Origin of the sequence: Micromonospora avicenniae (genome assembly GCF_900156065.1) — a bacterium.
GTDB classification, from domain to species: Bacteria; Actinomycetota; Actinomycetes; order Mycobacteriales; family Micromonosporaceae; genus Micromonospora; species Micromonospora avicenniae.
Window position 1 is genome coordinate 402328 of record NZ_FTNF01000004.1, and the last position, 57671, is coordinate 459998.

Here is a 57671-nt window from a genome sequence, read left to right on the forward strand (position 1 = left end):
CAGCCCGACCACCCTCGTGGTGCCGGCCGGCGGCCGGGCCGAGGCGACGATCACCGTGGACACCCGGGTGGAGGCCGCGGACGGCGTCTACCAGGGTGCGCTGACCGCGACCGGCGCCGGGGACCTGCGGGTACGCACTCCCTTCGCGCTGAACCGGGAGGTCGAGAGCTACGACGTGCGGCTCGACCACACCGGCCGGGACGGCCGACCGGCCACCGAGTACCGGACCGTGGCGGCGAGCCTGACGACCGGCGAGTTCACCACCCTCGACGGGCCACCGGGCGGAGGCACCATGCGGCTGCCCAAGGGCCGCTACGCGCTCTACAGCACCATCCACGAGGGGGACGTGTCGACCCTGCTCGTGCTGCCGGTCCTGGACGTACGTGGCCCGATCACCGAGGCGATCGACGCCCGCACGGCCCGGCCGGTGTCGCTCACCGTGCCCCAGCGCGACGCCGCACCGCTGGGCGTCCACGTGAGCGCCAACTGGAACGACGGCCTGCGCTACCCGGGCGTCCAGCTCGACGGGGACTCGTTCGCGAACGTGTTCTTCGGCCGGATCGGACCGGCCGCCGCGGCTCCCGAGTTCGCCGTGACGTTGGGCGTCGGGCTCGCCCGGCCCGGCAAGGACGGCAGCTTCCGCAACAGCCCCTACACGTACGACCTGGCCTACGTGCTCCAAGGCGACATGTTCACCGGGCTGACGCGCAAGCTGTCGCCGAAGAACCTCGCCACCGTCAAGGCGACCTACCGCAGCCAGTCCACCACCGCCACGGCCGTCCGCCAGCACCGCGCGGCAGCCCCCGGCGGCCCCGGCCCGATCGGGTCGAGCACGTCGATCGACCTGCCCTTCCACGGCACCGAGTACTACAACACCGACGGTGGGATCGTCTGGACGTCGACCTTCGCCGAGGGCGACAACCTCACCACGCAGGAGTCCACCTTCCAGGCCGGCAGGACGTACACCCAGACCTGGAACGCGGCACCCTTCGGCCCCACGATGGCCGGCGCCCCGACCTGGTCACCACTGGGGTACGCGGGCCGCGACGGCGACACCATCTCGGTGGCGGCGCCGCCGCTGTTCGGCGACGCGGACTCTCGTCCGGCCAGCCGCGACGATCTGCCGGTCCACCTGCGGTTGCTGCGCAACGGTAAGGAGATCGCCACCGCCGAGGGTTCGTGGGCGGACTTCGCGGTACCCGCCGAGAAGGCGACCTACCGGCTGGAGGCCACCGCCACCCGCGGCGCACCGGACACGCTGTCGACGTCGGTCTCGGTGGCGTGGACCTTCACCTCGGCCCACACGTCGAAGCCCGAGCGACTGCCCCTGACGACGGCACGGCCGACGCCCAAGCTCGACGACACCAACTCGGCACGGGCGGGCAGGGCGATGACCATTCCCGTGGCGTTCGACCGGCAGACCGGCTCGGCCGCCGCGCCCAACCGGTCGCTCAACGTCTCCGCATCGTTCGACGACGGCAAGACGTGGGTCCCGTTGCCGGTCGTCCGGGACGTCGCCCACATCATCCACCCGCGGCGGCCCGGCTTCGTGTCGCTGCGCCTGACGGCCACCGACACCGCCGGCAACACGGTGACCCAAACAATCCAGCGGGCCTACCGGATCGCCTGAACCACGACCCGGCCCGGGGCGGCAGCGACACGCGGCCGCCCCGGGCTCGGGCCGCCGCCGATCCCGGCCGGTCGACCGGCCACCGGTGCGACGGGTGATCGCGGTCAGTGCGTCCGGGTCGGCGTGGTCCGGATGGTGATGGGTCACGGCGATCGCGTCGAGCTCGCCGAAATCCTCGGGGGTGACCCGGCCTTCGACGAAGGTGAACCGGCCGGGATCGATGAGCAGCCGGGCGGCGCCGGTGTCGACGAGCAAGCACGAGTGCAGGTGCTTGGTGACGCGCATAGTCGTCGCGTATCCGGTCGGGCGTCGGTCATGCCGTCCGTGGCCGCCGGTCGCCCCGGCGGTCGCCGGCCCTGGGGAGAGCACCGGCCCACGCCCCACTCGTCGGCGATCACGCCGCCCGGACAGAGCAGGACATGGCCGAGCCGGCCGAGGGCGCGCTCGCACCTGGACGCGCGCTAGCTTTGCGCGGTGCGTGGCTATCGGATCGGCGTCCTCGGGCGGATCGAGCTGAGCATCGACGGGACGGACGTGGCGCTCACCCCGCTGGAGCGGGCTCTCGTCGCGAGCCTGGCGGCCCACCATGGACGCATCGTCTCCGTCGACCGGCTGATCGACGGTGGCCTCTGGTCGGATCACCCACCGGCGGGAGCGCGCAACCGGGTGCAGGCGGTCGTCGCTGCGGTCCGGCGTAACGCGACACCGGAGCTCATCCTCACCCGGCCCCCCGGCTACCAGTTGAACGCCGCCGTGGTCCTGGACGCCGCAGAGTTCGCCGCCGACGTCCAGGCCGCCACGACCGCCACCGACGCCCGGCTCACCGTGGAGCTGCTCGACCGGGCGCTGGCCCGCTGGCGCGACGACGCGTACGTCGATGTCGAGGCGAAGCTGGTCGACGTCGATCGCGACCGGCTGCACGAGCTTCGCGAACACGCGACCGAACTTCGCGTCGAGGCACTGCTCTCGCTCGGTCTGCACCAGGATCTCGTACCGGAGCTGACCACGCTGGTGCGCGACCGGCCCCTACGAGAGCGGCTGCGCGGCCAGCTCATGACGGCGCTGCACCGCAGCGGCCGGCAGGCAGAGGCGCTCGCGGTCTACCGGGACGGGGCCCGGATCCTCGCGGAGGAACACGGCCTCGACCCGGGACCGCAGCTGCGGCGGCTGCATCGGGAGATCCTGGTCAGCGAGGAGGAGGTGGCGCCGCGAGCGTGGGTGCGGCCCAATCAGCTTCCCGGCGTCACCGGTGACTTCGTCGGGCGGGACAAGGAACTCGGTCTGCTGCTGTCGCTGCTGGGACGCACCCCACCGGCCGCCGGAGCCGCTCGGGTCGTGGTCGTGACCGGCCTCGCGGGTACGGGCAAGACCACGCTGGCGCTGCACGCGGGGCACGAGAGCCGCCACCGCTTCCCCGCCGGGTGCCTGTACGCGGACCTGCGTGGCAACAGCGCCGACCCGGTCCAGCCCGGTACGGTACTCGGCGCCTTCCTGCGCGCCCTCGGCGTGGCCGGTGAGGCCATCCCGGCCGCGGCCGAGGAACGCGCGGCACTCTACCGATCCGTGCTCAGCGACCAACCCATGTTGGTGATGTTGGACAGTGCCGCGGATGCGGCGCAGGTGCGTCCCCTGCTGCCGCCCGGTGGTAGCAGCACTCTCATCACCAGCACGACGGCGCTGCCCGAACTACCCGGCACCGTTGTCGTACCGCTCGACGTGCTGCCGGTCGAGGACGCTCTGGACCTGCTGGCCGGGCTCGCCGGCGCCGAGCGGGTCAACCGGGAGGCTGCGGCTGCGGCCGAGGTCGTCGAGCTCTGCGGTCGCCTGCCGCTGGCGTTGCGCATCGCCGGCGTGCGGCTTGCCGAACGGGAGGCGATGACTGTCGCGCGGCTGCGCGATCGGCTGCGCGACGAGCGGCGCCGCCTCGATGAGCTGTCGCTCGGCGAGCTCGACGTGCGCAGCAGCTTCACCGTCGGGTTCGAGCGGTTGGCGTCGCCGGCCGTGCGGCTGCTCGCGGTGCTGAGCCGTACGTCGATGCGCAGCTTCGGCATGTGGGACGAAACCACCGAGCCACTGCTCGAACAGCTCTGCCGGACACACCTGCTGACCGCCGACGCCGGCGGCAGGGTCCACATGCACGACCTGATCCGGCTGCACACCCGGGAGCGCACCGACGCCACGACCGACCAGATGATCGACTGGTACACGCGGCTGCACGCGTACGCCGAGCGCGCCGCCGCGTCACTGCCCTGCAAGGTGTTGCCGGTCGCGGACGTGGCGTCCGCGCTCGATCCGTGGGACGCCGTCGGCTGGTTCGAGGCCGAGCGGGAGAATCTCGTCGCGGCGGTGCATGACCTGCTGGGGTTGGACGCGGTCGACTTGGCCGGGCGGTTGGCCTGCACCATGGGCAACTTCGCAATCATGCGCAGCCAACACCTGCCCGAGTTCAGCGACTGCCTGCGGGTCGTGTTCGACCGGGAACCCGACCTGACCCTGCCGACGCGAATCTCCCTGCGGCTTTGCCTGGGCACGGCCTATCGCATGTTGAACCGGCACGCCGAGGCCGTGCCGGTGCTGCGCGCGGCCCACAAGGACAGCCCCGTGCCGATGGTGGCGCACCGACTCGTCGCGCTGCACGGCTATTCACTGTGCTGCCGTACGCTCGGCCGGTTACGCGAGGCGGACGCCGCGCTGCTGCTGATGGTTCAGTTGTGCGCCGCGCACTGGCCGGTCGGACCGGTGGGCGGACATGTGCTACTGACTCTCGGGGAGCAACACGGGCAGTACCAACTCACGTCTCCGTTTGCCCGTGCCGCTTTCACCGCGGCTCTACAGTTCTTCCAGGATGGCGGCGACCTGTGGGGCAGCGCGCTCGCGCAGGAGGGCCTCGGGCTGTTGCATCGGCACGCCGAGCAGTGGCCGCAGGCCCTGGACCATCTGGAGCAGGCGGTGACCGCCGCTCGGCGGCTCGGTGACCGGCTGAGCGTGACCACCGGCGAGCAGGCGCTGGCCGCCACTCACCTCGCCGCCGGGGACATCGACCCGGCGCGCCGGATGCTGACCCGCACGGCGTCGGCGTTCCGCGAGATGCGCTACGAATGGGGCGAGGCGATCTCCCGCCGGCTGCTCGGCAAGGCGTACCTCGAGGAGGGCGACGCGGGTCGGGCCGTGGTCGAGTTGGAGGGCTCGGCAGCGATGCTGCGCGAGATCGGACAGCCGTTCCCGCTGGCGAACTCGCTGAGCCTGCTGGCACGGGCCCAGTCCGCTCTGGAAAGGCACGACCGGGCCGTCGCCGCCGGCGAGGAAGCGCTGCGGATCTTCGAGCACTTCGACGCCGCGTACGCCGAGGACCTGCGCGAGCAACTGGCGCGCTGGCGCAGCGCAGCGCACGCGCAGTAGAAGCGCAGGGCGAGCGCAGCGGCGACCAGCACAGTGATGGGCAACCACCCACAAAGGAGGTTTGCCCATGACCAGGATCATCAGCCGCGTCGGCGACGCCGTACTCGGCAGGGTGCTCGGCCGTGAGGAGGCCGGCGCCTGCGTGCCGGAGAACGGCCAGGCCTGTTCGTGCGTCGCATCCAACGGCTACTGCTCGGGCGGCGTCTACTTCCGCTACTACCGGCAGGGCTACTACAACTGCTACGGCTCGTGCGTGACCACGACGTCGCGGCCGGTGTGCTACGTCCGGAAGGCCGGCGTCTGCTGATCATGCGTCCCGTCGGGGGCCGCGCCGACCGGCGCGGCCTCCCAATCCCCTGACTCGCCGAGGAGTTCCCATGCCGGGTTTCGCCTACGTCGCCCTCGCTGTCGTCGGCGCGGTGGCCGTGCTCAACCTCGTCCTGACCCTGGCCCTCGCGCGTCGGCTGCGCGAGATGCGCACCGGCCACTCCCACGACGGAGAGCCTGTTCCCGAGGTGCTGCCCGCCCCGGGCCTGGACGTCAGCGGTTTTCCGTACGCCGACCTGGCCGCCGGCCGGCGCACGGTGGTCATGCTGACGCCGACCTGCCCACCGTGCCAGACCCTCCTGGATGCCCTCACCGCCGACGCCGAGCGCTACCGCCACGACGCCCTCGTCGTCATGATCGGCACGCCCCAGGAGACGGCCCCGATGCTCCCGCGGCTGACCGGCTTCGACACCATGACGCTCGCCGAACAACTCGCCGAGAAGGAGTTGCGGGTCAAGGGATTCCCCGCCGTGCTGTTGATCGTCGACGGTGTCGTCGTCGACGCCAGCCACCAGCTGCCGGTCCTGGCCTGACGTGGCCACGCTGCGAGCCGCATTCCGCCTGGGCTGCGCCAACCCGAAGGCGCTCACCGCCATGGTCGTCCTCGTCCTCGTCGGCGCGGCACCGCCGATCGGCATCGCCTGGTTCACCAAGCTGTTGTTCGACGAGGTCAGCGAGGGCCGCTCGGCCAGCGCGTCGACGGCCACGTGGTATGCGGTGGCCATCGCCGCCCTGGTGGCCCTGGCGGCGATCGCCAACCGCCTGTCCGGCTACTTCACCACCGCGCTGCAGCACGCCATCACGATCGCCGCCGACGTGCGGCTGTACCGGAAACTGAACGGGTTTCTCGGCCTGGGCCCCTTCGAGCAGCCCGCACTACGCGACCGGCTGGCACTGGCCCAGCAGGCCGCCGACCAAGCGCCGTACGCGGTCGTCATGTTCACGGTCAACGTGGCTCAGAACGTGCTCACCATCGGCGGCTTCGCCCTGATTCTCGCGTCCCTCTGGCCCCCGGCCGGCCTGCTCCTTCTCGCCGTGGCGGTGCCCGAGTTCCTCATCCAGCTGCGGCTGTCCCGGCGCACGGCCCGCGCCGTGGAGGACAGCGCCGGCCTGTTCCGGGCGCGCTTGCTGTTCCAGACCGTGCTGACGGACCTGCGTGCCGCCCGCGAGGTGCGCCTGTACCACCTCGGCCGGTTCTTCCACGACCGGCTCACCGGCGCCCTGCGGGCAGCCAACCGGCTCGAACTGGCCGCCGCGCGGCACGTCACAACGGTTCAGGCCGGCTGGGCACTGGTCGGTGCCGGCGTGACACTCACGGCCACGGTGATCGCGGTGAACGCCACGGTCCGTGGTCGGTTCACCATCGGCGACCTCACCCTCCTGCTGGCCGCGTTCGCCGCGGCGCAGAGCGGCCTGGCGGGCATCGCCGGTCAGCTCGGCGAGGTCGGTGCGGCCATCCGGCTGTTCCGGCACTACGTGGCCGTTCTCGACAGTCCCGTCGACCTGGCCGACGGGTCGCGGCCGGCGCCGCCGCTGCGCACCGCGATCAGGTTCGAGAACGTGTGGTTCCGCCACGACGAGGACGGGCCCTGGATCCTGCGGGGCGTCGATCTCACCATCGCCGCCGGCGAGGCCGTCGGGCTCGTCGGCCTCAACGGCGCCGGCAAGAGCACCCTCGTCAAGCTGCTCTGCCGCTTCTACGACCCCGTCCGGGGCCGGATCACCTGGGACGGGGTGGACCTGCGCGAGCTACGGGTGGAGTCGTTACGCCAGCGCATGGGCGCGGTGTTCCAGGACTTCATGTGCTACGACCTCACCGCGGCGGAGAACATCGGCGTCGGCCGGCTGCCACACACACCGGAGCAGGTCGAGGACGCCGCCGTCCGCGCCGAGATCCACGACCGCCTCCGTGCTCTCCCCCACGGGTACACCACGTTGCTCAGCCGTACCTTCGCCGACCAGGACGGCGAGGTCGGGGTGACGCTCTCCGGCGGGCAGTGGCAGCGGGTCGCGCTCGCCCGGTCCCTGATGCGCGTCGACGCCGACCTGCTCATCCTCGACGAGCCCAGCTCCGGGCTCGACGCCGACGCCGAAACCAGGGTGCACGCGTCGCTGGCCCGGATCCGCAACGGCCGTGCCGGACTGCTGATCTCCCACCGGCTCAGCACCCTGCGCGGCGCGCAACGCATCGTCGTGCTGGACGCCGGACGCGTCATCGAATCGGGCACGCATGACGAGCTGATGGCGGCCGACGGCGAGTACGCGCGTCTGTTCCGCCTCCAGGCCGGCGGCTACCAGCTGGCGGCCTCATGATCGGCTGGCTCCGCCGCCGCTGGCGCCTGGTGGTCGTACGCGGGCACAGCATGGTGCCGACGCTGCACGACGGCGACCGGATCATCGTCCGCGTCGGGCGGGTGCCGGCCGCCGGCGACCTCGTCGTCTTCCGCGCCCGCGACCTCGTGCCGAACACGGACGTGACGTGGATGGTGAAACGCGTGGAGCGGACCGAACCCGACGGCGCCGTGAGGGTACGTGGGGACAACGTTCACAGCCAGGACTCGCGGCACTTCGGTGCGGTGCCCCACGAGGCGATCCTCGGCGTGTCCAGAGGGAGAAGATGACAGATGTACGTCGAGATCGGGTGCCGGGTGCTGCTCGGCGTGGTCCTGCTGTCCGCGGCGGTCGGCAAGGTCTCCGGCCGAGCCGCGTACCGCGAGTTCACGCGGTCGGTGCGCGACCTGGGTCTCCGTCCGGCCGGCCCGGTCGCCGTCGCCGTGGTGACCGCCGAGTTCACCGTGGTCGTCCTGTTGGCGCTGCTTCCCCTGGCCGGTCTCCTCGGGTCGGTCGCGCTGCTGCTCGCCTTCACCGTCGCCATCGTGAGGAATCTGCGGCGAGGCGGCGGAATCTGCCGCTGCTTCGGGCGTACCGCGGCCCCGCTGGGCCGGCATCATGTGTGGCGCAACGCCTTCCTCATCGGTTGCGCGCTCGCCGGCGCTCTCGCCCCGGCGGGAGCGGTACATCCCGGCGGCGCGGTACTGGCCGTCGCCACAGCCCTGGTCGCCGCCGCGTTGGTCGTCATGCTGGACGAGGTGCGCTACCTGTTCGGACCGTCCCGCCGGGCCTGACCTGCCGACCTGCCTGGACACGATCGCGCAGGGGCGCCTGGTGCGGGCCGTCCCTGCCCACGGCCAGACCGGAGGGCGCCTGGCACCCGCCGGGCTTGGCCGCGGCCGCGTCACCGGCTGCTGTGCGGCGGGAGGTCGACGGGCTGAATCCGGCGGCAGGATTGTTGCCGTAGCCACACCGTGGCACCTGGCCGGTTCCCGCTCTGTTTAGATCGCTGTGACGAACGAGGAAGGGAGCCGTACACCGTGACGCCAGAGCTTCAGGAGCAGGAGGAACGCCTCCAGTTCGACCGTTTCGACCACGACGACGCGTGGGCCCTGGGGACGCGCCTGGTCGAGATGGCCAGGGAGCGGGGCCACGGCGTCACGGTCGACATCCGCCTCGGCGACCACCAGCTCTTCCACTACGCGCTGCCCGGCACCTCCGCCGACAACGACGACTGGATCGAGCGCAAGATCCGCGTGGTGCGCCGGTTCGGCCACAGCTCATACCTCGTGGGCCAGAGCTACCGTGACCGTGGCACCACCTTCGAGGAGCAGGCCCACCTCGAGCCGGCCCGTTACGCCGCGCACGGCGGCTGTTTCCCGATCATCCTGCGGGGCACCGGCCCGGTCGGCACCGTCACCGTCTCCGGCCTACCGCAACTCGACGACCACCGCCTGGTCGTGGAAGCCCTCGAACTCTTCCTCGAGGCCAGGCGCGCCGAGAAGGCGACCGGGGCCTGAACCTGTTGCCTCGACGGCTCAGCGATATGTGACCTCATTCCCACACGGGAATCCACCATTGCCAGCCTTCCGGCGCGGCCGGCCAGCTCGGGTCCGGTCGCCAGCCGGGGGGCGGAGCCCAGCCGGCCGGTGGTTGCGGCCAGTTCGCCGGCACGACGAACCTGATGCCTGACGGCGCGGGTGGGATGGGGCCGTGCGGCCGCACTGCTGACGTTGGGGATACCTGCGGTACAAAGTCCGGAGCGTGCGCTTGCATCTGTGCGGGCGCTGCGGGCGCGGCGGGGCCGAGCCAGGTGTCGGGAAGCTCGTGCGCCCTGGCGACGTAGAGGACGACTTCGCTCTTGATGCGGTTTCCCTTGATGATGGCCCGGGCCGTGGTTGTCACATCGCCCTGCGCGAGGTGCCGGATCGCGGGTAGCAACTCGCCGCTCATCTTCGGCGTGAGTTGGCCGACCCGGCTGCCGTCTACCCGGACCTCCACCACAGTTCGTGAGGTTCGTGCGGTCTGTTCGACCATCTCGTGGAGGCTGACATACGCCCAGCACTCCCCTTCGGGACGAAGCAGCGGCGCGAGTGCGTCAAGGTGCTTCTCCTCACCCGTCACCTGAATGGCCGCACCCGTCGGGAGCAACCGATGCTGCCCGCTCGGCGGCAGATTCACGGGTACGAGCATGTGCGGCTCCGCCAGGTCCAACCTGACCGAGCCGCGGAAACTGGCGCGTCGTTCTTCGTAGTCGGACCACTCCGTGCCCCACACCCGCGCTGATACCTGAGGCAGCCACCCCTGGGCAGTGAGGCTGGCCAGCACCGGGACGTAACGGGCCGCCTCATCCCGTGGAAGATGACCAAGCTGCTTATTTCCCACCCAGACGCCGACGGCGTTGCGGTCGTGCCGGTTCTGCGGATCCGGCACCAGCTGAGCCGTTACGACAATCTCACTGCCGGACGGTTTGAGGTCTTTCCCGAACAATTCTCGTATGTGGGTGGCGTAGTGGGACTCGCCAGCCACCTCGACGCTGGCCCAGCCGCGCTGTCCCCACAGGTCAAATGGGATCGACATGCACAGAAACTAGCCGCGGCCGCTTGTGCTACGGCTACTCCGAAAGGACAGGATGCCCGGCCGTCCAGACAGCAGCAGAGCCCAGCGGTCCCGTCGTCGCCGGGCTCAGCGCAGATTCTGAGGCGCTCCAGAAGATGCGGGGCGCTATCCGCGCTCGTCCGAGGGCTGCTCTTTCGTCAAGTGGAGCAGCCACCCCTCGCCGGTGCGGATGAGCGCGTATCGCCGGGGGCCGGTACGGCCGTGCAAGGTGAACAGCATCCGGCGCTCGGTGCGGTCGTGTTCCTCCCACGTGCCGATGTCGGCGATCGACTTGTCGGCGTCCTCGTAGGTGAGGTGATTAAGGTGGTGGTCGGGCACGGCGATCGCGAGCCGGTTGTCGCTGGGATCGTCCGGCAGCCCCCGCGGTACCGCCCAGGAGCGCAGCACACCATTCTCCTCGAGCCGCAGGTCGAAGTGCGGTCGTGGTTTGCGGTGGTGGTGCAGGACGAAGGCGGGCGGCACTCTTGCCATTATCGACGCCCGCCCGCTCTGCCGCCCGTCGATGCGTACGGCGGATGCGTTACTGCTCGACCGGCGAGCGGTCCCTCGGGGAGGGCACGCTGACGCGCCCATCCGTGCGACGGCCCGCCGTCCCGGGACTGCCCGGCGACCAGGATCAGTCGTCGCCAAACCCCGGCAGCGTCGTGCCCGCTCCGCGCGGGTGCGCGGGGTCAGTATGCTTCTCCGCCATGCCCTCGGAGAATGTGACGGCCGACCCGGTGCAGCTGCGCTACACGCTCACGTCGGACGACCTGCTTGACGGCTTCGTCGCTCAGACCCGAAGGATCTCGCGTCCCTGGTATCTACGGTGGCTGAGCACTCTCCTGACGGCTGCCGTGATCGCCGTCGTCTTCGTCTCCTCCGCGCTGTCCGGGGACCTGGCGGCGGGTCCCCTCATCGGGATGGCCGTCTTCTTCGTCGTGGTGGTGCTCGCTGCCGCCGGGTTCAGTGTCCTACTACGCCGGGTCTCCAACGGTTCGTGGATCTACCGGTTGTCGGTGCGGCAGATCATGCGCGGCAATCCGGGGCTGTCCCAGCCCATGCAGGCCACGCTCACCGAGGGCGGGATCCACGTCCGTAGCGCCACCGGAGAGTCCACGACACTTTGGGCGCAGTACCCGCTCCATGTCGAGACGGATCGATCGTTCGTCCTGCTCGCGTCGGAGCGGCGCGGAGGGTCGATGCTCGTACTGCCGAAGCGGGGGCTCGATGCTGCGGACCCGGCGCCACTGCGTTCGTTGCTCGCGATTCACTCCCGCCGCCTTTCCTGACCGCCGCCAGCCCCGGCCGTCATCCGGGCCTGCGGGGATCCGTGGCGGTGTCATTCGCAGAACACCTGCACCTTGGCACTGGGGTCGTCGAGGTCGACGGTGAGGTCGTCGAGATGTTCGATGAGGTCCTCGATGTGCTCCGGCTTGAGCTGGGTGAGGTCGATCGGCACCCCCGACTCGTGCAGCTTGACGTTCACCCGGGCGAGCGCCTGCGGAGGGACGAGGCTGGTGAGCCGGACCCCGGCGCGCAGCAGTTGCAGCGGCACCCGGACGTTGACCCGGCTCGGCCCGTCGCCGGTGTGCTCTTCCGAGTTCATCACCACGCGCAGGTACTTGGGTCGGGGTTTCGCGCGGGGCGCGGTTCCCGGCGGCGACGCGGGCTGTTCCCGTTCGAGGGCGTCGATTAGCCGCTCGGCCTCGTCCGCAGTGATCTTGCCCTCGGCCAGCATCTGCAGGACCTGGCGGCGCTGCTCATTCATCGTCGCTTCTCCCCTCCGACTCATCTGACGCTCACCAGCACGGCCGTCCGGCCGTCCTCGATCTCGAACCGGGCGCCGGGCAGCGCCCACAACAGGTGCCCGGTGCCACGCAGCGCGCCCAGCAGGCTGATCCGGAAGGCGAGGCAGGCGACCAGCACGCCCAGCACGACGAGCAGCAGCAGCGGCGACAGCACCAGCACTACCGGCAGGACCGGGACGTAGAGCCGCCGCCAGCGGCCGTCGGGACGGCGATGGCGTACCGTCACCAACTGCGGGATCACCGCGACTTCTCCAGCTCGGCCAGCGCCTCCTCGACGCTGATCTCCCCCCGCCGCAGGCGGCCGACGACGTCGGCGCCGGTGGGTGCCGGATCGGTGTCGACGAAATCGAGGTGCTCGGCGATGCGGTTCAGCCGGGACTTGATCGTCGGGTAGCTCACCCCGAAGATCCGCTCCATCTCCTTGATCGAACCGTGCGACCGTACGAACGCGGCAACGAACACCTGGTCGTCGACGCCGAGCTGGGCCAGCTGCGGCGGCTCGAACTGACCCTCGACCACGACGCCGGCGCCGGCGAGGCGGACCCGCTCGACCACGAACCGCTGCCCGCGCGTCAGGTCCGTCAGCTCCTGCCAGTCCACCCTCGACTCCCTCAACCTCGGCGACGCCTGCGCTTCAGTTGTACTTTGACTTTCTTAACGAGTCAACATCAGCAACTTGATTTTCTTTATTTGATCTTGAATTATCCAAAGTCCTGGCCACCCTCGTTCACGACCCGACGCGCCCGTGACGGCGGCCGGTTCAGACGTCCGAGCCGGCACAGCCCTGGCGCACCCGCGATCCCTGCTGCGGGCGGTACGCCGACAAGCCCACGACCCCGCGGGGACGCCTACCGAAGCTGGGTTCTGCCCTGCACAAGCCGGTTCCGCGACCGCCATCGGGGTACGGGTCCCGGTTCCACCGACTTGCCGATGGTGTCGGTGTAACGATGGACGGCGTGGTACCTGCGAAAACCGCCATGCCTGCGATGTCGCCGCTTGCCGGGGAGCCGATCAAACGTGCCGATGCCGAACGCCTCGCCGGAGTGCTCAAGGCATTCGCCGACCCGGCCCGACTGCGGCTGCTCAGCCTCATCCAGTCCAATCCGGAGGGCGAAGCCTCGGTGAGTGACCTCACCGCGCCGCTCGGGCTCTCCCAGCCGACCGTGAGTCACCACCTCCGGATCCTCACCGAGGCCGGCCTGCTCGAGCGGGAGAAGCGCGGCGTCTGGGCGTACTACCGTCTGGTGCCGTCGGCGATCGCTCAGATAGCCGACCTGCTGACGCCGCCCCGCAAGCGGGCGACGAAGCGGGCCCGCTGAGCGACGTCGCCGTCCCCGGCGCGTTGGTGGTAGCCGCGCAGAACCGCACCGACGATCAGGAATGCGACACGCATCCGGGTTAGTACATCGCACGATGTACTGTCTGGCCGTGGAGACGTTGACGCACGGGCAGGTGCTCGCCCGATTCGGCCACGCCCTGTCCGACCCGATCCGCACGCGCCTGCTCCTCGCCCTCAGGGAAGCACCCGGCTACCCTGCGGAGCTCGCCGACCTGCTGGGCACCACGCGACAAAATCTCTCCAACCACCTCGCCTGCCTGCGCGGCTGCGGACTCGTCGTGGCCGCCCCAGAAGGCCGGCGCACCCGCTACGAGCTCGCCGATCCTCGCCTCGCCCACGCCCTGGGCGACCTTCTGGGTCTCGTGCTGGCCGTCGATCCGGCAGCCTGCCCCGACGCCGATGCCGAAGGCTGCTGCTGATGGCCTCCCCGTCACGCCAGTTACCCGTGCTCGGCCCCTCCCCCGTCCGGCGGGCGGTGCTGGCGCGCCGGATCCAGCTGCTCGTGGCCGCAACCATCACCTACAACGTGATCGAGGCCGTCGTCGCGATCACCGCCGGCACCCTCGCCTCCTCCACGGCACTCATCGGGTTCGGTCTTGATTCGGTGGTCGAGGTGTCATCGGCCGCCGCGGTGGCATGGCAGTTCGCCGGCCGGGACCCGGAGGCCCGCGAGAAGGTCGCTCTGCGCGTCATCGCGGTGTCGTTCTTCGCTCTGGCCGCCTACGTGACCGTCGAGTCGGTGCGCGCACTGGTGGGAGACGCCGACCCGCGACACTCCAGCGTCGGGCTCGTCCTCGCGGCGCTCTCGCTGCTGATCATGCCCGCACTCTCCTACGCCCAACGGCGAGCCGGCCGCGAGCTCGGCTCCCGTTCCGCGGTCGCCGACTCGAATCAGACGCTCCTGTGCACCTACCTGTCCGCGGCGCTGCTCGTGGGTCTGGGCTTGAGCAGCCTGTTCGGCTGGTCCTGGGCCGACCCGGTAGCGGCGCTGGTGATCGCGGCCGCAGCCGTTAAGGAAGGCCGGGAAGCCTGGCACGGCGACGCCTGCTGCGCCCCAGCCCTCACCAGCACCACCGCGGGGACCGACTCCTGCGGGTGTCAGCCCGGCTGCTCCTGCCTGAGAAGTTCCGGCAGGCTGTCGGATCCGGCCGCTCGGCGGTCGTCTGACTGGTGAAGACCCTACGAAGGGGAACCAGCTTTACGGTGAGCGGGACGAGGAGTTGACCAGGCGGATGGTCACCCTGTCCGCATCGGACCGACCGGAGGAACGATGAAGTACGTGCTGATGTTCGTCGACACCGAGCAGTTCGCTGCCGACCTGGCCGCGATGGATGAATCCGAGCGCGGACGCGCCTACGACCGCGTGCGACAGTGGTTCGCCGACCACCACGACAAGATCACCCACCACTCCCATCTCCTGCCGCCGGACACCGCCACCACGCTGCGGCTCGACCGGGTCGAGCCACTGGTCTCCGACGGACCGTTCGTCGAAGGCAAGGAGATCATCAGCGGGTACGCCGAGATCGAGGTGGCCGATCTCGACGAGGCCCTGCGCGTGGCGAAGTCGTGGCCGGCCTGCCCCGTGGTGGAGATCCGGCCGATCGCCGCTTGACCCAGCCGACGTACGCCGAGCTCGCCCGCGTGGTACGCGACCATGCGGGCCGGCTCGCCGCGTCCCTCGTCCATCTGGTCGGCGACTTCAGCGCCGCCGAAGATCTCGTACAGGAAGCTGTCGAGGCCGCCCTGACGCACTGGCCCGCCGAGGGCATCCCGGACCGACCGGACGCGTGGCTGTACACCGTGGCCCGCCGCCGTGGCCTCGACCACCTCCGCCGCGAGCATCGTCACCGGCAGAAGCTCGCCCTGGTGCCGTGGCCGGCCGAGCCGCAGCCCGACCACCGGCTACGGCTGATCTTCACCTGCTGCCACCCGGCACTGCCTCGCGCCGCTCAGATCGCCCTGACCCTCCGGGTGGTCTGTGGGCTGACCACCGCACAGATCGCCAAAGCGTTCCTCGTTCCGGAGAGCACCGTCGGCCAGCGCATCACTCGCGCCAAACGAAAGATCAGCGACGCCGCCATCCCGTACCGTGTCCCCTCCCCGGAGGACCTCGGCGACCGCCTCGCGGAAGTCCTCGCCGTGATCTACCTGCTGTTCAACGAGGGCTACCTGTCCACCGGCGGCGACCAGCCCCAGTCTCACGACGTCGCCGACGAGGCCGAGTTCCTCGCCGCGCTGCTGCATCAGCTCATGCCCACCGAGCCCGAGGTCACCGGTCTGCTCGCCCTGATCCGGCTGCACCGGGCCAGGGCCGGCGCCCGCTTCGACCGCGGCGGCGAGATCGTGCGGCTCCAACACCAGGATCGATCGTTGTGGGACCGCCGGGCCATCGCGGACGCGAGCCGGCTGATCGCCCGCGCCGCGGCACAGCAGCGACCAGGCCCATACCAGCTGCAAGCAGCGATCGTCGCCTGTCACGCGGAAGCCATCCGGTGGGAGGACACCGACTGGACCCAGATAACGGTGCTGTACGACATGCTGTTGCACCTCGCACCGTCACCGGTCACCCGACTCCATCGGGCGATCGCGCTACGTTTCGTCGCCGGCCCGGCAGCCGCGCTCGCCGAAGTTGATCGCCTGGCCGGCGCGCTGAGCCACCACCACCTCTTCCACGCCACTCGCGCCGAACTTCTCCGCGACCTCGGTGACACCGACCAGGCACGGGCCGCCGACGGACTCGCCCTCGCCCTGAGCACCAACCCGGCCGAACGATCCCTCCTGCGCCGACGTCTCAACTGGTCGTGAACCGGCATCAGGGTGTCGTCCGTTCGCAGGGTCGCCGGCCCGTCGTCGGCCGATCCGCGGATCGTCCTGCCCGTCTGCTCACGGGTCGGCTCGGCGAGTGATCTGGCTCACCCGTGTCACAGACCGCCGTACGCGCGGTGTCTTAAGGCCACACCTTCACGGAGGAGAGGCCATGGTTGAGAACACCAATGTCGTAGTGGTCGGCGGCGGGTACGCCGGCGTGATGGCGGCCAACCGCCTGACCCGGCGCCACGGCGTGGCGGTGACCCTGATCAACCCCCGCCCGGCCTTTGTCGAGCGGATCCGCCTGCACCAACTCGTGGGCGGGTCGGACGACGCGGTCATGGACTACCAGGAGATCCTTGCCGGCGGCGTCGGGCTGGTGGTCGACACCGTGACCCGGATCGACGCGACCGGGCGTCGCGTCACCCTGGCGAGCGGCGGCACCCTCGACTACGACTACCTGATCTACGCCGTGGGCAGCGGCAGCGCCGACCCGGGCGTGCCCGGCGCGGCGGAGCACGCCTACCCGATCGCCACCCTGGAGGAGGCGCGGCGACTGCGGCCGGTCGTCGACGCCGCGCCGGCATCAACCGCGGTGACGGTGGTGGGAGCCGGGCCGACCGGCCTTGAAACCGCTTCCGAACTGGCGGAGCTGGGCCGGAAGGTGACCATCGTATGCGGAGAGGTGCTCGGGCCGTACCTGCATCCGCGTGCCCGGCGCTCGGTGGCCGGGCGGCTCACCAAGCTCGGTGTGACCGTGATCGAGGGCCCAGGTGCCAGAGTTGCCGGCGTGACAGCTGATGCCGTCCAACTCGGCGACGGCCGCGAGTTGTCCAGCGGCCTGACCATCTGGACCGCCGGGTTCGGCGTGCCGGACCTGGCCGCCCGCAGCGGGCTGAGCACGGATGCGTTGGGCCGCCTGCTCACCGACGAGACGCTCACGAGCGTGGACGACGCGCGCGTCGTCGCGGCCGGAGACTCGGCGGCACCATCGAACCTGCCGGTGCGGATGAGCTGCCAGTCCGCGGTGCAGCTGGGCCCGCAGGCCGCCGAGACGGTGCTGAGCCGGCTCGCCGGCGAACCGCCCGCCGCCTTCGACGTCGGCTTCTTCGGCGAGTGCATAAGCCTGGGACGTCGCGCCGGGATCATCCAGTACGCCAGGAGGGACGACACCGCGACCGGGCTGTTCTTCCACGGCGGCCGGCCCATCGCGATGATGAAGGAGGCCGTGTGCAGGAGCACCGTCTGGCAGTTGAGGCAGGAGGCGCGTAGACCCGGGTCGCGCAATCTCTGGTTCAAGGACCGGCAGCGCCAGGAGTTGCGGCGCGCCGAGGCCGGCGAGGCGCCGACGGTCACCAGCCGGCCGGCCTGAAGAGAGGTGCCGAGATGAGCCACCACGCGGGTGACCCGGCGACGCAAGCCTTCGTAGCCCACCGAAACCTGCTCTTCACCGTCGCCTACGAGATCCTCGGATCGGCGGCCGACACAGAGGACGTACTGCAGGAGACCTGGCTGCGGTGGGTGAAGGTCGATCTGGGTCAGGTACGCGACCCACGTGCCTACCTGATCCGGATCACCACCCGCCAGTCGCTCAACCGCCTGCGCAGCATGCGGCGGCGCAAGGAGGCGTACGTCGGTCCCTGGCTGCCCGAGCCGCTGCTCACCGCGCCGGACACGGCCGAGAATGTCGAGCTGGCCGAGAGCGTGTCGATGGCCATGATGCTCGTCCTCGAGACGCTCTCGCCGACCGAGCGCGCCGTCTTCGTGCTGCGCGAGGCGTTCGAGGTCAGCTACGACGAGATCGCGGCGGCCGTCGGCAAGAGCCCGGCGGCCGTACGCCAGATCGCGCATCGCGCCCGGCAGCACGTCGATGCCCGCCGCCCCCGCACGGTGGTCTCCCCGGGCGAAATGCGGGCGGCGCTGGAAGCCTTCCAGCGCGCGGTCGAGACCAGCGACCTGCGGGACCTGCTCGACGTGCTCGCGCCCGAGGTGGTCGTGGTCAGCGACGGTGGCGGCGTCAGACAGGCCGCGCTGCGGCCGATCGTCGGCGCGGAGAAGGCGATCCGGATGTTCCTCGGCAGCATGCGGAAGGTCGGCGGCACGCTCACCACCGAACCGACCGTGATCAACGGCAGCCCGGCGCTGCTGTTCCGCGTCGACGGGGAGATCGACGGCGTCGCCGCGCTACGGATCGAGGACGCTCTGGTCACCGGTATCTACTACGTCCGTAACCCGGAGAAGCTGTCCCGCCTCGAGTCCGAAACCCCGCTCACCCTGCAATGAGCGCCGCAACGAACGGCTCACGGTCGGTCGGGAGGGTTCGCCGGCTGTTGTCCCGGCCAGAACGGCCACTCCTCGAACGACCGGCAACGTCCGTCCTCAGCGAACCGCATGATCCACAGATCCCGGTACTCCTGGTCGACCGGGTCGCCGTAGCGGACCTCGAGGCGTGCCACCGCGGTGTCGCCCTCGACCGCGACGATCTCGCTGGCCAGCTGGAACACCTCGTCGGGACCTTTGCGCTGCTCTTCCCACATCCGGGCGATGGCCGGCAGGCCGACGACGGGCGTCCAGTACGGCCCCTGCCGGTAGGTCGCATCCGCGGTGAAGAGCGTGACCAGCGGGTCCGTGCCCGGCGTCCGCCACGCCCGTTCATAGGCGGCGATCCAACCGTCGACACGCTTCCTGTCCACGGATCCACCCTGCCATCCGCCGGGCGGCAGGTGGCCGGAATGCGAGATGCGCGTCAGGCGATGCCGCGGGACACAAGGGAGGTGGGACGAACTAGCATTGCCGCGGTCCGGCATGGTTCTGCTGAAACGAGGCGAAATGCGTTGGCTCCGGCGGTTGCTGGGCGGCGGGCGGGTCCAACTCGATCCGGAGCGGCAGCAGGCGCTGCTACGCGACATCCAGTACCGGTACGGAGCCCGCGCGCAGGTCCGGTTTCCCGAGCAGGTCGAGGCAGTCACCGGAATGCTCGACGGTGACGACGGGTTGGTGGTGGCCGCCCGGATCGTCAGCCAGGTCGCCGACGAAGCCCACGCGGACCTGCAGGCCCAGGCCCACGAGATCCACCGACGGACGGGCCGCCGGCTCCTGGTGCACCGCCGGAACTACCGGCCGCTGTGGAAGGAGGCCGGTCAGGCACTGCGGTGGCCACTGTTCACGCTGCCGTCCGGCTTCCACCCGTACGCGCAGGTCGCGGCCGCCGTCACCGTGCTCGGCGGCCGGGCGTCCCGGCTCGACCGGCTCGCCGACCCGAATCCGCTCGTCACCCGCGTGTTCGAGGTGCTCGACCTGACCACCGCCGGCTGGGAGTACGGCCGGGTGCGGGTGGACACCGACGCGGCCACCCTGGTCGATCGGTTGATCACGAGCGCCGGCCAGGTTCTCGCGGCGATGGACGACCCACCCCGGCTGCCACCTCCGGTTCGTGAGCTGATGCGCCGCAACAACACCCTCGACGTGCACGATCCGACCAGCTCTCAGCCGATAGGCCGGTTCAACCTGGGCGCGAGGTTGCGGGAGCGTCTGCTCGTCTGAGGAACCGGGACGACGCAGCGGCTCCGGCTGCGACGACTGCGGCCAGATCGACCCTAGACACGGGTGTTCGCCCGCAGGAAGGTGAGCAGCAAGGACGTCACCTCGTCGGGGTACTGGACGTGCGGGTAGTGACCCGCGCCCTCGATCATCTCCAGCCGGCCCAGCCCGGCCGGCAGCGCGGCCACGATCGCCTCACCCTCGGCCCGCGGGTCGGCCCAGTCCGGGTCGAGCGAGCCTTCGACGATCAGCACCGGGCAGCGTACGTTCCCCAGTTGCGCTCCGGCGTCGGCGGGCGTCGACTGGCCCATCTTCTGCATCGCCTTCATCCGGCCGGGCTCGCGCATCATGGCGTCGATCCGGGCCGTCCGGGCGGTCCAGTCGACCGGCTTCTTGCCGGGGTAGGCGATGTCGAGGTAGCTGCGCCAGAGCGACGCGCTGCCCAGCAGGCCGGTGCCGAGCAGCCGGAGCATGCCGTTGCGGTAGCGGCCGACCCGCAGGTCACCCAGCTTGATCGACTGCTTGCGGGTGAACGGACCCAGTTCGACGATGCCGGTGATCAGGTCGGGTGCCTGGGCGGCCGCGATGGTGGCGGCTCCGCCGGAGATCGAGTGGCCGACCAGCACGGCCGGGCCACCGAGGTGCCGGATCACCGCGAGCAGGTCGCCGGCGATGTCGGTGCGACTGTACGAGGGCCACTGCGCGCTCGACTCGCCGCAACCGCGCAGGTCGACCGCGGCCACCCGGTAGCCGGCGTCCACCAGGCGTGGCGTGACGAACCGGTACGCCTCGCGGCTGTCACCCATGCCGTGGGCGAGCACGACGAGCGGTCCGGAGGCGCCGGTCACCTCGTACGCGAGGGTGCCGGAGTCGACGGTCAGGTACTCGGTCATGGAAAGCCTCCAGAGGGCTGGCTAACTCGGTTAGCTAAAAGCTAATACGATTAGCCAGCCCTGTCAAAGTGAATCCGGTCGGGTCAGCCGCCCCCGGATCGATGATCGGAGCGTCACGGGCCGTACGGCGCCGCCTGAGCGATGCGTCCGTGGCCCTGATTCTTCACTCCGATGTCACCGACCGATCTCATGAGTGACGCGTCGGTGTACATGCGCGCGAGTTGGCTGGAACTCGTCGCACTTGTCTCGACCAGGAGCTGATCCACGTGCCTTCCTCCCGTCGTAGTTTCCTCGCCGGCGGCGCCGCCGCCGGTGTAGGCATCGCCGTCGCCGGCGCCTTCCCCTCCCTCGCCCAGGCCCACCCGGGCGGGACCCGCCCGCCGGTCGGATCCGGCCGGGTGCCCTTCCCGCCGCTCGTGGACGACCCCGAGGGCATCCTGGCCCTGCCGGAGGGCTTCAGCTACACGATCGTGACCCGGACCGGTGTCACCCGCCTCGACCGCGGCCAGGGCCTGACCCCGTCCTCGCACGACGGCATGGCCGTCTACGACGGCGGCCACGGCCGCTACACCCTGATCCAGAACCACGAGATCGACCCGGGCGCCGAGTTCGGCGTACCGCACGTCAAGGGCACGGTCTACGACGCGGGCGCCGTCGACGCCGGTGGCTGCACCGTGATCAGGACCGACCGTGCGGGCCGGAACCTCGGTGAGTTCGTCGCCCTCTCCGGCACCGTCGCCAACTGCGCCGGCGGACCGACCCCCTGGGGCACCTGGCTCACCTGCGAGGAGACCGAGGACCGGGCCGGCGACAAGTGGGCGGAGGGCGGCCGGTCCGGCGTCTTCCAGAAGGACCACGGCTACGTCTTCGAGGTCCGGGCCGACGGTGGCGCGGACCCGCGGCCGATCAAGTGCCTGGGCCGCTACTCCCACGAGGCCCTGGCGGTCGACAAGGACCGCACCAGGATCTACCTCTCCGAGGACGCCGACGGACCCAACGGCCTCTTCTACCGCTGGACCGCGCCGCACGGCGTCAAGCTCGGTCCCGGTGTGCTCACCGGCCTCGCTCCGAACGCCGGCGTCCTCGCCGCGATGCAGATCATCATGGACGACGGATCGGTGCTGCCCGACGTCGCCTACCTGACCTCCGCCCAGCTGGGCCGCCCGTTCCCCGTGCGGTGGATCGAGGTGCCCGACCGCGACGCGCGGACCACGCCGGTACGCGAGCAGTTCACCGACGGCCAGGTCACTCGCGGCCGCAAGTTCGAGGGTGTGTGGGGCACCGACGAGGGCGTCTACGTGGTCAACTCCTACGCCTGGGACGAGGGTGACCTCCCGGCCGACGCCGCCCCGCACGACGGCATGGTCTGGTTCTACGACTACCGGGCCCAGACCATCCAGCTGGTGACGTACTTCCCGCACCAGACCCAGTCCGAGGAGGGTACGCCGGTCAAGTACAACGACCTCACCTTCGACGGCCCGGACAACGTGACCGTCACCCCGTGGGGAAGCCTCGTACTCGCCGAGGACGGCACGGGCGCCTCCCACGTGCTCAGCGCGACCCCGGGCGGCCCCACGTACGCGATCGCCCGTAACCAGCTCAACGACTCGGAGTTCTGCGGGCCGGCCTTCAGCGCCGACGGCAAGGTGCTCTTCGTCAACATGCAGGACCCCGGCCTCACCCTGGCCATCACCGGCCCGTGGGAGAAGTACCTGGGCTGACCGAGCCGCACCGGCCGGTGGGGGTCGGGCCGTCCGCCTGACCCCCACCGCCGAGCACCGCCAGTCGGCCCGGGGCCACGAACAGGTTGGTCCCGTAGGGCCGTCACAAACAGGGCGACCGTCCGGTCTCTGTTCATGAACAGCCCGGATGGAGGAATACATGAGCGCCGAGCACGCACACCTGCCCCCAGGCGTCGAGGTGATCGCGACCCTGCCGGAGGCGCCGGCCCGGATCCCGGCCGGCGCCGAGGCCAGAACCATCCGGGTCACCCTGCCGCCCGGCGATCCCGGCGCGCCGCCGCACCGGCACCCCGGGCCACTCTTCGGCTACGTCACGCAGGGCGAGATCCTCTTCGAGCTGGAAGGGCAGCCGCCCCGGGTACTCAAGGCCGGTGACGCCCTCTTCGAGCCCGGCGGCGACGTGATCCACTACCAGGGCGGCAACAATCTTCCGGACGCGCAGTCCCAGCTGGTGGTGACCATGTTCGCGCCGCCCGGCAGCCCGGTACTCACCGTGGTCAGCGCGGAGGAACTGGCCGAACGACGACACCTACGGGTCCCCCAGCCAGGACGGCCCGATCCGGTCAGGAATCGAGAAGCACCGGGGAGCCGTCGGGCCTAGCCTTCCTATTCAGACGGCCGGCATGTCGCCGAGCCCGAGGACCGAAAGGCAGCGCGAATGCCCGCGACGACTTCCACGACCGACTCCGGATTCAGCGCCGACGAGCGTGCCGCCATGAAGGAACGTGCCGCCGAGCTGCGCGCCCAGGGCAAGAAGGGCGCCAAGAAGGCCGACGAGCTGCAAGCCGCTCTCGACAGCATCGCGAAGATGGCGCCGGAGGATCGTGCGCTCGCCGAGCGGGTGCACTCGACGGTGACCACGGCCGCTCCGCAGCTGTCGCCGAAGACCTGGTACGGGATGCCCGCCTACGCGAACGCGGACGGCAAGATCATCGTTGCCTTCAAGAACTCGGGGAAGTTCAACACCCGCTACTCGACGCTCGAGTTCCAGGACGCGGCCAAGCTCGACGACGGGGACCTGTGGCCGGTGTCGTACGCGCTCCAGAGCTGGAGCCCGGCGGTCGAGAAGAAGATCGCGGAGTTGGTGGCGGCCGCCGTCGCCCCGTGACGAGCAACGGCGGACGGCGTGGAGATCGCCTGCGGCGATCTCCACGCCGACGGATAGCTCAGCCGATGGGTTCGGCGACGACCAGCTGGAACTTCTCGAAGGTCAGCTTGATCGTGTTGTGCTTGGCGTCGACCGTACCGAGGGAGACGCCGTTGAACGGGTCGGTCAGGCGGTAGCGGCCCCGGCCCAGACCACGCAACTCCACCGCGCCATTCCACTGGTCGGCGTAGAAGGCGTAGTGCAGGGTCTTCTCCTTGGCCACGACGTGCGCCTCGGGCTTGTCGAAACCGATGTCGTACAGCTCGCCCCGGTACTCACCGGTGGGCAGCATGTTCTCGCTGTACAGGCTCACCCACTTGCGCCAGAGCGCCTCCTTCTCCGGGGTGAGCACGTTCTCGTCGTCCGGGCCCGCCGGGTAGGTGAACTTGGTCGACAGGACGGCGCCGACGCCGTAGCTGGACGCGAAGTCGTTGCCGTTGTCGCTCAGCTCGACGTGGTCGCCGGCGTAGCTGGCACCCTGTCCCATCAGCGCCTTCATCGTCTTGCCCTTCGTCCGGACCTGGTAGGACGAGGTCGGGTCCGAGCCCGGGTACTGGTCGATGTAGGGCAGGTTGTGGAAGGCGAAGGCGGTGCCGCAGGGACAGAGTTCGATGACCGCGTCGCGGTTCTCCTCGTGCGCGGCCTCGTGGACGGCGCGCCAGAACTGCGCGAGGCCCTCGGTCGACTCCTCGGGGCGGGCGTGCCCGTGCGCCGGGTTGTAACAGGGCGTGACCCCGTTGAGGTGCTGGCCGTCGATCTTGAGCCCCTCGTAACCCCAGTCACCGATGAACTTCTTCACCTGAGCGACGAAGTAGTCCACGGTGGGCTGGTACGCCGGACAGAGGGTGTAGGCGTCCCACCAGGTCACCTCCTGCTTGTTGCCGTCGCGGTCGAGCAGCAGCATGTCGGGGCGGGACTTGAACAGGTTGCTCTCGGGGTCGGCCGCGAGGGGGGCCCACCACAGACGCGGCCGCAGGCCGGCGTCCCGGATCTGCTTGGTGAAGGCGCGCATGTCCGCTTCGCCCCGGGGGAACTTCTGCGGGTTGAGGTCCCAGTCGCCCTCGTTGGTCTGCCAGCCGTCGTCGAGCACCGCCCACTTGAGGCCGACCTCACGCACCTTGGGAAGCGTTCCGATGACCTGCTCGACGGTGAAGTCCCGCTCGTAACCCCAGGCGCACCAGATGGGCTCGAGGGCCGGCTTCGGCGTCTTGGGGGCGCGCAGGCCGAGGTCGCTCATGTAGTCGCGGTAACGCTGGAGCGGCACGAAGTAGTCACCCGAGTGGGCGGTCAGGAACGTGGTCTCGGTGGTCAGCCGCTGGCCCGGCTTCAGGGTACGGACGGTGTCGCCCTCGACGGCGATGCTCGCCCCGACGGCCGTTTTGCGAACCGGCAGCCGCAGGATCTTCGCCACGGGTTCGACGTGCCCGACGGAGATGCCCCCGCCCGAACGCCAGACGGACGCCATAGGCGTGCCGCCTCCGTAGTCGGAGGAGTCCATCCCCAGCGAGTTCTTCTGCTCGAACCCGTCCGTCACCGGCTGCACCCAGTCGCGGCGGTCCTCGTGGGTGGTGCCGGAGAAGGTGTAGAAGCCGCCCGGCTTCGCCAGGATCTCGTGGGCGCCGCTGCGCCACCCGGTGACCTTCAGCGCGGCCCCGGACCTGTTGGTGTAGGTCACCCGCATCACGATCATGCCGGTCAGGCGCTGGAAGGAGGTCAGCTCCACCGTCTTCCGTACGCCGCTGCGGGAGTCGCCCTGGATGGTCACCTGGACGCCCGCGCCGTGTCGGTGATGGCTGGTCTTACGGGTCTCGTGTCCGCGGTAGGTGAAGTCGTCGATCGTCGTGTCGCCCAGCAGCAAGACTTCGCTGGCGTCGAAGCGCGTGACGTCGACGTCCTTCAGGGCCACCCGGCTGTGCAGCTTGTCGTCGAACTCGACGGTGATGGAGGTGTCGCCGACGCCGACGACGTTCGGACCACGGTTCGGCGTGGCTGCTGCGGGGGTGGCGCCCACACCCGTCACGGCAGGGAGGGCGGTCAGGCCGGCACCCCCCAGTGCCACCTTCAACATGGTCCGCCGCTTCATGTTGCTCATGTCAGACTCCCTTCGGGCTCGTCACGCAGCTCTACGACCGGGTCGCGCCGGTCGCTTTCGCTGTGGAACATCAAGATCGGGTGCACCTCGAACGTGCCGATCCGTACTGCCGGGTCGAGGACAGGGCCACGCAGGGCCGACGGCTGCCGATGCGGCCGGCCGCGAGTGCTGGTCGACCTGGTTCGACATCGCTTCCATCAAGAGCGAGACGGGATCGGCCAAGGACTGCGACGAGCCCGCCTCGTTCACCACCGAAGTCACGAAGCAGACCAGAGGGATACCAAATGCGGGTCCGCGCCACCGGTGGCGACGAGGCCGAGCAGAAGCTCACGCATATGGCGTTCCCCATTCAGCGTCGGATGGTCTGCCCGACGAACGTAAGTGGTATATTCTTGGCTTGTCAATGGCCGGTTCCCGGTAGTTTTTGGTTCGTTCACTGCGGCTCGGAGCGGGGCGGCGCACCGGACCTGGGTGTCCGGCTCAAGAGATCGATCGCACTGGTATGGTTGGCTGGTATGACTGTTGCGAGGACGCGGATGCCCCGTGGCCTGTTCGCCGACGACGCGCTTCCCCTCTACGAGCGAACCGCCAAGCAGCTGCTCGACGACCTGCGCGCCACCGCCGCCCACCCAGGTGACCGGCTACCCTCCGAGCGAGCGCTGGCGGCTCGATACGCCGTCTCCCGCGTGACACTGCGAGCCGCCCTCGCTGATCTGGAGTCGCGCGGCATCGTGCGTCCGTCGTCGACACGCGGATGGTTCGTCGCCGATCTCGACCAACTCCCCGGTCCGGCGGCCGCCACCGAGGCAACCCCCCAAGTGCAGGGCCTCGCCGACTTCGCCCGCGTCAACGGCCTCACGCCGAGCAGCCGGGTCCTCTCCGCCACGGTTCGCCCGGCGACGGTGTCCGAGGCCGAAGACCTCCGCATCGCACCCGGCGCCGACCTCTTCGAACTCCACCGGCTCCGCTTCCTCGACGGCCTGCTGGTCGTACTCGAGCACAATCGGCTCCCGCTGACGGCCTGCCCGGCCCTGGCCGAGACCGACTTCAACACCGCCTCGCTCTACGCCACCCTCCGCGCGGCGGACCCGCCGCAGACGCCGCGCGTCGCCGACTACTCGTGCGAAGCCCGGCACCCGACGCCTCGAGAGATGGAGCTCTTCGAGATCGGCGACACCATGCCGATGCTCGTGGCGACCACGCTGACCTTCAATCAGGCGGGCCGCCCGATCGAGCTGACCGTCCAGGTCTACCGCGGCGACCGCTACCGCTTCCGGGCCTCCATCACCAATCCCGCCTGATCGACCTCGTCCTCGGCACCGCTCAGGGTCGGGGCACACGACTTCCTTGACATCGGGGTGTCCAGGTCGACGGATGCCCCGACCTGTTGTCGAGTTGATCTCGCGCCGTCGGCGCCTCAGCCGCCGGCGGGGCGCGATGGATCGCCCGGGCGGCGGGCATGCCCCGCGTCGGTGCTGCCGCCACTCTCGTCGAGGCCCGGTAGGGGCCGGCGGCGACTCGCTCTTCTCCGCACCACAACCAGCCCGTTGAGGTAGCCGCGACCACGCCCAGCCCGTTGAGGTCGCGCGCATGGGCGCCTCGAACCCCTCCGGCGTCGGCGTCGTGGCCGCCACCGCCCCCGGGCCGGACCGGCCGCGCCGGTGCCGAGGATCTGGACCTCCACTGTCGAGCGGGGCCACCGCCTGGCCGCTGACCGACCCTGAAGCAGACCAAATTACATACCAATTAGACAGTAGCCTGGCCAAGGGGAATACCAGTAGGGTCCATTACCAGCTTCGCAACGGCGAGGAGGAGGAACCGCCCCGTGAGTAACCCGCTCGACACCGTCATCGCCCTACACAAACGGGGAAGATCGGTCGGCATCACATCGATCTGCTCCGCCCATCCCCTGGTCCTGCAGGCCGCGATGGTCCAGGCCCGGGAAGACGGCGACCTGGTGTTGATCGAGGCGACCTCGAACCAGGTCGACCAGGACGGTGGCTACACCGGTATGCGACCGGCGGACTTCCGCGACCTGGTGCACGAGGCCGCCGACCGGGCCGGTCTCCCCCGCGAGCGGGTAGTGCTCGGCGGCGACCACCTGGGGCCGAACCGGTGGCGCTCGCTGCCGGCGGAGGAGGCCATGGCGCGCGTCGATGTGCTCGTGGCGGCGTACGTCGAGGCCGGCTTCACCAAGATCCACCTTGACTGCAGCTACCCCTGCGCGGACGACCGGACCCCGTTGACCGACGAGGTGATGGCCGCCCGCGCCGCCCGCATGCTCGCCGTCGCCGAGCGGACCGCCGCCGCGATGGGGCGGGCCGGGGAGCTCCGGTACGTCATCGGCACCGAGGTCCCGGTCCCCGGCGGCGCCGAGGAGACGATCGAGCAGCTGCGGCCCACCACCGCCGACTCGGCCCGCCGCACTCTGGACCAGCACCGCAGGGCCTTCGCCGAACGGGGCCTCGACCACGTGTGGCCGCAGGTGATGGCCCTGGTCGTCCAGCCCGGCGTCGAGTTCGACCACCTCCGGGTCGTCGACTACGACCGGGAGCGCAGCAAGGAACTCCAGCAGGTCCTGGACGACGAGCCGACGATGGTCTTCGAGGCCCACTCCACCGACTACCAGACCGTCCCGCGACTCGTCGCTCTGGTCGAGGATCACTGGGCCGTGCTCAAGGTCGGGCCCGGTCTGACCTTCGCGTTGCGGGAGGCCCTCTTCGCGCTGGCCGCGATCGAGACCGAACTCGTTCCCGAGCCCGACCGCTCGCGCCTGCCCGAGGTGGTCGAGCAGCGGATGCTCGCCGAGCCCGGGCACTGGGCGAAGTACTACACCGGTGCCGACGCCGAGCAGCGCCTGGCCCGGCGGTACAGCTACAGCGACCGGATGCGCTACTACTGGCCGGACCCGCAGATCCAGGCCGCCGAGCGGCGGCTGCTCGAGAACCTGGCCGAGCGGGACATCCCGCTGCCGCTGCTCAGCCAGTACCTGCCCGACCAGTACCAGCGGGTCCGCGCCGGCGTCCTCGACAACCATCCGGTCGAGCTCGTCCTCGACCGCGTCCGCGACGTCCTGCGCGGCTACCGCCGCGCGGCCGTCCCGTCCGAACGGGGGCGGGCCGCATGAGCACTCTCCTCGGCCACGACGTCGACCAGCTGCGCCGGCGCGGCGCCCTCGACACCAGCCGCGAGATCGCCCAGCAGCCGGCTGTGTGGCGTCAGATCGGACGGTCGGCGGTGGAGTCGGAAGCGTCGAACGCAGCGTTCCTGAAGCCGCTGCTCGAACGGCCCGACCTGCGCATCGTCCTCACCGGAGCGGGCACCTCCGCGTACGTCGGCGAGGTGCTGGCGCCGTCGCTGCGGCGATCGCTGGGCCGGCGGGTGGACGCCGTCGCCACCACCGACATCGTGGCCGACCCGCTGGCCTGTTTCGCCGAGAACGTCCCGACACTGCTGGTGTCGTTCGCCCGCTCCGGTGACAGCCCGGAGAGCGTCACCGCCACCGAGCTCGCCAGCCAGGTGCTGACCGAGTGCTGGCACCTGGTGGTGACCTGCAACGCACACGGTCGGCTCGCCGCGCGGCACGCGGAAACGCCGACCGGGCAGGTGCTGCTGCTGCCCGAAGCGGCCAACGACCGGGGCTTCGCGATGACCTCCAGCTTCACGGGCATGGTGCTCGCCGGGCTGCTGGCCCTCGGCGGCCCCGACGAGGAGCTGGTGGAGCGGCTCGCCGCCGCCGCCGAGCGGATCCTGGACAGCCGGCCGGCCGCGGCGGCCGACCTCGCCGCCCGCAACTACTCCCGGATCGTCTACCTCGGCAGCGGCACCCTGCACGGACTGGCTCGGGAGTCCGCCCTGAAGGTCCTGGAGCTGACCGCCGGCCGGGTGGTGGCCCTGGCCGAGTCCGCGCTCGCCTTCCGGCACGGGCCGAAATCCGTGCTGAACGACGAGACCCTGGTGGTCAGCTACGAGTCCAACGACCCGTACACCAGCCGGTACGACCGCGACATGGTGGCCGAGCTGCGGCGGGTCGTCCCGGAGCGGAACCTGGTCACCGTCGGCTGCCGACCCGGGCAGCCGGCCCGGAAGAACGCCTGGACGCTGCCCGGTCTCGAGGACGTGGACGACGCCGCGCTGGTGCTGCCCGCCGTGATCTGCGCTCAGCTGATCGGCCTGCACTTCTCCCTGGCGCTCGGGCTCACCCCCGACAACCCCTTCCCCGGCGGTGAGGTCAACCGGGTCGTCCAGGGCGCCATCATGCACTCCCTGCCCGCGAGCCCGTGGCAGGACCGGCAACAGGTCCCGCCCCGGACCATCCCCGCCCGGACGGGCGACAGAACTGACGTCAGCAGTGGCGCCAGACGGAGGTGAGACGAATGTTCCTCGGCGTCGACGGCGGCGGCACCAAGACCGCCTTCTGCCTACTGCGGGCCGACGGCGTGGTCGCAGCGCAGACCACCACCGCGAGCAGCTACTACTTCAGCGAAGGCATCGACCTGGTGACCCGGGTCCTCAAGGAGGGCGTCGGCACCGTCTGCGCGGGAGCCGGCATCACCCCGGCAGAGATCGACTTCGCCTTCTTCGGGCTTCCGACCTACGGCGAGGTCAGCGATGACGTCGCCGCCCTCGACGCGGCGCCCCGGGAGGTCCTCGGGCACGACCGGTACCGGGTCGACAACGACATGCTCTGTGGCTGGTCCGGCTCGCTCGGCGCCGCCGACGGCATCAACGTGATCAGCGGCACCGGATCGATGACCTACGGCGAACGCGCCGGCCACGGTCTCCGCGTCGGCGGGTGGAGTGAACTCTTCGGCGACGAGGGCTCCGCGTACTGGATCGCCATCCGCGGCTTGCAGGCGTTCTCCCGGATGAGCGACGGTCGGCAGCCCCCCGGCCCGCTGCTGGATGTTCTCCGTGACCACCTGGGGCTCGCCGCGGATCTGGATCTGATCGACGTCGTGCTGAACCGGTGGCACGGCGACCGTGGCGAGATCGCGGCGCTGAGCCCCCTGGTCACCCGCGCCGCCGACCAGGGCGACGAGGCGGCCGGCGCGATCCTCGCAGAGGCCGGCCGGGAACTCGCCCTGCTGGTGGAGACCACCCGCAGCCGACTCGGCTACCCCGTCGAAGAGCGGGTGCTGGTCTCCTACTCCGGCGGCACCTTCAACGCGCCGCAGGTGCGCGAGGCGTTCCGAGCGCACCTGCACACGCTGCACGGTGGGTACGACCTTCGTCAGCCCGTCTACTCGCCGGTCATCGGCGCGGCGCTCTACGCCGCGAAGCAGGCCGGCAGCCCGCTGAACACCGACGCGCTCGAGCATCTCCGGACCACCCCCACCCCCACCGTCCCCTGAGGAGGCGCAGATGCCAACATCCATGTCCCGCATCAGTCGCAGTTGGATCCCGTACGCCGGGCTGCTCGTGCTCTTCTGGGGTGTGTGGGGAGCCTTCTCCTCCGTCCCGACCAGCGACTACGGCTACCCCGATGGCATGGTCTACGTCGTCTGGTCCCTCACCATGATCATCCCGGCCGTCGCCGCGCTGCGCGGCAACCGGCTGGACCGCCGCCCGATCGCGGCCGTGTACGGCCTGCTGGTCGGCCTGACCGGCGCCGGCGGCCAGCTGCTGCTGTTCAAGGCGCTCACCATCGGCCCGGCCTACCTGATCTTCCCGCTGATCGCGCTCTCCCCCGCGATCACCGTGCTGATGGCCACGGCGCTGCTGCGTGAACGCATCCCGCGGCTCGCCGTGCTCGGCGTGATCGCCGCGCTGATCGCGGTCGTGCTGTTCAGCGTCAGCGACGGCGACGGCTCCGCCACCGGTGGACTGTGGCTGCTCCTCGCCATCCTGATCTGCGTCGCCTGGGGCGTGCAGGCCTACTTCATGCGGAAGGCGGCCACCGTCGGCGTCAACGACGCCACCACCTTCACCTGGATGACGATCAGTGGCCTGCTGCTGGTGCCGGTCGCCATCTGGATGGCCGGCGGCCTGGCGCTGGACGCGCCCTGGCAGGCGCCGACCCTCGCGGCGGTCACCCAGTTGCTCAACGCTGTTGGCGCGCTGTTCCTGGTGATGGCGTTCAGCCGGGGCAAGGCCTCGATCGTGGCCCCCACGACCAATGCCCTGGCGCCCGTACTGACCGTCATCCTCTCGCTGGCCGTCTACCAGAAGGTGCCGTCGGTCTACGCCACGATCGGCATCGTGCTCGCCATCGTCGGGTCAACCCTGATGGTCTACGCCGACGAGAAGCGCGGCGAGGCTGCGGCGAACGCGGCCAGCCCGCGAACCCTCGACCGGGGCAGTGCACCTGACCTCACCGTACGGTAGCGGCCGGACCCACCTCGGCGGCCGCCGGTCCGGGCTCGGACCGGCGGCCGAAGCGTAGGCCCGTAACGCTCTCCCCCGGCTACGCCGCACGCCTGCCGGCACCCCTTCTCCGCGCAGACCTGCGCGAGACGCACCAGAGCCCGGATTTTCCAGCTCGACAAACGGGCATAGGCCTCCGAACCGACCTCTCCAGGCGCGGGGGGTAGCGATAGACGGGCATGAACCTGTAGTACCGACGAAAGCGCGCACCGGAGAATGCGCTTCCCAGCTTTCGCGGAGGTCAACTTGCCCAGCCTGCAAGGTCGTCCGACCATCTCTCCCCGCCGTCTCGGCGCCATCCTGACACCGATGATCACCGCGGTGGTCGCTGCCGCCGTCGTCCTGGCCGTGACGGCGGAACCTCGCCCGCCGGCGGACGCTCCACGCGAACACGCGCTCGGGGTGACCGGTCCGGAGGGCATTCGGAGCGTGGCCTACACCCAGGCCGTCGCCGCCGTGAAGACCAGGAAGCCCAAGGTCACCGTGATCGGGACCGGCGGCACGATCTCGGGCGTCGCCACGTCGCGGAGCAGCTTCACCAACTACCAGTCCGGGCGGATCGCGATCAGGGACATGGTCGCCCAACTGCAGCCCGAGATCGGCGAGGTCGCCGACGTGACAACGGTGCAGTTCGGCAACAAGGGCTCGGGCGGCTACAGCATGGCCGAGTTCCACGCGCTCACCCTCGCCGTGGAGTCTGCACTGGACAGCTCGGACGGTGTCGTGGTCACCAGCGGTACGGACACCATGGAGGAGTTCGCGTACTGGCTCGACCTGACCGTGCAGAGCCGGAAGCCGGTCGTACTCACCGGGGCCATGCGTCCGTGGGCCGCGGTGACCCCGGACGGCCCGCAGGTCATCGGGGCCGACGGCCCGGCGAACCTCTACAACTCGATCGTCCTGGCGGCCAGCCAGTCCACCTACTGCTACGGCACGGTGCTCATGCTCGGCGACGAGTTCCATGCCGCCCGGGACGTCACCAAGACGAGCACCTACCGGATGGACACGTTCCAGACCCGCGAACTCGGCGTGCTCGGCTGGATCGACGGGCCGAACATCAAGGTCGGTCGGGCGCCGTCGCGAGTGGACGACTGTGACAACAAGAACCGCTGGATGACGCCGTTCGACATGTCCCAGATCGAGCCGACCGCGCTGCCCCGCGTCGAGGTGGTCTACGGCTACCAGCAGGCCGGCGGCGAGGCGATCACCGCCTTCGCGGCGGCGGGGGCCAAGGGCATCGTCACGGCGGGCACCGGATCCGGTGGTCTCTCCTCCGCGCAGAGCAGCGCCCGGACGGCCGCCGCCCGGTCGGGTGTGGTCTTCGTGACCGCCTCGCGCACCGGCTCCGGCTCCACCTACGGCGGGAACAGCAGTCTTCCCATCATCGCCGGGGACGACCTGCTGCCGCAGAAGGCCCGGCTGCTGCTCCTGCTCAGTCTCGCGTTCTCCCCGACCGACACCGGCAAGGTCCGGGAATGGATGACCACCCTCGGCAGCCCCGAGTGGGACACCGCACCGAAGGGCAGGAACGGCAACTGATCACCTCCGGTGGCCGGGCCACGCCGCCTGCCCGGCCACCGGAGATGGGCGGGGGCACGGCCGACGCAACCCCGTCGTCGCCGGTTCGTTGGCCCCATCGGGCGGACGGGGGGCCGGACGATGGTGGCGGGACGCGGTACCGACCTGCTGCGCCCTGCGACGAGTTCGGGACGCGCCACCTTCCTGGAACTCTTCTTCGACCTGGCCTTCGTCGCCGCCCTCACCCGGGTATCGCAACGGTTCGCCGACGTCGGCGACGACACCGGCTGGACGCTCGTCACCGGGCTCGGCCGCACCCTGCTGCTGTTCCTGGCGCTCTGGCTGATCTGGTCGCACACCATCTGGATCACCAGTCGCTACGAACCGGAGCGGCCGGTCATTCAGGCGGTCGTGGTCGGCACCATGTTCGCCGCCCTGGTGTTGGCGGTGACGCTGCCGCACGCGATGGAGGAGCGCGCGCTGCCGTTCGCGGTCGCGTACCTGATGGTGATGGTGGTGCGGCCGCTGGTGGTCGCAGCCGCGCTGCATGGCCATCCACGACAGCGGGTGCCGTTTCGACTCGCCGCATGGTCGGCGGCTTCCGCGCCGCTCTGGCTGGTCGGCGCGTTGGGCCCGGACCGGCTTCGCCCGCCGCTATGGGCCGCCGCGCTTGCCGTGGACTACCTCGCCTGGGCTCTGGGCTGGCCGTTGCCCCGGCTGGGGAGCGCGGGGGTCGGTCGTTGGCGGATCGCTGGGGAGCACCTGGCCGAACGCCACCAGCAGATGTTCCTCATCGCGCTCGGTGAGTCGATTCTGGTCATCGGCGCAGTCTTCGGTGGCGTGGACTACTCGGCGGGGCGCATCGCCGCCTTCACGGTCGCGTTCACCACCAGTGCGTTGCTGTGGCGGATCTACTTCCACCGCGCCGGCCGGCTGCTGAACGAGGCACTGGGCCGGACGGGCATGCCCGGCCGGTTGGGTACGGCGTCGGAACGGACCCACGGGTTGCTCGTGCTCAGCGTGCTCGTCACGGCGGTCGGCTACCACCTGGTGATCGATGATCCGTTCGGGCCGCCCCGGCCGACCTGGCTCTGGTTCGTGGTGGGCGGCCCGGCGCTCTTCCTCATCGCGCGGGTGCGGCTGGACTACGAGATCCTGGGCCGGGTCTCCTGGTCGCGGATGATCGGGTTGGTGGTGCTGCTGCTGGTCACGACGGGGTTGGCCCGCTGGGCGCCGATGGTCGGACTGAGCGTGGTGGCCGGGGTGCTGGCCCTCGTCGCACTGCTCGACGCGCTGCGCGGTCGACGGCGGCCGCTGGAGGATTCCGTCCCCCAGATCGGGCCGGAGTCGTCCGGCGATACGAGGGCCGAAGAGTGATCGTCCTGAAGCGCGGCCGGCCTCGGGTAGGTCAACCCCTGCGTGCTTGGGCGACGCCCAGCCACTCGCCGAGTCGACGGCGGAGCCGGATGAGGCGATATCCGCCGTGCACCGCCCCGGTCGGTGGTGGATCGAACAGCGATCCCACTCCGGGTGGGTCGGTGACCGGCCTGGTCAGGAATGTCGCGCTCCACCGGGCGACCAGCGTCTCGGTGGCATGCGGTGCCACCCGGTGGGCGAGCAGCGCCAGGTGGGAGAGCAGCCCGGTGGTCATCTGCCTGCGCGGGCGGCGGGCGCCCGCGAGGATCACGGCCGCGAGACGCTCAGGCGCGTACGCGGGCGGGATGGCTCGCAGTTGGCGACCCGAGTGGTTGGCGGCCCGCTGGAAGAACGGCGTGTCGACCGGCCCGGGCAGGACGAGACATACCCGTATCCGGGGATGGCGGGCGACCTCCTGCTGAAGGTTCAGGGCCAGCCCTCTGATGGCGAACTTGCTCATGGAGTAGAGCGGCACCAGGGGGTTCGGGAACAGCGACAGCAACGACCCGAGGAGCACGAGGGTCCCGTCGCCCTGTGCTCGGAACGTAGCCAGGGCGGTGCGGGCGCACAGCGTGGTGCCGAAGATGTTGGTGTCGATCAGTCGGCGAATCTCGTCCACTGATTCGGAGCCCAGCGGTCCGGCGATGCCGACGGCTGCCGCTTCGACCCAGACGTCTATCTGCCCGAATCGTTGCACCGCCTGCCGGGCCAGCCGCTCGACGGCCGCCGGGTCCGCGATGTCGGTCGGCACGATCAGGACCTGTCCGCCTCGTGCTCGGCAATCGTGTTCCACCTCTGCGAGGGCTTCCCGGCTGCGTGCGGCGAGTACCAGTCGCGCTCCTTCGGCAGCGAACGCCAACGCGGTCGCGCGGCCGATCCCACTCGACGCTCCCGTGATCAGCACCACCGCGTCACGGAACGTTCGACGCCTGACCATCACACCTCCCGGGACGCAGCAGAGCGAGATCACCCATCTACCCCCGGAGGTGACGATCACTCCCCGGCCGTCTCACACCGCGTGCTGGAGGCGAGTCGACACGACGCCACCGCCCCGCCGGCCCGGCTACCGGATCGGCCGAAGGTCAGGTCCTCCCGGGGGCGGTCGCCGCGAGGAAGCCGTCGATGGCGGCGAACGTCGCTTCGGGTGCCTCGCGCATGGGCAGGTGCCCTGCGCCCGGAATGAGGACGAAACGTGCGCCGGGGCTGGCGTCGGCGTAGCGGCGGCCGAATTCGGCGCTGACGACAGGATCGTCCTCGCCCCAGACGAGGAGTCTGGGGATCCTGATGAGCCGGGCCCGGTCGAGCAGGGTGGGGTCTTCCAGGGTGTTCCGGCTGTAGGCGCGGAGCGCAGCGATGTTCTCCGGTGGCGCGTTGCTGGGGAAGGCAGGGCGGTGTCCGGGAATCTGCGGGCCGATGGCGTCGATGAGCACGAGCCGGCCGACGCGATCGTCCCGGTCGCGCACCGCCATTTCGGCGGCCACCCAGCCGCCGAACGAGACGCCGACCACGGTCGCCTGGCGCAGCCCGCGCTGCTCGAGCAGATCGAGGTAGGCGGCGGCCAGGTCGGCGACGCTGGTCATGCCGCCGGGGCGGATGGTGCCGTCCCAGCCGGGGTGGGTCGGTGCGAGCACGTGCCGTCCGACGGCGAAGTGGGCGAGCAGTGAGTCGATGCTGTCGGGGCCGGCGGCTCCGTGCAGGAGCAGCACAGGTTCACCGTCTCCGGCCTCACGCACGGTGAGCGCGAGGCCGGACCCGAGCTGGAACACCCCAGTGGTGGGGATACCGGTCATGATTTGATCTCTCCAAGCTGTGGCTGCGGTCGGTCAGCGCACCACGTTGGCCAGTACCTCGTTGAATGCCTCGGTCGAGCTGGGGTGGGTCCAGATCGCGTCCCGCAGGCTGCTGGCGGTCACCCCGCTGCGCATCGCCAGCGCCACGGTGTTCACCAGTTCCTGCGCGTCCACGCTGAGCAGCGCGGCTCCGAGGATGGCGTCGGTCTCGGCGTCGATCACGAACTTCATCAGCCCGCGGACGTCGTCCAGGATGCGGGCGCGGGGCATCGCCGCGATGGCCGCGATCGGCTTGGCGGCGACACGTACAGGGCGCCCGGTGGCGCGCGCCTCGGTCTCGGTCATGCCGACGCGGGCCAGCGGTGGTGTCATGAAGAGGGTGTACGGCACAGCTACCCGGTCGGCCGTGGAGCGCTTCCCCTCGCCCGCCATCTGGTCGGCGACGATCCGGTAGTCGTCGAGGGAGATATAGGTGAACTGAGGCCCGCCGTTGACGTCGCCCACCGCGAAGATGTGCGGTCGGCTCGTGCGGAGATACTGATCCACCTCGACCGCGCCGGTGTCGGTGGTCCGCACACCCGCGGCATCGAGTCGCAGTTCCGCCGTACGTGGTGCCCGCCCGGCTGCGGCCAGCACCGCGTCGACCTCGAGAGACCCTGCCGTGCCGTTCGCCTCGTAGTGGACGACCGCCGTGTCACCGGAGTCGGTGACCCGGGTGACGTCGGCTCCGGTGACGAAGGTGACGCCCTGGTCCCGCAGGATCTTCTCGGCGGCCTCGGCGACGTCCTCGTCCTCGCGACGCAGGACACGGCTGGCGCGTTCCAGGACGGTGGCCTCGGCGCCGTAGTGGCTCAGCATCGCGGCGAACTCGATCCCCTGATAGCCGCCGCCGACGACGGCCACCCGGCGCGGCAGGTCGGACGATCCGATCAGCTCGGTACCGGTGATCAGATGCGCGCTGTCGCGCAGGCCGGGAATGTCCGGAACCACCGGCTGGGCGCCGGTGTTGATGACGATGGTGTCCGCGGTGATCTCCAACCGGTCGTCACCCGCGGTGACCTCGACCCGCTTCTCGTCGATGAAGGCGGCGGTGCCGGTCACGACCGTCACGGAGTCGAGGGAGTCCAGCATGTCGAAGTTCTTCTTGCGCAGCAACGAGGTCAGCGAACCCGTCCACGCCACCGAGTCGGCGAACCACGACCTGGGATCCGCCTCCGGCGGCCGGACGGAGGCGCGATGGATGAGCGCCTTGGTGGGCACGCAGCCGATGTTGATGCACGTTCCCCCGTACATCAGATCGGACTGCTCCACCATGATCACCTTCCGGCCCTGCCGTCCCATGGCCGCGGCGAGCGTCTTTCCGCCCTTGCCGAAGCCGATCACCAGCAGATCCGTGTGCAAAGCAGTCATGCGATCAAGCGTTCACCGGACCTGGCGAGCCGACAAGACGGCAGAGGCTCAAGTATCATCGTGATCGGCTCATGGACCCGATCAGCAGACTCATCCGCTCGGCCCGCCCGGAGGGTGCCGTCGACGTACGCTGCCTGCTGGCCGGCACCCACGTCCTGGACAATCCACCCGGCGTGGCCGGACAGGTGCCATTCCACCTGCTGCTCAACGGCCACTGCGTGGCCGAGATCGGCGATCGCGCGATCGACCTGCGGGCGGGAGATGTCCTCATCCTGCCCCGCGCCGCGCGACATCGCGTACGTGTCGTCGCCGACGGGCCACCGCTGCCCGCCGAGCGGCATTCGGGCGGCTCGGTAACCACGCTTCGCAGCGACGACACGGCCGCCATCGACCTCTTCTGCGGCCACTACACCTACCAGCCGGGCGCAGGAGAACTCCTGTTCGCCGGCCTGCCCGACATCGTGCACGCCTCCTTCGGCCTCGGTCCCGGCTCGCCGCTGCACCTGCTCGGCGAACTCATGCGCAACGAGGCCGCACTTGACGCCCCGGGCACCGGCGCTCTGCTCGCATCGCTCTGCGAGGCGCTGCTCGTACTCGCCCTGCGCGGTGACGGACGCGGCGCTCCGTCGACCGCGAACCTTGTCATGCCGTGGACCGCTCTGACGGACGCGAGCCTGCGGGCGGTCGTCGACGCTGTGGTGAACGAGCCGCAGCGACGCTGGACGATCGCGAGCCTCGCGCGCATCGCCGGGGTGTCCCGGGCGACCCTGGTACGTCGCTTCTCCGCGGCGACGGGAACCGGAGTGGCCGAATTCCTGACGCGGACCCGGATGATGATCGCAGCCGACCTGCTGACCGCCACCAGCCGCAGCCTCGACGACATCGCCGCCAGCGTCGGCTACCGCTCCCCCTCCGCCTTCGGCAAGGCCTTCCGGACCACGACCGGCACCACGCCGTCCCGCCTGCGCCGGTACGCCGCCGAGAACGGCCGCTGACCACCTCGCTGGGTCGGTCCTCGCGGGCGGCTCGTTCCGGGCGGGGTAGCGTCCGGTCGGCTGCATACGATGGTGAACCGACCGTCTCGACCTGGGGAGTTCCGCCGATGACCAGCGCCGCCGACCGTACCGTCCGCATCGCCGGCATCGCCGACGTCGACGCCATCGTCGACCTGGTCGAGTCGGCGTACCGGGGGGAGAGCAGCCGCGCCGGCTGGACCCACGAGGCGGACCTGCTCGACGGGCAGCGCACCGACCGCGACATGGTGGCCACGGCGGTGACGAACCGGGACGGCTCGGTGCTCGTCGTCGAGGAGGGGACCCGACTCGTCGCCTGCTGCCAGGTGGAACGCCGCGACGACCACGCCTACTTCGGGATGTTCGCCGTCGCGCCGCCACGGCAGGGCGGCGGGCTGGGGCGTGAACTGCTCGGGGAGGCCGAGCGCCACGCCGAGCAGGAGTGGGGCGCCGGGGAGATGCGGATGACCGTCATCACCCAACGCGACGACCTGATCGCCTGGTACGAGCGGCGCGGCTACGTCCGCACCGGGGAACTCACCCCGTTCCCCTACGGTGACGAGCGGTTCGGCCTGCCCCGCCGTCACGACCTGGCATTCGAGACGCTGGTCAAGAAGCTCGGCTGAGGGCGGCACCCACGCCCTCCGGCCGGTGGCCGGGGCTGTCAGCCGCCGGCGGGCGACGGACAGCAGGCTCGCGCGCTCGCGTACGACCCGGAAACACAAACGGTGCGGCAATTGTCGAACTCCTCCGACCGCTGTGGGACCTCGCCTGGCGTACGGCTGCCGGCGACCCCGATCTGCTCGTGGCACCACCCCGGTGGAGCCCGCTCCAGTGTTGTCACCAGGCACCACCGAGTCGGTCCTCGCTTGGCCCACTGTCCCCGGCCCTCTGGCGACACCTTCAGCCGGGCATAACGATCACCATGCACGAGGGCCGGCCCGTGGTAGGAAGGGCCACCATCATCGAGGCGTCGAATGGGCAATGACGTCGGCGTGATCTGGCGCTGGCGTCGCGCCCGGTGTTTGACCCGCGATAGTGGTGGGGCTCGCTCAGGCTGCCGTGTGCCCGGTCGGCGGCAGGTGCGCACACGTGACGGGCCTGCACCAAAGCGCGCTATGGGCTCAGGCGTAGAGGAGGCCGGGTCGATGACGGTAGTGGTTCGTCTGGACGTGCGGAACTGGGCGAGGACAGCAGCGTCATCGCGGCCAGGGCCGCGTTGACGATGACTACGTCCAGGCTATTCGACATGAGCCTTCAGATCTCTTGCCGCGCGGATCGAATGTCAATCGTTGCGGCCACTACGGCTGACCCCGCCCGTCCTGTCGACTCGCGTCCGCTCATGGCCGGACAGGTCGCTCGGCTTGGCTGCACGAACGGCTGTCACAGCAGTATCCGGACCGGCGGCTTTGGGATTAGAAGAGGAACGTAGGTGGCTGGTCAGGTAAGGGTCCGCTTGGACGGCCAACGGCGTCCGCCTCACTAAGCTCCACGCACCAGGCGTCCACGTCATTTGCGAACTGCACCGCGTAGTGAGCCCCGGCATGCTCCGTGTTCTGGGCCATGGCAGACCGTACTGCCATCGGCACAGCCAGCCGCTCCCCGGACGCCGACACTGCCCGACAGCGGCGGACGCCCGGCTGCAGGGCGGGCCCTTCTCGTCGCGGTGGTGCCTGATGAGGATCCGACTCACGAGCCCGGTGATCCATGTTTCCAGCACTGATGAGCGCGGCGTCCCATACGAGGTCATGCGCTGGTTTATGGAGAAGATCGCCGAGCAGGTCGAGCGATGCCGCGCTGCGCTGGTTGAGAGGAGCTGACGCGACCCGTGGCGATTCCCAGGTCCCCAGACAAATGACGGCTCCACTAGTTAGTCCTGCTGCCGGCCAGGGACGTTCGGCCCTTGCGATGACCGATACCTCCGGAAGTAGACGCCCGACAACGGCAAAGCCAGCAGGATCAACGCAGCTGTTAGCGCTAGTGCCGAGAGTCCGATGACAGCAGCAGCCGCAATGTTGCTTCGCGTGAATCCACTTTGGTTGGCCGACGCGCCCAACGAAGACGCGGCCGGGGAAGACATGAGACTTGACACACCTTCGCCGAGCGTGCCGCACACAGGACCAGAGATGAGCGCGACCAGCCAGGTCAACGCGCGGGCACCCTTCCGGCCCCGCCAGACGCATATCGAAACGGCACCGAAGCTCACCAGCCCCAACAAGGTGACGGTGAGCCAAACATTGGTCAAGAAGCCTCCCTGCCCATCCCCGGCTGCCAGGACAACAAACAAGGCCACTTGAAGGACGGCGCACGCCGCTAACAGTAGTGCGGCAACTGTCACAACGACTGGGCGGTCTGTTGACCGCTGGCTAGCACTGACGCCAGAAGAGTTTAACGGCACCCGCTCACCTTAGCGCCTCGCAAATAGCCGCCACTCAGCGGATCCGATGGGCTTTTCATCTCTACCAGCGGATGTTGCACGCTCCGGCTTTGTCGTGGAGCTCCGCCCCGCCCGGTTGGCCTACAGCTACCGGCCGAGCCGAGGACGGCATGCCTTGGCCGGGTGCGTGAACGCGGCGGTCCTGACCCCGCGCCCGGTCAATATGCGGCAGATTCCTCGCCGCCACCAAAGCAGGCCTTACGCGCGTCAAACATCACAAGGGTGGTTCTGATCGGCCAAGCTATCCACCATAAGCTCGTGCAGCCTTCCAATCTCGTTGGCACGTTTCAGCTCGCCCTTCCGACGCACCGCAACTCGCGCCAACGAAACGCTGCCCGCCCCTGAACGAGCGCATTCATCAACATCCGGCTGGCGCGTCTCCGATTGCGATCAGACGCTTTAGCGGTCCAATGCAACTGGAGGACCGGAAGCTATCTTGCCTCTCCGGCCCTCCAGTCGGATCCTACGGAACGTCGTCTCGTCACATAAGCGTCGCCATCTCCGAAAAGTCCAGACGATCGATTACGTGTCCCGTCGGCGCGGCCAGGGTGATGCGCCTTCCCCCAAGACGCAATGCCTGTCGCCAAGGGCAGGGGCCGTCAGAACCAATGGTGCCAGTTCCCAGTGGCCAAGTCCGTCAAGTCAGTTGGCGAGGTCCAGTCGATCGACGGATGGCTGGGTGTCGAACGCAACAGGACTCGAAGGTTATGGGCCTGATCGTTCCAGTTTTGTCGGGCGTAGCCCGCCTTGACGCCAATCCCTGCGGCAAGTTTTGTTTCCGATGCTTCTGCATGCTGACTCAGATATAGATCCCCCTTCTTCTCTACCACGCTAAAGGTGATCGTGGAGCCGCGAGCGTCAAAGTATTTGTCGGATACGACCGTAAACTTAACGCTCGTATCGGTAGTGGTCACATACACGTCACCGACGCCGTGAACTATAGCGGGCCCCGGGTGCAGGGTGCAGATCTCTCCGTCTTTGAATTCAGGGCAGCCGTCAACCTGGAAGGGGAAGACAAATTCAGGATTCGCCTTGAATACGTCCATCGCGTGCTCAGCCGAGCCGATCTGCGAAGCCTGGCCGAGCTCTTCGTAGTAGGTATACGAGTATCCGGTACTCGGCTTCGCAGGAGTCGGACCGTGGCCGCCACCCGAGTTCTTGGGCGGGGTCGACGCTGGCGCGTGATGGTTGCTGTAGTTGTCCGACCAGCCGCCGCTCGGTCCGTTATCGGCACCGGGTGCGACCGGTGCGGTGTTGTCGCAGGTCGGCATGCCCCCGCCGTTGCCACAGTCGGGGCGTAGGCCGCTGGGGTCGCTCAGAGTTGCGGGATTGTTGTTGGCATAGTTGTAGCCATTCCACTGCTGCGGGTCGGCGAGGTCGATGATGGGGTCGACGCTGATGAAACGCCCGGCAAATGTGTCGTACTCGCGGGCGCCGAGATGTGTCAGGCCGGTGGGATCTTGGGTACCGCCGACAAAACCCTTGTCCATGCCAGCTGCCCACGTCCCGGTGGTGGCGCCGCGCTGTTCTCCGTAAGGCAGGGTGCGTCGACGGGCGACGGCGAGGTTGGTGGCGTTGATCGCGAGTTCGGCGGTGCCGTGGTGGTCGCTGACGATCCAGTTGAGGCTGCCGGCTGTACGGATGGCGATGGTTTGGCCGGCGAAGCTGTAGTAGCGGGTGGCGGCTTTGGTGCCGTTGCTGGTGGTGTAACGAACTTCGGTGCCACCGGGAAGGTAGAGGGTTTTGCCGGTGGCGTCGGTACGGATGAGCCGGTTGCCGTCGGCGTCCTGGAGGTAGCGGGTGGTGGTGGAGTCGGTGGAGGTGAGGATCTTGCCTTCGCGGTCCCAGGTCAGGGTTTGGGTGGCACCCGTGCTGGTGGGTCGGGTCTTGGTGTTGCCGCCGGTGTCGTAGGTGTAGTTGCGGGTCCAGGTCGCGCCGCCGCTGGCGGTGACGGTGGTGACGGCGTGAGGTCGGGCCGCGCCTGCGGCGGGATAGGTGTAGGCGTAGGTCATGTCGGTGCCGCCGTGGCGGACTTCGGTCTTGCGGTTGCCGGTGGCGTCGAAGGTCCAGGTGTGCCAGTACGGGTAGGCCGAGCCGTCAACCTGGCTCCACGCAGTGGGCTTGACCGCGCAACTGCCGCCTTCGGGAGTCCAGGCTTCGGTGAGCCGCTGGAGGTAGTCCAGAGCGAAGCACTGGTGGTCGGTAACACCGCCGGTGGGGGTGTCGTGGATTTCGGTGACGTTGCCGGCGTCGTCGTAGCGGTAGCTGAAGTTCGCCGCCTCGGGCTTGAGTTCGGGGACGATGTTGCTGCTGGTTAGACGGCGGGTGGGTTCGTCGATGTCCGAGGTGACAGTGACCCGCTTGCCGTAGTCCCCGAGCTGGAATTGGGTGAGCTGGCCGAGCTTGTTGTAGGTGACGTCGTAGACGTAGATCTGTGCTGCGGAGAGAGTGCCAGCGGCGTCGCCGACGTCGGTGTAGCCGACGGTGAGCTTCTCCGACGGGAGGTCGGCGGCGGCGGGCATTGTGATCTGGTTTGGCTGCCCGTTGGCCCGGTAGGTCGTCGTGGTGGTGTAGGTGCAGGTGTTGGGGGACGCCGCCGCGCACAGGCCTGATTCCGCGGCGGGCAGCACGACGGAGGTGGATGTGGGCCGGCCGTAGGTGTCGTAGGCGTCGATTTTGGTCGTGTAGGTGTTGCCGCCGGAGTAGCGGTTGGTGGAGGCGAGCTTGCCCTTGCCGTTGGGGGCGGTGTCGTAGACCCAATCGGCGCGGATACGACCAGTGAGGCTGTCATCGCGCATAGCCGTCTTACGGCCGAGTTCGTCGTAGTTGTAGCCGACGGTCAGATCGCCCGCACCCAAGGGGCTGGTGGTGGTCTCGACGTTGCCGGCGGCATCGTACGTGGTGGTGGTCGTTCCCTTGTCCGGGTCGGTGGCCTTGGTCTGGCGGCCGCGGAGGTCGTAGGTGTAGGACCAGACGTTCGCGCCGGTGACGTCGGTGACGGACGCCCGTTGTCCGAGCGGCGTATAGGTGTAGCTGGTCGTGTCGAACGTCGTCGGGTCGTCGCGACCGACGTCTGCCCGGTTCTTGTACTGGCGTAGGTTGACGGTACGGCCTTGCGCGTCGGTGATGGTGGTGGTGGCGGTGCCGCCAGCTGGTGGGATCTTGCTCACGCGCTCGCCGTCGTAGACGGTCGTGGTGCGCCACTTCTCCGCGCCGTTCGCCTGCAGGATCTGCGCGGTTTGCCGTCCCGCGCCGTCGTAGGCGTACTTGGTGATAGACGGGATCTGGCCTTGCGGGGTGGCCAGGCTCGTGCTGACGGCGGTGTTGGTCTCGTCGTAATAGGGGGCGGAAGTCCAGGCCGTGGTGCCAAGGCTGTTGCTCAGGGTTTCAGTGATGGTTCGTCCGCCACCGGTGGCCTGGAGTTGGGTCTGCCGCAGGCGCAGGAACCCGTCGTACAGATTCACCGACTTGCGGTACGCCGTTCCGGCCGGCAGCAATGCTTCACTGGTTACAGCGGTCGGTCCGCCGCTCTTGCGCACCTGGTAGGTGAACTTGGTGCTTGGTGTCTGGGTGGCCTTGTTCCGGCCAGGAACCCATGTGCTGGTGATTCGGCCGAGCCCGTCGTAGGTGAGGTCGGTGACAGCGCCGTTGGCGTCGACGACCTTCGTCGGGGATCCCCACGCTGGCTCGATGGTGCTGGTGAGGGTGTGGCCCTTCGCGTTGGTCGCCACCGTTTGGGTGACGAGGCCACCGTTGGCGGTGGTGTAGTCGGTCGTGCTGGTGTAGCCCCGCGGGTCGGTGACGGACTTGGGCCGGCCATTGGCGTCGTAGGTCGTGGTGGTGGTGCGGGTGTAGACGGGTGTGCTGCCCGTGAATTTCTCGAGTTCCTCTGTGCGTACGACGTTGCCGCGGGTGGGCGCCTGCCCGAAGGAGTTGGCGTCGACGTAGGTGTCGTAGAAGGTACGCGAGCGGTTCAGTACCGTCGCCGGATCCGCTGAGGTTTGGGGGTCGGGGCATCGACCGGACAGGGTTTCGGTTTGTGAGACCCTGTCGATCATCCAGATGTTGTCGTTAGGGGCATAGGTGGTGCGGGTGCAACTGTCGTCGCTCGTAACGGATTCGTCGCCCTGGTCCTCGACGCTGGTGGGCATCCCATCGCTGTTGAAGCTGGTGACGGTCTTGGCGTAGCGGTAGCCGCCACCCGCGAGGACGGTGCGGCTGCGGGCGACATCCGTGTTGGTCATCCACGCTCGGGTGGTGATCCCGTTGCGGCTGCGGGTGGCGGTGGGTCCGTTGATCAACGGGTCGTTGCGGGTTGAGGAGGTCTCGGCGCCGCCGCGGCCGTTGTACGTGATGGTTTGCAGTTCGAAGCCTTGCAGGGCCTCATGGTCCTCGATGGTGCCGCCCCACGAGTCGGTCACCTGGACGTCCTTGACGCCGCTGGCCGCCTTGTCGCCGTCGAGGCCACGCAGGTAGCGGTACTCGACTGAGGTTTGTTGCCCGGCGGGGTCGCCGTGACGGACGGTGACCTTGCCGTAGCCGCGCCAGTCGCTCCAGGTGCGGTACTTGTCCTTGGTCAGCTCGTCTTTGTTGTACGCCCAGGCGGGGGTGTCGTAGTCGTACTCGATGACCTCGGTCGGCTGGTCTGTGACCGTGTCGTCGAGGTCGATACGGGTGACGACGTACTTGTGGAACCAGTCCTCGCTCAACTCCTGCCCGCCCGGGGCGTAAAAGGAGGGCATGCACCGCTTCGTGTTAGTCGCCGGAGACGGCAGGGTGCTGCGGGTGCAGTCAGGTCCCGAGTAGGTGACGATGATGTCACCGCCGGTGTCGGTGTGGACTGTCTTGATCCGCCACCGGTTCAATGCGGAGCGCTGGTCGGCGGGCCCGTCGACGCGGTTGGGCAGCGGCTGGGCACCGGTGTCGAAGGTGATCTCCGGTTCGGAGACCGCCGTGCCGCCAGCGGTGGTGACGTGGCCGGCGTGGGTGATGCCCCGCAGCCACATCGGGGTGGACTCGCCGGTGCCGGCGTTGATGAACTCATGCCGCAGCGACCACGACTCGACATCAGCGTAGCTGGTGGTGCCGTTGCGGGTCTGCGTGGTCACCTTAGCGAGCCGCCGGGCGGTCCAGAACGTGGGTGCGCCCTGGGTGGTGCACTTGTCGCCGACCTTGCAGTACTGGTCCCACGGGGTGTCGTACCACTGGGCGGTGACCGGGTCCGACGTCCACGCCTCCCCGGTCCAGCAGTTCGACAAGCACCGCTCGGCCGTAGTGAAGACGACCCGCAGCGGCGCGGCCTGCGCGTATTCGGCGTTCTTACGCATGCCGTACTCGACGCGCTTCAGGTATCCGCCGCGGTCGTAGGTGGTGCGCTTGTCGGGGTCGAGGTCACGGCCGTAGGCCCCGGTCTCCTTGCCGTAGAAGTACGCCATGGAGTTGGAGTTCGGATCCACGACGTAGTCGAGGTTCCACCGCCAAGCCTGGGAGCAGTAGGCGTCGGCGAACGTCGAGTCGTAGCAGGGCTCACCCGAGTTGTTGCCGAAGACCGGCACGGTCCACACCGAGTCGGTGACCGGGTTGTCGCTGCTCCAGCCAGGCAGCTTGTGGTAGCCGAAGTAGTACTGGACGCCGTCGGTGGTGGTGACCTTCCAGTACTCGTTGTCGTCGTCGCCGTTGCCGCGCGCCGAGTCAGTCAGCTTCTCGACGCGGGTGCCGTCGTCGTTGCGCAGCCGCCACACCGCCCCGTCCTTGATCAGCTCACCGGCGTGGCCGTTGAGCGACAGGGTCGCATTGTCACCGAACCAGCACAGATCACCAGTCTTGTGATCCGGATTGTCGTCAACGCACGACTGGTATTTGCGCTCGATGAAGCCGGGCCAGGAGTCCCAGCCGTCACCGATCCACGAGCCCTGGTTGTTAGTCAGCGCGGTCTCTCCGTCGATGCTGCCTGAGGAGTAGGAGAAGCTGATGTTCGGGGCGGGGCCGCCGAGCGACGGCGGCACGCGAAGCGGATAGGACCAGGAGAAGTCACCGGTCTGGTTCGACGCCTCCCACTGCCCGGCCGGGGAGAGGCTGGTCGCGGTGTAGTCGCCGCTGTCACCGGACGCCCCAGATTGTGTGGCCAGGACCGTCGGGGCGCTTGCGTCGAGAGAGACGTTGGTCGACAGGAGGCTGTCGGGAGTGTCATTGGCCGTCGAAAGTGGGGTGCGCGTCTGGCACGCGGCGACGTCCGGGGTGGTCAGTGCGCATTCTGGAAGGGCCACCAGCCGCAGTCGGGACGTCCAGTCACCGCCGTAGGCGTGCGCGAATTTGGCGTAGTCCACCTGGAGGTTGGTGCGCCCCGCGCTCTTCTTGCCGTCGGCGCGGCTCACCGAGATCAGCAAGCCCTGCACGCCGGCCTTAGCTGTGGTCTTGCGGTCGTGCACAGTCACCCGCGCCGAGGTGACAGCATCCCCCATGGCTTCACCGGCCGGGCTCGCCGAGGGTGCGGAGATCGTGACTGGAAGCTGGCCCGCCCGGGCGCGGACGGCCCCGGTCAGGCCGGCCCTCGTGCTCTGCGCCTTGGCTGCGGCGGTTTGCGCCGCACCGAGGTCCGCCGTGCTCGTACCAACCGGCCACTGCACCTGCGTGACCCCGGTCGCCACCTGCGAGGAGGCATGGTCCGAGTGCCCCTTACTCGGGGCGGTGTCGCGGACCCGCACGCCCGCGGCCTCTTTCGGTGTGGGCGGCTGCCACGTCGGTGCCGCTGCGGCGCGTTGCACCGGCTGGCCGAGGCCTGTGACCGCCAGCGCCACTGACAGACCGCCGGCTAGCAGCGCGGAGCGCCATACCCGCCGGCCGAAGAATGCCACTCGAGCCCGACTGGGACCAATCCCATTCACTACGACGCTCCCCACGCGTATGGACGAAGACCCGACCGAGACCGGCCGGCGTTACAAAATGCCTGGGTGTGGGCCTGGCCCACGCGTTGCCCCGCCAGCTCTGACCTGGCCGCGCCGCTGCGGCTGGCGCTCGGGCCGGCCGCAGCGGCGACTGCTGCTATGACGATGCCTGCTGGCAGATTTCGGCGTCCGACAGCACCCGCTGGTAGGCGCGCGCATCATCGATGTCACCGCGCCAGTACGACACCCCGGCACCGTTAGACCAGCCCCGTCCGATGGCAAAGGACCCGGTAGCCGACCAGGACGTCGGAGCGTCGGCTTCGGCGACCTCACCGGCGCACCGTAGGTCGCCGCCCATCACATACGCGCGCATCTTGCCGGTGACCTGGTCGTAGAGGCCTGCCACGTGGACCCAGTCGTTCGACGGGAGTCCGGCCGACTGGCCGTCTGCGCACGCGCTCACTTGCGCTCCGCCGCCGCTGTCACCCGACATCGTGAAGCACCAGCCACCCGCGCCGCCGTTGGCGTCTTTGCGGTACTGCAACTCGAACCGCGAGGCCGTGTCGCCGTCCTGCGCGAGGATCGTCTGCTGAGTTTGTGCCGCCAGATCAGCGGCATGGACCCAAGCCATCACGGTGAAGCTCTTCGTCGTGTCCAGCACCGGGCCGCTGGTCGTGACTCGATCTGCCGGTGGGCCGGACAGGTGCACCGCGTTGTTCAGCTTTCCGGGCACGAAATGGGCAGTGCCGCCGAGGGTTCCGGGCTTCTGGCTGCTGAACCCTGCGCCCGTGTCCGCCGCTGTCTTCGCCGGGTCGGTTTCGTCGAACGTCCACAGGGAGTAGGCCTCCGGCTGCGGGGACACCCAAAACTGGTAGTCGAAGGTGCTGCCGGTGTTTCCGGCTTTGTCCTTCGCCTTGACGTGCAACGTATGCACCATGTCGGTGGTCGGCGTGAAACTCGCCGACGGTGACGTGGTCGTCGTCGCACTACCGCCGTCGACGTCCCAGCTGTACTCGTCGGCGCCCGAGGCGGTGAAGGCAAACGATCCCGCCGAACCGACCATTGCACCCCATGCCTTCTGCGGGTATTCCGTGGAGGCTACGGCTGATACCGCTGGCGGGGATGTGTCGATCGTAAAGCTGTACCAGGGTCCCCAGCCGCTCCACAGGCGTGCCTCGTCCACGCTGGTGGCGTGCCAGTAGTAGGTGGTACCTGCCACCAGCTTGCCTGCGGGCACTTGAGAAGTGGCGGTACCTGTCGCGTTGCCGGAGGTTGTGACGAAAGCGCGTGGCATGGTCGTACTGCTCACCACGATCGGCGCGGCCAGGTCCGCAGCCGTGCGGACCTCGAACGCGGTTTCCAACTTCCCACCGAATCGGTCCTGCACCTGCGCCCGCAACGTCGGAGTCAGGCTCCGCACCAACGCAGGAGACGAGCACTGCTTGTAACAGTCCAGCGTCGTCGTGAACGCCAAGCCCACAGGCGGAGTGGGCTTCACGTCGAAGGTAGCGATCAGATACGTCTTGTCGGTGTAGAACTTCTTCCACCGGCTTTGAATCGTCTCGCCCTCATTGTCCTGGTTACAGGTGCACAGACCCACCCAGTAGGAACTGCTGCTCTGAACCTGCGCCTTCAGGTCGGTCAGCAGCGCCGATCCCTCGAACACCGCATCGGCATCCGGTTGAATCGAACCGCATCCACCCGCCTCGTTGGCGTTGCCCTCCCACGAATCCAGCCAAACAGCACCGGACCCCAAAGGCCTCGCCGTCCAGCTCAACCGGCCGCCGCTGGCTGTCGACCAGCTGGACGTCCGGTACAGATGCACCCAGGTGGGGTCACAGGAGTACGAGTGGTCCAGTTTCATCTGGACCTCAGCTGTCAGAACGGTGGTGCCGGTCATCGCCGCGGTGTCGAAGCTGAAGTACGACCGGTACAGCGCACCCGAGTCTGGGCTCAGACCGACACGGGCGCCCGCCGTGTCGTTGTTCTCCCCGTTACTCGTCGCATAGGCCCACTTCGACCGCAGCTTGCTGAACGCAGGATCGATGAACAGCGGGAACGCTGAGGCCAGCGAGGAAAGCATGCCAGAGTCCGGAGCCAGCACTAGATCATCCGCGGACACCGCGACGTCGACGTCGGCAGTGGAGGCGAGCTCGCTCGGTCCCCGTGCGCTCGAGATCAGATCTGCATCGGCGGCGAGCGTGCGGGCGTCGGGGTCACCTGCGGCAGGTGACACAAGGACCGAATCGAGCGTCGATCCCAGCGACGATGTGGTCGCGGGCTGAACCGCGCCCGTGGAGATCGACGAGTCCCACATGACAGCCGGGGACGCCTGCAGAAGAGGCTCACCATCCGCGCTGGTTAGCTCCAGCCCACCCTCAGCGGTACGCGTCACGCCCATATCCCCGCCGAGCCCATACCGGATCTGCCGCAACGCCGGGTTGGCAGCCGCCTCGGGCGTGAGCACCTCCAGTACGTGGCGGAATCCGTCTCTGCCAGCGGTGACATGCAGATTGACATCGGGCATGACGTTGTCGTAAATCGCAGTGTCACCCTCGATCCGCGGTGCTGGCAGCACGCTCGGCCAGCGCAACTCGAAGGTCGACCCACCCTCGTGCCAGGTCACCAGTGGCCCGTTACCGCCACCGGAGAAAGTGAGGTCAGCCGTCGATGCGACCGGCGCGAAACCGCCACCCTGGGAGTGCAGGTTCGTGTCGATGTCGGCCCAGCTTCCGTCACGGCGATGCACGCGCTGCGGCACTACCGACGACTCCAGCCTCCCCACACCAGAGGCGTCGACGAACACCTGCGTCGTCTCCGACCGCTCGTTCAAGACCTCTACGGTGCTGCCACAAGCAACGGCAAGCTGCTTCGCGGCCTGCGCCTCAGCTACCTCGGAGACCGAACAATCCTCCGCAGCGGCCGCAGAAGCAGGTGACGTCGCCGCGGGCACCACAGCAACGACGATCGCCGTCAGGCCAGCAGCGAGCAGATGCGCTCCCGCCCTGCCCGGCAAGCCAAACCGGATAGACCTACCCATGTTCTCGAAGCCCCCGTTGATCTTTAGGTAACGAGAACGTAGATCAAACCTGCTCACCGCGGTAGACCCAAGATCGACTCGGGCCTTGCCTGGGCACCCAGCCATCGAAAGGCAGCCTCAGCCACAGTCCGGAATGGACACCAAGCGCCGTGTACAAGCTGCGGCAGCGCCACACGCATATCGCGAAGATCCCGTCAGGTGATCTTGGTAACGGCCAGGCGACAGGGCTCCGGATAGCTCGAGTCCTCGTGGACACCACATCTGACGTGGCGGCCAGGTTGGGTGGGCCGCGGTGGGGGTCGGCCGAGGAGAAGTTCCCAGCGGGCGACAGCCTGGGCGTAGGTGCCCCACCGGTTCGCATCTGGTTTGCCGAGCGGCAGGGAGGCGATGGTCGTGCGTAGGTCGGCGCCCCCGTCGCCGTGATGGCCTGGACCGTGTCCGTCGGAGGCGCGGGGTGTGGGCAGTAGCACCTGTGACACTGGTGGCCGGAATCCGGCGCCGGCCCGGCGTCCCGGTGCGCCGGTGTCGCTGGCTCGCGGCTTGGGTAGCAGCACGTAGGCGCTGCCGCCGGGTTCGACGAAGTCGGGGAGGCCGTTCTGGTAGCCGGGCCCTTTACCGTCGCAGGCACACGGGGTAGGCGGTGTCCGTGCCCGCGAGGGTGTGTCCTTGAGGTGTTGCCAGCAAAAGCAGTCGGTCGCGGCGGTGGGCGGCGCCGATGTCGGATGCGCGTAGGCAGAGCCAGCGTGTGTCATACCCGATCGCGGCCAGGTCGGCGTGGACGACGTCGAGGCCGCGTCGGCGCAGCGCGGCGACGTTTTTCACGAAGACGAGCGGTGGTCGATGTGTGCGAATGGCGTCGGCGACGCTGGTCCAGAGGCTGGAGTGCTCGCCGGTGATGCCGGCGCGTTTGCCGGCGTTGCTGATGTCCTGGCAGGGGAACCCGGCGGTGACGATGTCGACCGGGGCGGCGCGGGTCCAGTCGACGGCACGGATGTCTTCGAGGTTGGGCGCACCGGGCCAGTGGTGGGCCAGGACGGTGCAGGCGTGTCGGTCGACCTCGGCGTACCAGGTGAGTCGGCCGCCGAGCACCAGTTCGACGGCGAGGTCGAGTCCGCCGTGGCCGGTGCACGAGGATCCGATGCATGGTGGGGGTTTGTCGTCAATCACGCACCTCCGGACCGTCGACGGGACCGGCCGCGACACATGTGGCGTTGTCCAGGCTCCCTGGATTTGAGTTGATCGAGGGGCGGCGGAAGATCAGCACGTCCTCGTGGGTGATCAGGTGCAGCGGTGTGCCGCCGGCGCGGGCCTTGCGTACGGCTTGGAGTTGGAAGAACGACGGGCGGGCGACGAGATGCCCGTCGCGGACTGCGGCGAGGAGGGCGACGCATCGCTCGGTCGGCGTCAGGCCGGCGCGGACGCCGGCGGCGATGACCGCGGACGGCAGGTCGACGAGCTGTCCGTTCTTGCGCCACGGGCGTGCCGTGACCACGATGGTGCCGCCGGGGCGCAGTAGCGCGGCGCAGCCGCGCAAGATCTGTTCGAATCCGTCGGTGAGGCCGGTGAGGTCGCGGTAGGCGAGGTTTCCGCGGTCGGTGCCGTCGTTGTAGGCGTTGTCGAATTTCGCCACCCCGTGTTCGCCGGGGCGGACGAGGCCGTGCACGGTGGGCCCGTACGGGGGTGAGGTGACCACGAGGGCGACGTGCCCGGTCAGTGCCGCGGGTAGTAGGGAGGCCAGTCGGGTGGCGTCGCCGCGTACCACGGAGGCCCGGCCGGTGGCGCCCTGGGTGTGGGCGTGGGTGATGTTCGTGTCGGCGATGTTCGACCAGTGGGGCTCGTACTCGACGCCGATGGCGTCGCGGCCGGCGTGGATGGCTTCGACGAGGGTGGTGCCGATGCCGCACATCGGATCGAGGACGAGGTCGCCGGGCTGGGTGTAGGCGTGCACGGCGTGGGCGGCGATCGCCGGGAGCATCCGTGCGGGGTGCTTGACGGACTCGGGCACATAACGGCCGCGTCGCTGTACAGGTCCGGTCTGTTGGGCGGTCGCCCACACCGACAGCCTGTGCGGCTCGTCGACGCGGCGTGGGCCGTCGTCGCGCTGGTGGTCGTGCCCGGTGTCCTCCGTCGGGCGGTGCGGGTCGGTGGGGGGCGGGTTGTGCTCAGCCACGGCGGTCACCCCCGTCGCGGCGTGCGTCGTGTGAGGCCATGGGTGAGAAGACGAGGAGGTCGGCGTGCACGCGTAGGTGCGCTGCCGCCCAGCGCGGGTCGTTCTGGTGGGTGAGGGTGAGCAGTTCGTCGTCGGTGACGTGGTAGACGAACGCGTCCCCGTCGGTGTCGGCGGCGACCGCGACGATGTGCTGCAGGTAGCCCAGGCCAATCGCGGCGGCGGCGGTGGCGACCGGGGTGAGGTCCTCCGGCCCGCCGGCCGTGGTGGTCGGGACGGTGACGACGAGGACGAGGCAGCCGCCGGGGCGCAGCAGCCGGGCGCACGCGGTCAACAGCCGCGCCAGCCGGATGCGGTTGGTGGCGTCGTCGCGGTACAGCGGCCAGCAGGCCACGATCAGGCTCGTCGCTTCCGCGAGATTGGTGTGGCCGGCGGCGGCGTTGGGTGGCTCGGTGGGCAGCTGCGGGTCGGTGAGGTCGTCACCGAACCATGCGCTCATGTCCGGCACGTCTCCACCGTCCTCGCTGAGGACGGCGGGTGCGGGGCGTGACGGTGGGGTGGCGGGGCCGATGATCAGGCTGGACGCGTCGGTGAACCACGCCGGGTGGTGGCGCCGTCCGCCCGTGGAGCAGATGGCCGTCAGGGCGTGGTCGGCGGTGAGGTCGACGACGACCGCGCCGGGGCGGGTGTAGGCGGCGATGAGCCGGTAGGCCAGGCGGGTGCCGATGCTACGGCCGGCGTCGGCTGGGCTGTGGGCGGTGCGCCACACGGTGACCGGGACAGGCGGGTCGCCGGCGACCTGGTCGATCAGGGTCGGGTCGGCTGTGTGCGGGCCGACGGGGTGGACAGGGGCGGTGCGGTGCTGCGGCGTGTGCTCGCTCATGTGATGTCGGCTCCGCGCCGCGCATGCAGTGCGCTGACATCCCTAAAACCGCGTTTGTGTGCTCTGGCGAACGCCTGCCCGACTCACAGCGGCTCACGGCGACCAGTACGGCCGCGGTCGTCCCCACCACGACTGCGGCGGCGGTCGAGGCGGGGTCGACTCGCGAATCATCGACTTGTCTCAGCGGTGCATGACACTGTGCCGTCCGACGGCAGGTCACGTCATTTCGTCGTCACCTGTCGGTGTGCTGTCATTTCGTCCGTAGCACGGCGCCTGGCCGCCCGTGGCCGGCAGAGACTGGCTGGACAGACTGACCGCGCGGCAACTGACGCCGGTGGCATCAACGTGGGCGTCGTGCCCCTCGACGCCGTGTCCGCGGCCGTGTTTGGCGCCCCAGCGGGGGGGTTGTCTGGTACGTCGACCAGCGGTGTCCCGGTCCTGGTCAGAGGTATCGGCGGACGAAATGTCAACGACAGCTGTCAATGTCAGGCTCTCGCGGTGACAACACCCTGCGCTGTCTTCGCCGGCCGTGGCGCGTTGTCGGCCACACCGCGTGAGCGGCGCGGCTTTGCCGTATCCGATTCCTTCGACGTCGCTCGCTGATGCTTGTCGCGGTGACACTCGGTCTGGTCATGTCGAGGTTCCTCTTCGTGTCCTCGGCTTCGCCCGCTGCGTGAGGCGTCATGCCGCTGCGGGCACGAGTGCCGTCATGCTCGAAGAGAACCTGATGGCCTCAAAGGCATATCAGGCAACGGGCAATAGGAAATCGACCGACGTACGAGCGGCAGTGCGTCGCGAGCATCGTCCTTGTATGCCAGCGCCCGCATGGGGGGCGAGGTCCCGGTGTGAGCGACTGTGAGTCGTTGTGAGTGGCGGTTAGTGGCGCGACGGGCAGGTGTGCGGGGCGCTCAGACCTGCGGCGTCCCTGCGGTCCGGCCCGGCTTACGCGGGTTGGCAGGCACTTACAGCGCTGTTCAGCGGCGCGGTCAGACGCGCGTGTCAACGACGAGAGCGGATGTGCGGTAGCGGGCGAGGACGTCGGCTGACCACCGATCCGATGGTGGCATCACCGCTGTGGCCTGCGTTGTCAGCTTCTGTGAGTCAGTCATGGCGGAATGCCGCACAGACGTCGCCCGCGTCGACGGCGACACCGCATCACTCACTTACATTGGAGTGGCGTTCATGAGCATGTCCCTCACGCAATGGCCGGACTCCCCGCTGGACGCCGCCGACGCGGCATTCGCGGCGTTGACCAGCGATCCCGATCCCTTGTCCATCGACCTTGACGCGTTCGGCCCGGACGTCGGCCTGCCGGCGGGGGTGATGACGCTGCGGACTGTGCGGGACTGGCTGCTGGCGCACACCGACGCCTTCCGGGCGCGCGACGCGGTGTGGGTCGAGGTGATCCGCCGTGCCCGCCTGGACGGGCCGCAATGGGTGATCGCGGCGGTCGGCATGGCCATGCCGGCGCTGCGTCGCTACACCCGCCAGCTGTGCGACGGCTACCGCAGCGACCCCGACGACATCGAGGCGGAGATCCTGACCGGTTTCCTGGCGGCGCTGCGCGACCACGTTGACCTCACTCGGCCCGCCCCGTATGCGGCGCTGTGCCGAGCCGGGTGGCGCGCCGGCTACAAGCTGCGCCAGCAGGCCGGCGAGGCCACGCCGGTGGACGACGTGGAGCACATCACCGGGCCGCGCATCCCGCAGGTGCCCTACGGGCATCCGGACGTACTGGTCAACCGCGCCGTACGGCTGGGGATCCTCGACCCCGGCGATGAGCAGCCCTACATCGACGTGCGGCTGGGCCGCCGGGCGATCGAACCGATCGCCCGACGGATGGGCATCACCTCCGACGCCCTGCGGATGCGGCTGGCCCGCATCGACACCCGCATCGCCGAAGCCCTCGCCGCCGGCGTGCTGACCGGAGTGGCGTCCCCACAGGCCGTCGAGAGCCTCGCCGCCGAGGCCGAACGGCGGACCAACCTGCGCGCCGCCAGCCGCCGCGCCCCTGACAGCACGACTCAGGTGAGAGCCGCTGCCTGAACCCATCGCCCTCAGCTATCCGCGCGGCGCCCGCACCGGCTTCCCGAGGCGGGCGCCGCGCCAGGTCGATGGCAGGTGACCCCGACGCCGCCCGTGGATGGCGTCGACCAACATTTCGCGATCTTCATGCGGTAGTCGTGGCGCGCTGGCCCGAGCGGCGCAGGCATGGCCGCGCCCGCATTCGATGTGATAGATCTTCGCCCCTGAGCGGCGTCCCCTCCTTCACGATGACCTGGGGTGTGAGGATGAGGGACGTCCACGGCTTGGACCGGCGGTGAGCCCGGCCGGATGGCGTGCCAGGCCGGGCCGGAGCAGCGCACTGGGGCGACCCCTCACGCCGATGCTCGCCGCGCCCGTCGACGAGGTGCCTGAGGGGCCCGACATCACGCATGAGCCAAAATGGGACGGCTGGCGAGCCATCGCCTTCCGCGAGGACGACGGGACGTACCTCCAGTCGCGCGCTGGCCGCAACCTCACCACCTACTTCCCGGACGTCACTCGGGCGATCCGTTCTTTGCCTGCTGGCGTGGTGCTCGACGGTGAGTTGATCGTGTGGGATCGGGGGCGGCTGAACTTCGCTCAGTTGCAGCGCCGCGTCACCGCCGGCCGTGGCCTGCTGCGCGTAGCCCGCGAGTGTCCCGCCCACTACGTGCTGTTCGACCTGCTGGCCGACGGCGGGGAGGTGATCCTGGACTTGCCGCTGTCGCAGCGACGGGCCCGGCTGGAACGGCTGCTCGTCGACGCGCCGCCCCAGCTCACCCTCACCCCGCAGACCACCGACATGCGGCAGGTGTCGGATTGGCTGCTCCACTGGACCGTTGCCACGGGGATCGAGGGTGTGGTCAGTAAGCGGTTGGGCGGACGCTACGAGCCGGGTCGGCGAGGCTGGTGGAAGTACCGGACGCAGATCACCACGGAGGCCATCGTCGGCGGGGTGACAGGCAATCTCCGTAGCCCCGACACGCTGCTGCTCGGCCGGTACGACCGGCGGGGTCGACTCCGGTACACGGGCCGCACCCACCCGTTGGGTGCTGATCAGCGGGC

At 69.4% G+C, this 57671-nt stretch carries 48 protein-coding genes and 1 pseudogene (2 of these 49 only partly in view); 31 read left to right on the plus strand and 18 right to left on the minus strand.

The window, feature by feature from the left end:
• On the plus strand, window positions 1-1630 hold the 3' portion of the coding sequence (locus BXA10_RS31850; protein WP_139337938.1) for a S8 family peptidase. It extends 1601 nt beyond the left edge of the window; only the last 1630 of its 3231 coding nucleotides appear in the window; its start codon lies off the left edge, out of view; its stop codon occupies window positions 1628-1630.
• 105 nt (window positions 1631-1735) lie between these two features.
• Here BXA10_RS31850 and BXA10_RS32695 read toward each other — a convergent pair.
• Window positions 1736-2218, minus strand: a pseudogene (locus tag BXA10_RS32695) (MBL fold metallo-hydrolase); the annotation flags it as partial.
• On the opposite strand from BXA10_RS32695, the gene BXA10_RS09505 reads away from it, so the two are divergent.
• From BXA10_RS09505 to BXA10_RS09535, 7 genes are all read left to right on the plus strand, one after another.
• Window positions 2105-5029 (plus strand): AfsR/SARP family transcriptional regulator, encoded by a 2925-nt coding sequence (locus BXA10_RS09505; protein WP_076469838.1) that lies wholly within the window; start codon window positions 2105-2107, stop codon window positions 5027-5029. The pseudogene BXA10_RS32695 and the gene BXA10_RS09505 sit on opposite strands and share 114 nt — an antisense overlap.
• Before the next feature lie 67 nt (window positions 5030-5096).
• Window positions 5097-5336: a hypothetical protein gene (locus tag BXA10_RS09510; RefSeq protein ID WP_076469841.1), complete on the plus strand. Its 240-nt coding sequence runs from the start codon at window positions 5097-5099 to the stop codon at window positions 5334-5336.
• Between the two features lie 70 nt (window positions 5337-5406).
• A complete protein-coding gene (locus BXA10_RS09515) occupies window positions 5407-5889 on the plus strand; it encodes a TlpA family protein disulfide reductase (protein ID WP_076469842.1) in 483 nt (160 codons plus the stop codon).
• A 1-nt stretch (window position 5890) separates the two neighbouring features.
• On the plus strand, window positions 5891-7669 hold the full coding sequence (locus BXA10_RS09520) for an ABC transporter ATP-binding protein (protein WP_076469844.1): 1779 nt from the start codon (window positions 5891-5893) through the stop codon (window positions 7667-7669).
• The gene (locus tag BXA10_RS09525) at window positions 7666-7977 is read left to right on the plus strand and encodes a S24/S26 family peptidase (protein WP_076469846.1); all 312 of its coding nucleotides are present in this window, start codon (window positions 7666-7668) and stop codon (window positions 7975-7977) included. The genes BXA10_RS09520 and BXA10_RS09525 overlap by 4 nt, the downstream gene beginning before the upstream one ends.
• Before the next feature lie 3 nt (window positions 7978-7980).
• Entirely contained in the window at window positions 7981-8481 is a 501-nt protein-coding gene (locus BXA10_RS09530; RefSeq protein WP_076469848.1) for a MauE/DoxX family redox-associated membrane protein, read from the plus strand.
• A gap of 246 nt (window positions 8482-8727) precedes the next feature.
• Entirely contained in the window at window positions 8728-9207 is a 480-nt protein-coding gene (locus tag BXA10_RS09535) for a heme-degrading domain-containing protein (RefSeq protein ID WP_076469850.1), read from the plus strand.
• Between the two features lie 34 nt (window positions 9208-9241).
• Here the strand turns inward: BXA10_RS09535 and BXA10_RS09540 are convergent, their stop codons facing one another.
• Both BXA10_RS09540 and BXA10_RS09545 read right to left on the minus strand, forming a co-directional pair.
• Window positions 9242-10267, minus strand: a complete 1026-nt coding sequence (locus BXA10_RS09540) for an HIRAN domain-containing protein (protein ID WP_076469852.1) — start codon at window positions 10265-10267, stop codon at window positions 9242-9244.
• Between the two features lie 144 nt (window positions 10268-10411).
• Window positions 10412-10777 carry a DNA polymerase ligase N-terminal domain-containing protein gene (locus BXA10_RS09545; protein ID WP_076469854.1) on the minus strand — a complete coding sequence of 122 codons (366 nt, stop codon included), beginning with the start codon at window positions 10775-10777 and terminating at the stop codon, window positions 10412-10414.
• 218 nt (window positions 10778-10995) lie between these two features.
• Here BXA10_RS09545 and BXA10_RS09550 point away from each other — a divergent pair, with 218 nt between their 5' ends.
• Window positions 10996-11577 (plus strand): YcxB family protein, encoded by a 582-nt coding sequence (locus BXA10_RS09550; RefSeq protein WP_139337939.1) that lies wholly within the window; start codon window positions 10996-10998, stop codon window positions 11575-11577.
• A 50-nt stretch (window positions 11578-11627) separates the two neighbouring features.
• Here BXA10_RS09550 and BXA10_RS09555 read toward each other — a convergent pair whose 3' ends face one another.
• Genes BXA10_RS09555 through BXA10_RS09565 form a run of 3 tightly spaced genes read right to left on the minus strand, consistent with a single transcriptional unit; the run spans window position 11628 to window position 12696 of the window.
• Window positions 11628-12056: an SHOCT-like domain-containing protein gene (locus BXA10_RS09555; RefSeq protein WP_076469860.1), complete on the minus strand. Its 429-nt coding sequence runs from the start codon at window positions 12054-12056 to the stop codon at window positions 11628-11630.
• Between the two features lie 20 nt (window positions 12057-12076).
• On the minus strand, window positions 12077-12337 hold the full coding sequence (locus BXA10_RS09560; RefSeq protein ID WP_076469862.1) for a hypothetical protein: 261 nt from the start codon (window positions 12335-12337) through the stop codon (window positions 12077-12079).
• Window positions 12334-12696, minus strand: a complete 363-nt coding sequence (locus BXA10_RS09565; protein WP_076469865.1) for a DUF2089 domain-containing protein — start codon at window positions 12694-12696, stop codon at window positions 12334-12336. The genes BXA10_RS09560 and BXA10_RS09565 overlap by 4 nt, the downstream gene beginning before the upstream one ends.
• Before the next feature lie 377 nt (window positions 12697-13073).
• Here BXA10_RS09565 and BXA10_RS09570 point away from each other — a divergent pair, with 377 nt between their 5' ends.
• The 7 genes from BXA10_RS09570 to BXA10_RS09600 all read left to right on the plus strand — a co-directional run bounded on the left by BXA10_RS09570 (window position 13074) and on the right by BXA10_RS09600 (window position 18526).
• Window positions 13074-13415 carry an ArsR/SmtB family transcription factor gene (locus BXA10_RS09570; protein WP_139337945.1) on the plus strand — a complete coding sequence of 114 codons (342 nt, stop codon included), beginning with the start codon at window positions 13074-13076 and terminating at the stop codon, window positions 13413-13415.
• 103 nt (window positions 13416-13518) lie between these two features.
• The gene (locus BXA10_RS09575) at window positions 13519-13854 is read left to right on the plus strand and encodes an ArsR/SmtB family transcription factor (protein ID WP_076469973.1); all 336 of its coding nucleotides are present in this window, start codon (window positions 13519-13521) and stop codon (window positions 13852-13854) included.
• Window positions 13854-14609, plus strand: a complete 756-nt coding sequence (locus BXA10_RS09580) for a cation efflux transmembrane domain-containing protein (protein WP_076469870.1) — start codon at window positions 13854-13856, stop codon at window positions 14607-14609. Before BXA10_RS09575 ends, BXA10_RS09580 begins: the two co-directional genes overlap by 1 nt.
• A 96-nt stretch (window positions 14610-14705) precedes the next feature.
• Entirely contained in the window at window positions 14706-15047 is a 342-nt protein-coding gene (locus tag BXA10_RS09585; protein ID WP_076469873.1) for a YciI family protein, read from the plus strand.
• Entirely contained in the window at window positions 15044-16240 is a 1197-nt protein-coding gene (locus BXA10_RS09590) for an RNA polymerase sigma factor (protein WP_076469974.1), read from the plus strand. The genes BXA10_RS09585 and BXA10_RS09590 overlap by 4 nt, the downstream gene beginning before the upstream one ends.
• A gap of 172 nt (window positions 16241-16412) precedes the next feature.
• On the plus strand, window positions 16413-17615 hold the full coding sequence (locus BXA10_RS09595; protein WP_076469875.1) for an NAD(P)/FAD-dependent oxidoreductase: 1203 nt from the start codon (window positions 16413-16415) through the stop codon (window positions 17613-17615).
• Window positions 17616-17629: 14 nt separating this feature from the next.
• Window positions 17630-18526 carry an RNA polymerase sigma-70 factor gene (locus BXA10_RS09600; RefSeq protein ID WP_076469878.1) on the plus strand — a complete coding sequence of 299 codons (897 nt, stop codon included), beginning with the start codon at window positions 17630-17632 and terminating at the stop codon, window positions 18524-18526.
• Between the two features lie 17 nt (window positions 18527-18543).
• On the opposite strand, the gene BXA10_RS09605 is transcribed toward BXA10_RS09600, so the two are convergent.
• The gene (locus BXA10_RS09605) at window positions 18544-18936 is read right to left on the minus strand and encodes a YybH family protein (protein WP_076469880.1); all 393 of its coding nucleotides are present in this window, start codon (window positions 18934-18936) and stop codon (window positions 18544-18546) included.
• Between the two features lie 136 nt (window positions 18937-19072).
• On the opposite strand from BXA10_RS09605, the gene BXA10_RS09610 reads away from it, so the two are divergent.
• Entirely contained in the window at window positions 19073-19786 is a 714-nt protein-coding gene (locus BXA10_RS09610) for a hypothetical protein (RefSeq protein ID WP_076469883.1), read from the plus strand.
• 53 nt (window positions 19787-19839) lie between these two features.
• Here BXA10_RS09610 and BXA10_RS09615 read toward each other — a convergent pair whose 3' ends face one another.
• Complete coding sequence (locus tag BXA10_RS09615) at window positions 19840-20676, minus strand: alpha/beta fold hydrolase (RefSeq protein ID WP_076469885.1); 837 nt, start codon at window positions 20674-20676, stop codon at window positions 19840-19842.
• Between the two features lie 113 nt (window positions 20677-20789).
• Window positions 20790-20942 (minus strand): hypothetical protein, encoded by a 153-nt coding sequence (locus tag BXA10_RS31410; RefSeq protein WP_175649151.1) that lies wholly within the window; start codon window positions 20940-20942, stop codon window positions 20790-20792.
• Between BXA10_RS31410 and BXA10_RS09620 the strand changes: the two genes are divergently transcribed.
• The 3 genes from BXA10_RS09620 (at window position 20943) to BXA10_RS09630 (ending at window position 23526) form a co-directional block, all read left to right on the plus strand.
• Window positions 20943-22397 carry an alkaline phosphatase PhoX gene (locus BXA10_RS09620; protein ID WP_076469888.1) on the plus strand — a complete coding sequence of 485 codons (1455 nt, stop codon included), beginning with the start codon at window positions 20943-20945 and terminating at the stop codon, window positions 22395-22397.
• 160 nt (window positions 22398-22557) lie between these two features.
• Complete coding sequence (locus BXA10_RS09625) at window positions 22558-23019, plus strand: cupin domain-containing protein (protein WP_076469975.1); 462 nt, start codon at window positions 22558-22560, stop codon at window positions 23017-23019.
• A gap of 57 nt (window positions 23020-23076) precedes the next feature.
• Complete coding sequence (locus BXA10_RS09630) at window positions 23077-23526, plus strand: iron chaperone (protein ID WP_076469890.1); 450 nt, start codon at window positions 23077-23079, stop codon at window positions 23524-23526.
• 58 nt (window positions 23527-23584) lie between these two features.
• Here BXA10_RS09630 and BXA10_RS09635 read toward each other — a convergent pair whose 3' ends face one another.
• Window positions 23585-25657, minus strand: a complete 2073-nt coding sequence (locus BXA10_RS09635; RefSeq protein WP_076469892.1) for a glycoside hydrolase family 36 protein — start codon at window positions 25655-25657, stop codon at window positions 23585-23587.
• Between the two features lie 515 nt (window positions 25658-26172).
• On the opposite strand from BXA10_RS09635, the gene BXA10_RS09640 reads away from it, so the two are divergent.
• From BXA10_RS09640 to BXA10_RS09670, 7 genes are all read left to right on the plus strand, one after another.
• Window positions 26173-26958, plus strand: coding sequence for a GntR family transcriptional regulator (locus BXA10_RS09640; RefSeq protein WP_076469894.1), 786 nt, complete (start codon window positions 26173-26175; stop codon window positions 26956-26958).
• 524 nt (window positions 26959-27482) lie between these two features.
• A complete protein-coding gene (locus BXA10_RS09645; protein WP_076469896.1) occupies window positions 27483-28784 on the plus strand; it encodes a D-tagatose-bisphosphate aldolase, class II, non-catalytic subunit in 1302 nt (433 codons plus the stop codon).
• Window positions 28781-30028 carry an SIS domain-containing protein gene (locus BXA10_RS09650; RefSeq protein ID WP_076469898.1) on the plus strand — a complete coding sequence of 416 codons (1248 nt, stop codon included), beginning with the start codon at window positions 28781-28783 and terminating at the stop codon, window positions 30026-30028. The genes BXA10_RS09645 and BXA10_RS09650 overlap by 4 nt, the downstream gene beginning before the upstream one ends.
• 5 nt (window positions 30029-30033) lie before the next feature.
• Window positions 30034-31011 carry an N-acetylglucosamine kinase gene (locus tag BXA10_RS09655; protein ID WP_076469900.1) on the plus strand — a complete coding sequence of 326 codons (978 nt, stop codon included), beginning with the start codon at window positions 30034-30036 and terminating at the stop codon, window positions 31009-31011.
• A 10-nt stretch (window positions 31012-31021) separates the two neighbouring features.
• Window positions 31022-31984 (plus strand): DMT family transporter, encoded by a 963-nt coding sequence (locus tag BXA10_RS09660; RefSeq protein WP_217696746.1) that lies wholly within the window; start codon window positions 31022-31024, stop codon window positions 31982-31984.
• A 348-nt stretch (window positions 31985-32332) separates the two neighbouring features.
• Window positions 32333-33562, plus strand: a complete 1230-nt coding sequence (locus tag BXA10_RS09665; RefSeq protein WP_084752496.1) for an asparaginase — start codon at window positions 32333-32335, stop codon at window positions 33560-33562.
• A 120-nt stretch (window positions 33563-33682) separates the two neighbouring features.
• Window positions 33683-34918: a low temperature requirement protein A gene (locus tag BXA10_RS09670; protein ID WP_076469904.1), complete on the plus strand. Its 1236-nt coding sequence runs from the start codon at window positions 33683-33685 to the stop codon at window positions 34916-34918.
• Between the two features lie 31 nt (window positions 34919-34949).
• Here BXA10_RS09670 and BXA10_RS09675 read toward each other — a convergent pair whose 3' ends face one another.
• From BXA10_RS09675 to BXA10_RS09685, 3 genes are all read right to left on the minus strand, one after another.
• The gene (locus BXA10_RS09675; RefSeq protein ID WP_245828190.1) at window positions 34950-35894 is read right to left on the minus strand and encodes an SDR family NAD(P)-dependent oxidoreductase; all 945 of its coding nucleotides are present in this window, start codon (window positions 35892-35894) and stop codon (window positions 34950-34952) included.
• A 145-nt stretch (window positions 35895-36039) separates the two neighbouring features.
• Window positions 36040-36747, minus strand: coding sequence for an alpha/beta fold hydrolase (locus BXA10_RS09680; RefSeq protein ID WP_076469908.1), 708 nt, complete (start codon window positions 36745-36747; stop codon window positions 36040-36042).
• Between the two features lie 33 nt (window positions 36748-36780).
• Window positions 36781-38157 carry an FAD-dependent oxidoreductase gene (locus BXA10_RS09685; protein WP_076469910.1) on the minus strand — a complete coding sequence of 459 codons (1377 nt, stop codon included), beginning with the start codon at window positions 38155-38157 and terminating at the stop codon, window positions 36781-36783.
• 71 nt (window positions 38158-38228) lie between these two features.
• Between BXA10_RS09685 and BXA10_RS09690 the strand changes: the two genes are divergently transcribed.
• Together BXA10_RS09690 and BXA10_RS09695 are read left to right on the plus strand one after the other, a co-directional pair.
• On the plus strand, window positions 38229-39152 hold the full coding sequence (locus BXA10_RS09690; RefSeq protein WP_076469911.1) for an AraC family transcriptional regulator: 924 nt from the start codon (window positions 38229-38231) through the stop codon (window positions 39150-39152).
• Window positions 39153-39259: 107 nt separating this feature from the next.
• Window positions 39260-39796: a GNAT family N-acetyltransferase gene (locus BXA10_RS09695; RefSeq protein WP_076469912.1), complete on the plus strand. Its 537-nt coding sequence runs from the start codon at window positions 39260-39262 to the stop codon at window positions 39794-39796.
• A gap of 2410 nt (window positions 39797-42206) precedes the next feature.
• Here the strand turns inward: BXA10_RS09695 and BXA10_RS09700 are convergent.
• The 5 genes from BXA10_RS09700 to BXA10_RS09720 form a co-directional block, all read right to left on the minus strand.
• Window positions 42207-48461: an RHS repeat-associated core domain-containing protein gene (locus BXA10_RS09700; RefSeq protein WP_245828191.1), complete on the minus strand. Its 6255-nt coding sequence runs from the start codon at window positions 48459-48461 to the stop codon at window positions 42207-42209.
• Between the two features lie 187 nt (window positions 48462-48648).
• Window positions 48649-51588, minus strand: coding sequence for a LamG-like jellyroll fold domain-containing protein (locus BXA10_RS09705; RefSeq protein ID WP_245828192.1), 2940 nt, complete (start codon window positions 51586-51588; stop codon window positions 48649-48651).
• Window positions 51589-52143: 555 nt separating this feature from the next.
• Window positions 52144-52698 carry a DNA cytosine methyltransferase gene (locus tag BXA10_RS09710; RefSeq protein WP_076469913.1) on the minus strand — a complete coding sequence of 185 codons (555 nt, stop codon included), beginning with the start codon at window positions 52696-52698 and terminating at the stop codon, window positions 52144-52146.
• A complete protein-coding gene (locus BXA10_RS09715; RefSeq protein ID WP_076469914.1) occupies window positions 52691-53710 on the minus strand; it encodes a TRM11 family SAM-dependent methyltransferase in 1020 nt (339 codons plus the stop codon). Before BXA10_RS09715 ends, BXA10_RS09710 begins: the two co-directional genes overlap by 8 nt.
• Complete coding sequence (locus BXA10_RS09720; protein ID WP_076469915.1) at window positions 53694-54581, minus strand: hypothetical protein; 888 nt, start codon at window positions 54579-54581, stop codon at window positions 53694-53696. Before BXA10_RS09720 ends, BXA10_RS09715 begins: the two co-directional genes overlap by 17 nt.
• A 1182-nt stretch (window positions 54582-55763) precedes the next feature.
• Between BXA10_RS09720 and BXA10_RS09725 the strand changes: the two genes are divergently transcribed.
• Window positions 55764-56627 carry a hypothetical protein gene (locus tag BXA10_RS09725; RefSeq protein ID WP_076469978.1) on the plus strand — a complete coding sequence of 288 codons (864 nt, stop codon included), beginning with the start codon at window positions 55764-55766 and terminating at the stop codon, window positions 56625-56627.
• Window positions 56628-56967: 340 nt separating this feature from the next.
• Window positions 56968-57671 carry the 5' portion of an ATP-dependent DNA ligase gene (locus BXA10_RS09730; RefSeq protein WP_076469916.1) on the plus strand. It continues 295 nt past the right edge of the window, so the window shows 704 of its 999 coding nt (coding positions 1-704); the start codon lies at window positions 56968-56970; its stop codon lies off the right edge, out of view.

Excerpts from the sequence above, each read along its gene's own strand:
- BXA10_RS09510 (WP_076469841.1), top strand. The coding sequence starts at position 5,097 with ATGACCAGGATCATCAGCCGCGTCGGCGACGCCGTACTCGGCAGGGTG.
- BXA10_RS09515 (WP_076469842.1), top strand. The coding sequence starts at position 5,407 with ATGCCGGGTTTCGCCTACGTCGCCCTCGCTGTCGTCGGCGCGGTGGCC.
- BXA10_RS09525 (WP_076469846.1), top strand. The coding sequence starts at position 7,666 with ATGATCGGCTGGCTCCGCCGCCGCTGGCGCCTGGTGGTCGTACGCGGG.
- BXA10_RS09530 (WP_076469848.1), top strand. The coding sequence starts at position 7,981 with ATGTACGTCGAGATCGGGTGCCGGGTGCTGCTCGGCGTGGTCCTGCTG.
- BXA10_RS09540 (WP_076469852.1), bottom strand. The coding sequence starts at position 10,267 with ATGTCGATCCCATTTGACCTGTGGGGACAGCGCGGCTGGGCCAGCGTC.
- BXA10_RS09545 (WP_076469854.1), bottom strand. The coding sequence starts at position 10,777 with ATGGCAAGAGTGCCGCCCGCCTTCGTCCTGCACCACCACCGCAAACCA.
- BXA10_RS09550 (WP_139337939.1), top strand. The coding sequence starts at position 10,996 with ATGCCCTCGGAGAATGTGACGGCCGACCCGGTGCAGCTGCGCTACACG.
- BXA10_RS09555 (WP_076469860.1), bottom strand. The coding sequence starts at position 12,056 with ATGAATGAGCAGCGCCGCCAGGTCCTGCAGATGCTGGCCGAGGGCAAG.
- BXA10_RS09570 (WP_139337945.1), top strand. The coding sequence starts at position 13,074 with ATGCCTGCGATGTCGCCGCTTGCCGGGGAGCCGATCAAACGTGCCGAT.
- BXA10_RS09580 (WP_076469870.1), top strand. The coding sequence starts at position 13,854 with ATGGCCTCCCCGTCACGCCAGTTACCCGTGCTCGGCCCCTCCCCCGTC.
- BXA10_RS09585 (WP_076469873.1), top strand. The coding sequence starts at position 14,706 with ATGAAGTACGTGCTGATGTTCGTCGACACCGAGCAGTTCGCTGCCGAC.
- BXA10_RS09595 (WP_076469875.1), top strand. The coding sequence starts at position 16,413 with ATGGTTGAGAACACCAATGTCGTAGTGGTCGGCGGCGGGTACGCCGGC.
- BXA10_RS09600 (WP_076469878.1), top strand. The coding sequence starts at position 17,630 with ATGAGCCACCACGCGGGTGACCCGGCGACGCAAGCCTTCGTAGCCCAC.
- BXA10_RS09610 (WP_076469883.1), top strand. The coding sequence starts at position 19,073 with ATGCGTTGGCTCCGGCGGTTGCTGGGCGGCGGGCGGGTCCAACTCGAT.
- BXA10_RS09615 (WP_076469885.1), bottom strand. The coding sequence starts at position 20,676 with ATGACCGAGTACCTGACCGTCGACTCCGGCACCCTCGCGTACGAGGTG.
- BXA10_RS09625 (WP_076469975.1), top strand. The coding sequence starts at position 22,558 with ATGAGCGCCGAGCACGCACACCTGCCCCCAGGCGTCGAGGTGATCGCG.
- BXA10_RS09630 (WP_076469890.1), top strand. The coding sequence starts at position 23,077 with ATGCCCGCGACGACTTCCACGACCGACTCCGGATTCAGCGCCGACGAG.
- BXA10_RS09635 (WP_076469892.1), bottom strand. The coding sequence starts at position 25,657 with ATGAGCAACATGAAGCGGCGGACCATGTTGAAGGTGGCACTGGGGGGT.
- BXA10_RS09640 (WP_076469894.1), top strand. The coding sequence starts at position 26,173 with ATGACTGTTGCGAGGACGCGGATGCCCCGTGGCCTGTTCGCCGACGAC.
- BXA10_RS09650 (WP_076469898.1), top strand. The coding sequence starts at position 28,781 with ATGAGCACTCTCCTCGGCCACGACGTCGACCAGCTGCGCCGGCGCGGC.
- BXA10_RS09655 (WP_076469900.1), top strand. The coding sequence starts at position 30,034 with ATGTTCCTCGGCGTCGACGGCGGCGGCACCAAGACCGCCTTCTGCCTA.
- BXA10_RS09660 (WP_217696746.1), top strand. The coding sequence starts at position 31,022 with ATGCCAACATCCATGTCCCGCATCAGTCGCAGTTGGATCCCGTACGCC.
- BXA10_RS09665 (WP_084752496.1), top strand. The coding sequence starts at position 32,333 with ATGATCACCGCGGTGGTCGCTGCCGCCGTCGTCCTGGCCGTGACGGCG.
- BXA10_RS09670 (WP_076469904.1), top strand. The coding sequence starts at position 33,683 with ATGGTGGCGGGACGCGGTACCGACCTGCTGCGCCCTGCGACGAGTTCG.
- BXA10_RS09675 (WP_245828190.1), bottom strand. The coding sequence starts at position 35,894 with ATGGTCAGGCGTCGAACGTTCCGTGACGCGGTGGTGCTGATCACGGGA.
- BXA10_RS09680 (WP_076469908.1), bottom strand. The coding sequence starts at position 36,747 with ATGACCGGTATCCCCACCACTGGGGTGTTCCAGCTCGGGTCCGGCCTC.
- BXA10_RS09685 (WP_076469910.1), bottom strand. The coding sequence starts at position 38,157 with ATGACTGCTTTGCACACGGATCTGCTGGTGATCGGCTTCGGCAAGGGC.
- BXA10_RS09690 (WP_076469911.1), top strand. The coding sequence starts at position 38,229 with ATGGACCCGATCAGCAGACTCATCCGCTCGGCCCGCCCGGAGGGTGCC.
- BXA10_RS09695 (WP_076469912.1), top strand. The coding sequence starts at position 39,260 with ATGACCAGCGCCGCCGACCGTACCGTCCGCATCGCCGGCATCGCCGAC.
- BXA10_RS09720 (WP_076469915.1), bottom strand. The coding sequence starts at position 54,581 with ATGAGCGAGCACACGCCGCAGCACCGCACCGCCCCTGTCCACCCCGTC.
- BXA10_RS09725 (WP_076469978.1), top strand. The coding sequence starts at position 55,764 with ATGAGCATGTCCCTCACGCAATGGCCGGACTCCCCGCTGGACGCCGCC.